The organism is Salinigranum rubrum (genome assembly GCF_002906575.1).
GTDB lineage: Archaea > Halobacteriota > Halobacteria > Halobacteriales > Haloferacaceae > Salinigranum > Salinigranum rubrum.
This window is the reverse complement of sequence record NZ_CP026309.1, coordinates 3,623,209-3,678,396: the sequence shown is the minus strand read 5'-3', so window position 1 is coordinate 3,678,396 and position 55,188 is coordinate 3,623,209. Positions and strand designations below refer to the sequence as shown.

Here is a 55,188-nt window from a genome sequence, read left to right as displayed (position 1 = left end):
TCCGCGTCGGGGTCGTCGACGACTTCGAACGTCAGGTTGTCGGGCATGCCGGGCGCGCCGCGCTCGTAGTACCCGAGCGCTTCCCGCACCTGCGCCCGCGCGGCGGCGGGGTCCGGCGCCTCGTCGACGTCGATGTGGACGGTGAACTCGCTGTCGTCCCACGGGAACCCCCGCTCGGTCGCGTTGGGCTGAGGGAGGGTGGTGAGCGTCACCCCGGTCCGCATCACCGCCTGTGGCTCGTCGTCGTGTCCCAGACCGAGCGTGTGGCCGAGTTCGTGCGCGACGACCTGTTCCGTCGACTCGTCCGAGAGGCCCGTCTTGATCTCGACGGTCATCGGGCGGTTGATCTGCGCCGCGCTGGTGATGTACGGCGCACAGCCGGCGGTGTGGTTCGACCGCTCACAGCCGCTCACCTCGTCGACGAACCGCACGACGAGGTCGGGGTTCTCCGCGTCCGGGCGGACCTCGTAGTCGACCGAGTAGCCGACGTACCGCGTCGCGTTCGTCTCCCAGAACGTCGCGGCGCGGCGGACGAGCGGGACGACGTCGCGGTCGGGTGGCCCCTCGACGGCGACGACGATAGGCTCGCTGCCCCACGGGTTCGCGGTCGGTTCGGCGGTTCCGTCAGGCTTCCCGGCGGCCGATGCGGTCGAGTCGTCGACCGCCGTCGTCGTGTCGGACGGCCCCGAACTGGCCGTGGGCCGCTCGCCCCCGTGTGCGAGCATGTCGGGACCGAATCCCCCGAGACAGCCCGTGATAACGACGAGGAGAACCAGTGCGAGCCGGGGGATGACGGTCGCGTGCCGGGACATCTACCTGTTCGTCATCTCCCGAACACATATGAGTTCTCCCCCGCCTCTCGCATCTGAGACTCGGCGTCGACGCCGAACGTCGGGACGGCGAGAGCCGCCGCTCGTCGGAGTGAGCGGCTGAGAGGAGTAAGCCCCCTTCTGTTCGTCCCGGCATTCAGCTGAGCGTCCGCGTCCTCCCCGGACGACTCCGGGGGCACGCCGCTGGCGTGCTGTCCGGACTACCTTGACGGCGCGGACTTGCACCGGTGAGGATTCGCCGTTCCATCCGTTCTCGACCCGCGGCTCGCGGGCGGCGCCCGCTCGCAGACGAGGGACGGAGTCCCTCGCGGCCCTCGGTGGGTCAACTCCCCTCCCTTGCGGTCGGGTTCGCACACCTCATCGGTCGGATCGAGGGGTCTCGTTTCTGTTCCAGAGCCAGCCGTCTCCGACTCCGGGCTTGCGCCCGGTCACCTGTCCGGACGGTGGGGGACTTTCCTCATGGCCGCCGGTGCGGCCACGGGAACCGGGCTCTCTCTGCCACACGAACGTACTCCGTGGCCGTGGTTAAGCCGTTCGATGTCCGCTACCGGGCTCCGAACGCGAACCGATAGCGACACATGCTCGGGGCACAGGAGGCTGAAATAAACCCTCACGATTCTTCTTGTGTGAAAGGAAGGGTTCAAGTCGTCAGGCACCCTCCTTCGGTGTATGTCGGAGGCGCAGACCGTTCGCCTTTCATACGAGGATGGGGCGCGTGCGGTCGAACTGGCCCGAGAATCCGTCGAATCGTACGTTTTGCACGGCCAACGAGAACAACCGGGGAGCATGCGAGACGCCTTCTACGCGCGAACCGGTGCCTTCGTTCGTCTCCAGTCCACACGTGGACGAGGCCGACTCCGTGGCTGTGCCGGGGCGTATCGGGGCAAGGACCAACTTGGGCACGCCATCGTCGACGCGGCGATTCAAGCCGCGTCGGGCGATTCCTGTGGCTCCGAAATCGAAGCCCAGGAACTACCCCATCTGAACATCTCCGTCTGCATCGTCTGTAACCACCTTCTCACCAACGACCCGCTCTCCGACCTCGAGCTGGGCCGCCACGGCGTCGCCGTCGACAGCGGCGGGAAACACGGCTGGCTCTACCCCACCATCCCCGTCGAGAACGACTGGTCGAAAGAGGAGTATCTGACCCGCGTCTGCCGCAAGGCCAAGCTCTCGCCGTTCGCCTGGCAGACCGACGACGCGATGATCACGCTGTTCGAGGGACAGGTGTTCCGCGAGCGCGACGACGGCGGCAGTATCGAAGAGCTGTAGCGACGACCGTTCTCCTGCGACGTCGGATCGATCCGGGTTTTAGAGGCCTCCATCACATCCGCGCCCGGTTCGTGTCTCCGGCACACGGCGCATCGGACTGAGCGTGGCGAGGCCCACGGGTACTTGTACTCCGCGAGCGACGGACCGGTATGCTCACAGCCGGCGACACCGCTCCGGACTTCACGCTCCCCAAGGCGGGCGGGGCCGCGTACAACGACTTCGAGGCGTTCACGCTCTCTGACGCCTTCGGCGACGGCCCCATCGTCCTCGCCTTCTACCCCGCGGCGTTCACCCGCGGCTGTACGGCGGAGATGTGCGCGTTCCGGGACTCGATGAGCCTGTTCAACGCTGTCGACGCGCAGGTGTACGGCATCAGCGTCGACCTCCCCTTCTCGCAGAACATCTGGATGCGACAGGAGGGGTTCGACTTCCCGATGCTGTCGGACTGGGACCACGAGGTCATCCACACCTACGGCGTCGTCCGCGAAGACATGTACGGCATGCTCGAAGTCGCAGAACGGAGCGTCTTCGTCCTCGACAGCGAGGGGACGATCAGACACACGTGGGTCGAGGGCGAGGGCGACGTCGACTTCGAGGCGTTCGTCGCGGACCTCGGCGACGTCGTCGCGGACCTCGCCGAGGCGTGAACGGGTCGCGCCGACGGCTCTCTCACGGATCGGCGCCGTAGCCGCACAACTCCGCGTCGGCTTCGGCCCGTGCGGCGGCCGCGTCGAGATACAGGTCGATGCCGTCGACGAGTTCCCCCCCTCGAATCAGCGGCTCCAGCAGGGCTTCGCCTCCCTCGGGTGCCGGTTCGTCCCGTCTTCGAATCTCGTGTCCCCCGTCCCGGGTCCGGTACACCTCTTTGACCCCGCCGAGTTTCCCCCGCTTCGCGCCCGCTTCCCCCTCGACTTCGACGATGTCGAGCGCGAAGTCGACGGGGTCGGCGTTCGAGACGTAGCCGCCGACGCCGAAGCCGTCGGCGACGTCGCGGAGTCCGCGGAGATCCGCGGGGCCGAGGCCGCCGCTGGCGAATATCTCCACCTCGTCGTACCCCTCGCTGTCGAGGGCCCACCGGACCTCCCGGAGGATGTGTCGGAAGTCGCCTCGCCTCGAAGCGGTGGTGTCGAGACGGACGCTGTCGAGACGGTCCATGCTCTCGGCGGCCCGCAACACCTCGTCGACTTCGTCGCTGTAGGTGTCACACAGCGCGACTCTCGGGACGCTCTCGTCGACGGTTTCGTCGAACGCCCGCCACGCCGACTCCTGATTCCCGGGGCCGAAACAGATGACGAGCGCGTGCGGCATCGTCCCCGACGCCTCCCGCCCGAGGACTTCGCCGGCGGCGACGTGTGAGAAGCCGTCGAGGCCGGCGACGAGGGCCGACCGCTCGACCATCGCGGCGATGGAGGGGTGGACGTGTCGCGCCCCGAACGAGAGCACCAGCGAGTCGGGTGCGGCAGTTCGAACGTCGAGCGCGGCGGTGGCGACGCCGCTGGCGTGGCTCAGAAAGCCCAAGAGAGCGGTCTCGTACCGGGCGAAGTCGAGATAGTTCCCCGAGATGCGCATCACCGGGCCGCCGTCGAACAGCCGTCCTTCGGGAATCGAATCGACGTCGACCGGCAGCCCCGAGAGGAGGTGCGCCGCGTCCTTCACGCCCGCGAGGAGTTCGTACCGTCCCTCCGAGAACTGGTCTGCCGTCACCTCCGCGACGACGGCCGGGTTGCGTCCGGCGGCTTCGAGCGTCTCCTCCGTGCGCTCGAAGTACGCGTCGGTCGCCCGCCCCTCGGCAATCGCGTCGGCGCCGACGATGTCGAAGTCGGTCATACGCGTCGTTGCCATCGGGGCGTGAAAAAAACACTCGTTCGGTCGTCGGGTTCGAAGAGGAATCGTCTTCGACTGTGGCGGTGTGCCGCCCTTCGAGAGGTTCGTGGGTGACCCTGCTCCCGTTCGGGGGACAGGCCCCGTACACAGCGACGACAGCGCGAGCACCTTCTATAGCAGGCTCTGTATTTACTCCGTCCACGCCACGTCCTTTCACGCATGAGGTTCGAGCTGACGACGACCCAGCAGTCGATCCGGAACGAAGTCCGGGAGTTTGCGGAATACGAAATCGAGCCCCGGGCGATCGAACTCGACCGACAGGAGGTGTACCCAACCGATATCCTCGACGAACTCGGCGAGCGCCGTCTCACCGGACTGACCCTCCCTGAAGCGTACGGCGGACGCGGGGAGGGACTCGTCGAACTCGCCCTGATGATCGAGGAACTCTCGGCCGCACTCATGTCGGTCGCCAGCACCGTCGGGCTACACCTCGGTGTCGCGACCGTCGTCGAACGGTTCGGGACCGAGGAGCAACGCGACGAGTTCCTCCCCGAGATGGCGGCGTTCGACACGGTCGGTGCGCTCGGCCTCAGCGAAGCGAACGCGGGTAGCAACAAACTGGAGATGGAAACCACTGCGGAGCGAGACGGGAACGAGTGGGTTCTCGACGGCCACAAGCAGTGGGTAACCAACTTCCTCGACGCCGACTACGTCCTCACGTACGCGAAGAGCGGTCCCGACCGGGACGAACCGCACAACATCAGCGCGTTCCTCGTTCCGACCGAGGAGTTCGAAGTCGAGGAGGTGTGGGAGACACTGGGTGCGAGAAGCGTCAAGTCCCCCCGCGTCTCCCTCGACGACGTCCGCGTTCCCGAGGATCGGCTCGTCGGTGACGAGGGCGAGGGGTACGTCCAGCGCCGAGCGGTTCACTCCGGCGTGAACGTCCCGGCCCGCGGTGTCGGCATCGCTCGTGCGGCCCTCGAAGACACCGTCGCCTACACGAGTGCCCGCGAGCAGTACGGTCAGCACATCGGCGACTTTCAGGGCGTACGCTGGACGGTCGGCGAGATGGCCGAGCGCGTCGATGCTGCGCGGCTGCTCACGCTTCGCGCCGCCGACCGGGCCGAACGCGGACACGATGTGGTCCGTGAGTTCAGTATGGCGAAGATCAACGCGACACAGGCCGCGGTCGACAACGCCACCGACGCGATTCAACTCCACGGCGGGATGGGATACACGACCGAACACCACGTCGAACGATACCTGCGCGATGCGAAACTCCTCACCATCGCGGGCGGTCCGAACGAAGGCCACGAGAACACGCTCGCCGATGCGGTGTTCGAGCGACACAGCACGTGAACGAAACCGGCCCGTCGACAGACCGGTCGGGTGAACAGTTACTTTGCTGGTGAGCGTTGCCAGAATCAGGAGCGACTCTCAGTGATGACGGCCTCCGAACGATTCGCCGACGCGCTCCACGTGTCGATCGACCTCTGGTACCCCGACTGCTGGGAGATCGAGGTCACGGAGCGACTCGACGTCGGGCTACTCGGCTACGGAATCTACACGACCGGTGAGGAAGTCGCGACGCTCTTTACGGTCTACGCGGACGAACAGGAGACGATTTCGAGAGGTGTCGAGGCGATCGCGGAGTCGGAGCACGTCCACTCGGTTTCGGAGATGGCGTCGGTGTTCCGACAGACCGGTCTCTCGAAACCGGGGAACGCGACGCGGGAGCTACTGGTCGTTCACGACGGGAACAAACAGATCAGTCAACCGTTGACGTCTCGAGGGTTCGTCTGTACCGGTCCGATCGACATTCGGGACGGACGCGAGTACTGGGAACTCGCCACCAACCACGGGCGGGAGACCGTCCAGGAGAAGTTCGCGGACGTCCGCGAGGAGATGGATGCGGAGATCAACGTCCGGAGCATGACGCAAGCGAGTCGTCAGAACGCGGTGACGACGCTGCCGGTCGACCGGCTCACGAAGCGACAGTTGGAGGTCTTTCAACTCGCTCGCGAGAGAGGATACTACGAGTATCCGAAGGGAGCGTCGGCCGGCGAGTTAGCGGACGAACTGTGTGTAACCACGTCGACGCTGCACGAACACCTGCATAAGGTAGAGTCGATTCTCCTCGGACAACTCCGGCTTAGGTGACTTCCCGTCCGGTGTGGGTTCGCCGTGGGTGCTATCCTCTCTGCCTGCGGACCCCAGCGGGGTCGCTCCCGTCGCGACCCCCACAGTGCGTTGGGGACCGTTCACGTCCGAGGAGTCTACCCCCGCGGTCGCACGTCGTTCAGGTCCTCTGCCGTCGGCGCGTTGACGATGACGACCCGGGTTCCCGAGCGGGTGACGCGGAAGGCGTCTTCGTACGGCCCCTCCGAGACGACCCAGACGTTCGAGTTCGACGCCTGCTGGCTCCCGCCCTGCGCGCGGAGGATGGCGCGATACGCGCCGAGGAACTCCCGGGCGTCCTCTTCTGTGTCCCACTCGGTCACCCAGACGTAGCCGTACTCGGCTCTCGGGCCCGACCCCTTGTGGTACGGGAAGACGCGGTCGTTGGCCCACCCCGCCGAGGGCTCGGCGGCGTAGTTGTACGTGTCGTAGGGACTGTCGGTCTCGAACAGTCCGCGGGGGTTGATGGTGTCGGCGCCCGACCGCGCCTGTGCCCAGAACATCGCGAAGATGGACGCCTCCCCCACCGTGTCGGAGCCGTCGACGCCCTGGTCGGGGTAGAGCGCCCACCCGTTCCGCGCGCGGTCACGGAACTCGATGGGGACCGGTTCCTCGTCGGTGACGTGGATGATCTGTTCGGTCGACGCCGGCGGCGAGTCGAACGCGTCGTTGACCCTCTCCCAGCCACCTCGGTCTCTGAGCGAGGAGACGTACACCGGGCCGTCCGAGTACGGCTGAAACACCGTGAGTAGGATGCCGAGGTTCGGTGCCGGACCGTCCGAGCCACCGCCCTGTGCGGGCGTCGGGACGCACTCCCACTCGCCGCTCGCACACCGCTGCACGTACTGGTCTTCGACGTAGTTCGCGTCACCCTCGACGAGGCCGTCGATAGCGAGGTCGCCGTCCTGCGTCGCGCCGCGGTAACGCTCGTTGGTGAGGTCGAACCGCTGGTCCTGGAGGGCGTGGACGAGTTCGTGGATGAGCGTCGCGTTGCGCAACACCGGTTCCTCGGGCGTCTCGGTGATGATCTTGATCTCGTCGTCGGCGGGCGCGTAGAACCCGACGACGGAACTGCTCTGCGTGTCCGAAAGCGCCTGCTGGACGTTCGTGTCCTCACCCGTGATGAAGAGCGCCTCCCACACCTGGTTGTTCCAGGCGGCGAAGTCGTCCTCCGCGGGCGTCGGCACCTCCGACGACCCGTTGCGGTACTCCGAGCGGGCGATGACCTCGACGGGCACCTCCGAGTCGAACTCCAGGCCTCGAATGTACTCGACGCGCGCCATCGACCGCCCGACGAAGGCGTCCATCTCGGCGTCGGAGAGCCCGTCCGACTGGTTGACGTCGATCGACTCGTTGTGCCAGTAGCCGGCCTCCCAGCCGAGTCTATCCTGTGACGGGTCGGCGAAATCGAACCCGTTCGCTCCACTCCCTCCGCCGTTCGCGTCCGCCTGCTCGCCCCCGCCCTCGCCGCTTCCCGCTCCGGCGGGCGGCGGCCCATCCGCGAAGGGCGCCGCACAGCCCGCGAGCACCACGAGCACGACGACGAGGAGGGACGAGAACTGCAACCGTCTCATACCCGGACCAGGGGGCCGACCCTGAAGAACCTTGTCAGGGGGCGTCGACCACGCGCTCCGGACGCTCCGGGACCACACGCTGCACCGCGCTCGCCGCCGTGCCTTTACCGCCGCCGACCGTACCCGAATCTATGCCCGAGACGTTCGAACCCACCCGAACGGCGGTCGTCGTGGTCGACATGCAGAACGGCTTCTGTCACCCCGAGGGGAGCCTCTACGCGCCGCCGAGCGGCGACGCCGTCGAACCGGTGACGGACCTCGTCGCCCGCGCCCGGGAGGCGGGCGCACACGCCGTCTACACCCGCGACGTCCACCCGCCCGAGCAGTTCGAGAACAACCACTACTACGACGAGTTCGACCGCTGGGGCGAACACGTCGTCGAGGGGACGTGGGACGCCGAACTCGTCGAGGAACTCGACGTCCGCGAGGAGGACCTCGTCGTCGAGAAACACACCTACGACGCGTTCTATCGGACCCAACTGGAGGGGTGGCTCCGCGCGCACGGCGTCGACGACTTACTCATCTGCGGCACGCTCGCGAACGTCTGCGTCCTCCACACGGCGGGGAGCGCCGGCCTGCGCGACTTCAAACCGGTCCTCGTCCGCGACGCGGTCGGGTATCTGGAGGAAGAACACAGAGAGTACGCGCTCGACCACGCGGACTGGCTGTTCGGCGAGACGACGACCGTCGACGAGGTGGCGTTCGACTGACCGGCGTCAGTCGTCGGCAGCCTCGTCCCCGTCGTCGCTCTCTCCCTCGTCCCGGAAGAGCCGGTACGCCACCTGCCCGGTCGCGACCGGGTGCCGGCCGTCGCCGTCGGGCGTCGGCCCCTCGACCGTCACTGTCGAGACGCCGATGGTTCCGCCCGCGCGGACTACCTCCGCCGTCGCCGTCAGGTCGCCCGACGCCGGGCGCAGGTAGTTCACGTTGAGGTTCACCGTGGCCAATCCGCCGGAGAGTGGGTCGTCGAACAGCGTCCGCTGGGTGACCGCCCCGGCCGTGTCGATGAGCGTCGCCGCCACCCCACCGTGGACCTGCGGGGTTTCGGAGTGCCCTCCGTCCTCGGTGGGGACGTCGTTCGTCAGCTTCTCGTCGAACGGGACGGACATCACCACGCGGCCGTACTCGACCTCGTCGATCCGCGTGCCGAGCCACGAGAGGTAGCCGTGACGGTCCTCGATGTACTCCACGAACAGGTCGGTGACCGTCGGCGGGAACGCGTCGGTCGTCACGGGCGGGCTTCTCTCTCCGGCGCGCTTGTACCCGTCGGTCTCTGACCGGACGCCGTCCCGAACCCCCTCACCGGGTCCGAATCCGGGTCTGTACCCGCTCGCCTCGTTCGAACCCGTGACCCGGACAGACCACCTTCGCGCCGGCCGGCCCCTCGCGGGCGAGAAAGAGCGACAGCCCGTGTGCCCGTTCGCCGCCGATTTCGACCTCCACGTCACGCCAGGTGACGGTCCGACCGGTGCGGTCGCCGACGACCGTTCCGAGTAGCGACACCGACCCCGTCGGCTGTGTCTCGCCGTCTACCGACGCCCCGAGCAGGCCGCCCCCGTCGTAATGCGGGAGGCCGCCGTCGAGGACGCCCGGACTCGTGCTCCCGTCCTCTCGGTCCGCGCCGATGCCGCACCAGTCTCCGCCGGGATGCGTGGGCGAATCGAGAACCACGTACGTCTCGCCCGTCTCGACAATCGTCCCCCACCCGTCCCACGCGAGCGGCGTCGGCGTGAACGGCAGCGACAGCGGGAGCGACCCAGAGGCGCGCTGGAGGTTCTGCCCTTCCTCTCTGAACCCGAGGTGGACGTGGTTGTCGACCCAGGGGGCGAAAAAGCCCGAGCGCACCATCTCGCCCAGCGACTCTCCGACATCGACTCGGTCGCCGGGTTCGACCCCTGGCTCGATGTGGAGGACGCGCGCGACCACGGGTACGTCGAGGCCCGCCGCCGCACACCACTCGGCGTCGCAGTCGACGAGGACGAGGTGGTCGTGTTCGACCGCGTACGGCTTCTGTGGTGTTCTCACGGTTCGTGTCTCCCGGACCACTCCGCTCACCGGTGAGATACCGTCGTTCGAGTCGGGGTAGAGGTCGACCGCACAGCCCGCGTCGTGCGCCGGGTACGGCGAGTTGTACAGCGAGAGCCGACGGAACGGGTCGAGCGACGCGGCGGGGAGGGCGACCTGCCGTTCGTCCGCCTGCTCCGGCGCGACTACCATACCGACCGCAGGGAGGACGAGCGTATGAGTGCGTCGGCTCTCACCGGCGACCGCAGGCGAGCGTTGAAATACGAAGCCGCGACCAGTCGTCGACGTGCACTGATAGTCGCCACGGGGCGTCAGCGATTGCGCGACACACCGCCCCGTGATGCGGGAGCGTGTCGCCTGCTCGCCTTCGGTCGACATCTCGGCCCCGCAGAGACACCGTTAGGTGCCTTCACCCCTTCCCGAACGTATGCGACTCGTCCGTGGCCGCGCCGCCACCCCCGCAGAGGACCGCGCCGCGACGGCGACCATGCTGACTCGCGCCGGAGAGACGGGCGAGGAGGCGTTCCGCGCGTGGACGCCCCACCGGCAGGTCGCGTTCGGCCGCCGCGACACGCACGCCGACGACTACGACCTGGCCCGTCGAACCGCCCGCGAGAGAGGCTACGCCGTCGTCGAGCGGAGCGTCGGTGGCCGCGCCGTCGCCTACACGGGGTCGACGGTCGCGTTCGCGCACGCGATTCCGCTCGACGACCCCCGGCGTGGGCTCACCGAGCGGTACGAGGCGGGCGTCGACGGCGTCCTCGTCGCTCTCTCCGACCTCGGCGTCGACGCCGACCGCGGCGAACCCGCCGACTCCTTCTGCCCGGGCGACCACTCGGTCCGACTCGTGGGCGCGAACGGGGGAGGAAAGGTGTCGGGCATCGCCCAGCGCGTCCAGTCGGACGCGGCGCTCGTCGCCGGCTGTGTCCTCGTGAACGGGAGGGAAGACCTCGTCGACCTCCTCACCCCGGTGTACGAGGCCCTCGCCGTCCCGTTCGATCCGGCGTCCGTCGGGACGGTCGAAGACGCTGGTGGGCCGGGCGACCCCGAACGGGCGTGCCGCGCGCTCGAACGCGCTTTCATCGGTACCGAGGACGACCCCCTGGTTCGGATGGAGTCGGTCGACGCCCTCGTCTCTCTCGCCGCCCGCGACTCCGACGTCGCTTGAGTGGCCGAGGCCGAGACCACGGGCTTTAGGACGCCGCACTGGCGACGAGTTGGTATGCTCATCCGGGAGGCGAGACTCGCCGACGGCCGGCGACGGGACGTCCGTATCACAGGGGAACGTATCGAGGCGGTCGCGGCGGCGGGGTCGCTCGACGCGGGCGCGAACGACGACGTGGTCGACGCCGACGGCCGCCTCCTCCTCCCCGGCGCTATCGACGTCCACGTTCACTTCCGACAGCCAGGGTATCCACACAAGGAGACCTGGGCGACCGGGTCGAAGAGTGCGGCCGCCGGCGGCGTCACCACGGTAGTCGATCAGCCGAACACGAACCCACCGACGGTCACCGGAGAGCAGTTCGACGAGAAGGAGGCGCTCGCCGCGGACTCGCTCGTCGACTACGGCATCAACGGCGGCGTCACCGAGTCGTGGGACCCCGACTCGCTCCTCTCGAAACCGCTGTTCGCCCTGGGCGAGGTGTTCCTCGCGGACTCGACGGGGGACATGGGCATCGAGAGCGACCTCTTCGCCGATGCGGTCGCCCGGGCCGCAGAGGTCGACGTCCCCGTGACTGTCCACGCCGAGGACGCCTCGCTGTTCGACGAGTCCGCGAGGGAGGGTGACGCCGGCGGCGTCGGCCGCGACGCTGACGCCGACCGCTGGAGCGCCTTCCGAACCGCTGAAGCCGAGGCGCGGGCGGTCGAACGCGCCGTCGGCGTAGCTGCCGAGTCCCGAGCGCGGGTTCACATCGCCCACACCTCCACCCCTGAGGGCATCGACGCCGCCGCGTCGGGCGGTGCCACCTGTGAGGTGTCGCCGCACCACCTCCTCCTCTCCCGGGAGGACCTGAGCGAGTTAGGAACGTACGGCCGGATGAACCCGCCCCTGCGGAGCGAGGCCCGCCGAGCGGCCGTCTTCGAGCGCGTCGCGGACGGCACCGTCGATATGATCGCGACCGACCACGCGCCGCACACGGTCGAGGAGAAAGAACAGGGGCTGTGGGACGCACCGAGCGGCGTCCCCGGCGTCGAGACGATGCTCCCGCTGCTGCTCGACTTGGCCCGCCGCGGCGACCTCTCGTACGAGCGCGTCCGCGACCTCACATCGACGACCCCCGCCGACGTGTTCGGCCTCCCGAACAAGGGACGGATCGAGGCCGACGCCGACGCCGACCTCGTCCTCGTCGACCCCGAGTCTCCCCGAGACATCAGAGGAGATGACCTCCACTCGAAGTGCGGCTGGACGCCGTTTGAGGGGTTCTCGGGCGTGTTCCCGGACCTGACGCTCGTCCGAGGACGGGTCGTCTACGAGCGCTCCGGTGGAGACGAGCGGTTCGGCGAGGCGGCGGGCGAGAACGTCCGGACGTAGCCGTCGAACCGCTCTCCGTTACGTGTAGCCGAGTGCCGTCCCGACGAGCATCGCCGCGAGCATCACGCCCGCGCCGAACCCCCCGATGCGCGCCATCGCTCTCCTCGAATCGGCCTCGGTCCAGCCACCCGCCGTATCGAGGTGTGACTGCATCGCTTCGAGTCCGGGGCCTGCGAGGGCGGACCCCGCCCAACCCAGCAGTCCGAAGCCGAACGCGACCGTTCCGAGGAGGAAGCCCGCGTCGGCGGCGGTTGGAAGGTCGGCGAGGAGCGTCCCGACGCCGACGCCGACCACGCCGACACCTACTCCGGTTAGCAGCGCACCGCCGACGAGACGGACGCGTGCTGCGAGCGATGGGGGCGGCTCACGATACCCGTCGGCGTCGGCCCTACCCGGTCGAGGGGAAGAGGACACGGCTCGTCAGTCGACGGCCTCGCGCATCCGCGGGTCGAGCGCGTCGCGCATCCCGTCGCCCAGGAGGTTGAAGCCGAGCACCGTGATGGCGAGGAACAGCCCCGGGAAGAACGACATCCACCACTTCCCCGTCAACAGCCCGTTCTCGACGCCGCGCGAGAGCATCAGCCCCCAGGAGGGAGCGCCGGCCTGTGCACCGAACCCGAGGAAGGAGAGCGCGGCGAGGTCGATGATGGCGAGGCCGAAGTTGAGCGTCGACTGGACGGTGATGGGCGCGATACAGTTCGGCAGGACGTGTCGAACCAGTACCCGGGGGTCCTTCGCGCCGAGTGCGACCGTCGCGTCGATGTACTCGTCCTCCATCACCTTGAGCGCGGCACCTCTCACGACGCGGGCGAAGCGGGGCGTGTAGACGAGCGTCAGGGCGAGGACGGCCTTCCACAGGCCCGCGCCGAAGATGGCGACGAGCGCCAGCGCCAAGAGGAGAGAGGGAAAGGCGAGCAACACGTCCATCGTCCGCATGATGACGTTGTCCGTCACGTCGCCGTAGTACGCGGCGACGATGCCGAGTCCCACTCCCAGCGCCGTCGACGCGCCGACGGCGATGGTGCCGAACTTCATCGCCAGCCACGACCCGTACATCGTCCGCTTGAAGATGTCGCGGGCGGCGACGTCGGTCCCGAAGAGGTACTGGTTCCACGCGGCGGGCCCGGCCCACCCCGGCGGGTGACGGTCCGGGATTCCCGACCCGAGTCGGGAGGAGGCGAGCGCGTTCACGTCGAGCGTCACCCGGGCGACGACGGCCACGAGGAGCATCCCGAAGATGATGCTGAGGCCGACGACGGCCAGCCGGTTCGAGAGCAGGTTCGAGACGAACGGCGACGCCAGGAGTCGGTCGAGGAAGCCGCGCGTGTCGTCGGTCGTGGTGTGGGTTTCGGTCGCCATGCTATTGGTTGATCCGCGGGTCGAGGTAGCTGTAAGTGAGGTCGACGCCGAAGTTCACCAGCGTGAACAACAGTGCGAACGTGAGGACGGTCCCCTGAACGAGGGGATAGTCGGAGGCACCGATGGCGCTGACGAGCATCGTGCCGATGCCGCCGATACCGAAGATGGTCTCGGTGAGGACCGCCCCTCCCAGGAGCGTCCCGAACTGGATGCCGATGACGGTGACGACGGGGATCAGCGCGTTCTGGAAGCCGTGTTTCATCACGGTTATCTTCGCGCCCTGCCCCTTCGCGCGGGCGGTCCGCATGTAGTCCTGCCTGACGACTTCGAGCATCGACGAGCGCATCATCCGCGAGAGCAGCGCCATCTGGTAGACGCCGAGGACGACGATCGGGAGCAAGAGGTGCCTGACCGCCGAGACGAACGCGTCCACCCGTCCGAGGAGGAGGGTGTCGACGGTGACCATCCCCGTCAGGGGGAGTTCCCGACCCACGAACGTCCACTGTTCGGCGAGGAAGATGGTCGACCCGATGCGGCCGCTCGTCGGCAGGACACCGAGGTAGGTCGAAAACAGCAGGATGAGGAGCGGTCCCGACCAGAAGATGGGGACCGAGATACCCGTGAGCGCGCCGACTCGGGTGAGGTGGTCGGTCAGCGAGTCCTGTTTCACCGCCGAGATGACGCCCAGCGGGATGCCGAGGAGGATGCCGGCTATCTGGCCGTAGATGGCGAGTTCGAGCGTGACCGGTAGCCGGTCGATGAGCACCTGTTTGACGGGCGTCCCCTGCGATATCTTGTACGACTGGCCGAAGTCGAACGTCGCCGCGTCGCCGAGGAACCGGACGTACTGGACCCACAGCGGGTCGTTCAGCCCGAGTTCGGCACGCACCTGCGCCACTTGCTCGGCCGAGGCGCGCTGGCCGACGATGACCCGCGCGGGGTCGCCCGGCGCGAGCTGGAGAATAGCGAAGACGAGGGTCGCCACGCCGAACAACACCGGCACTAAGAGGAGCAGGCGTTTGACGAGGAACCGTTTGGAGACCATGCGACGAGTGGTGTGGGAGGGTTCGCGTTAAGCGTTCTGTCTCTCGGTCACTGCAGCCGCACCGTGTTCAGGAACGGTCCACCGACGGAGCTGACGGTGTAGCTGTCCCCGACGACGGCCTCGTTGACGCCGCGGAGCGTCTGGGCGTAGTCGATGAACACCCACGGCGCCTCGTCGTGGGCGATCTGGTTCGCCTCCATGTAGAGCTGTTCGCGCTGGGCCTCGTCGTAGCTCTGTTGGGCCTCTCTCACCCGGGACATGAACTCGCTGTTGGCCCACCCGGCGGCGTTCAGGGGGCTGTAGCCCTCGGTGTCGAAGCTGATCCAGTCTTGGCCCTCGGGGACGGCGCTCATCTCGACCTTCGGGTCGAGGAGGACGTACAGGAAGTTGTCCGGGTCGGCGTTGTCGGTGTACCAGCCGAGGAAACACGCGTCGTGGTTGCCCTGGTCGGTGTAGTCGAGGTACGACGAGAACGTCGAGAACTGGTTGATGTTCACCGTGAGCCCGACCTCTTCGAGGTCGGATTTGACCTGGTTCGCCGTCTCGACCGGGCTGGGGTTGTAGCCGCGCGGGTTCGAGAACGTCGCCAACTCGAACTCGAAGCCGTCGCCGTAGCCGGCCTCTTCGAGGAGCGACTGGGCCTGCTCCTTGTCGGTCGGGTACGGGTCGATGTCGTCGTTGTACCCGAGGACGTCCGGCGGGAGGGGCTGGTCGGCGAGGCTCGCGAAGCCCTGATAGATGCTGTCGACGATTGCCTGTGTGTTCACGGCGAGAGAGACCGCTCGTCGGACCTGCCGGTTCTGGAACTCCTCCCGACGGGCCATGTTCATCGCCATGTAGCCGACGTTGATGCCGTTCTTCGAGGCGAGGCGCGCGGAGCCGGCGTTCCTGAGCTGCTGGGAGGACTGCGAGTCGAGGTTGTCCGTGATGTGGGAGTTGCCGTTGATGACGTCCTGCACCCGGGTCGAATTCTGTCCGATGGTCTTGAAGACGACCTGCTCGACGTTCGGGCCGTCGCCCCAGTAGTCGCCGTTGCCCCCGAGGAGGACGCGCTGGTTCCCGTTATCGATCTGTTCGAAGGTGAACGCGCCCGTCCCCTGCGGGTTGGTGCCGAGCGCGACCTGGTCGTCGAGCGACTCGATCTGTTGCTTCGAGAGGATGGCCGCCGCGAACATCGCCAGGTTCCGCAGGAACGGCGCGTACTGCTGGGTGAGTTCGATGGTCACCTCGTAGTCGCTGGAGGCGTCGATGCTGTCGACCCAGTTTCCGAAGGTGAAGGGGCCGTACCCCGAGCGGTTCGAGTCGCCGAGGTAGTACTCGTAGTCGGAGTCGGTGAATCGGCGGATGGTCGCGCGGACGTCCTCGGCGGTGAACTCGGCGCCGTTGTGGAACGTCACGCCCTCTCGCAGGGTGAGGGTCGCCGTCGTCCCGTCGAGCGAGTACTCGGTGGCGAGTCCCTCTCGAAGCTGCCCGCCGCTGCCCGGCGTGAAGCCGACCAACTGGTCGAAAATCTGGTTCGTCACCTTCGCCACTTCCCCGCTCGTCGTCTGCTGGGGGTCGTAGTTCGTGGGGTGGTCGCCACGGGCGTACACGAGCGTGCCGCTCATGTCGCTGCTGCCGCCACCGCCGCTTTCGGTGTCCTCACCGCCACTGCTTCCGCCGGAGGCGTCGGTACCGTCTCCCCCGGAGGTACCGCTGTCGGTGGAACCACTCCCGTTGCCGTCGCCGCCCGAGCAGCCCGCGAGCGTCGCCGCGAGCCCGGCGCTGCCGGCGGTCTTGAGGAAAGTACGTCGGTCTACGTTACGGGGCATAGACATATTTCACTTGAGTTCACAGTAAAGTCTTGTGCTTATCACGACGAACGTCTCGATAAGAATAAATAGACGACGCTACTCTCGGTCCGAAGCCGACAGCGGCTCCGCGGACACCCTGACTTCACTGTCGTAAATGTGACATGCAGCGGGGTGTGCCTCGTCTCCGAGCACCGGTTCGCGGCGCTCACAGACGCTCTCGAAGCGCTCTCTGAGCCGCGCTTGAGCCGCGTCGAAGTCGCCTCCGACGACCGCTTCGAGCGCGCTGTCGACGGCCGCACGGTTCTCGCCGGAGAGGTCGCCGTCGACGAATCGCTCGCGGAGGACGTCGACGACGTCCCCGCTCCCGTTCGTGGCGTCTCCTGCTGCGACCTCCTGCCGTGCGGCCTCCACGTCGATGGCCTCGTCGGCGACGCGCTCGCGGAGCGTCATGACGTCGCGGTACACCTCCTGGTCGATGTCGATGTCGTCCGGCGGGATGACCTGCGGGCACCGGGTCCGAAAGTGACAGCCCGAGGGCGGGTCGATGGGCGAGGGAACGTCGCCTTCGAGGATGACCCGCTCGGTATCGACCGTGGGGTCGGGCACCGGAATCGCCGACAGGAGCGCCTGCGTGTACGGGTGTCTCGGCTCCGCGAACAGTTCGTCCGTCGGCGCCGTCTCGACCACCTCGCCGAGGTACATGACGGCGATGCGGTCGCAGATGTGCCGAACCACGCTCAGATCGTGGGCGATAAAGAGGAAGGTGAGGCCGAACTCCTCCTGGAGGTCTTCGAGGAGGTTGAGTATCTGCGCCTGGACGCTCACGTCGAGCGCCGACACGGGTTCGTCACAGACGATGAAGTCGGGGTCGACCGCGAGCGCGCGGGCGATGCCGACGCGCTGGCGCTGTCCGCCCGACAGTTCGTGTGGGTAGCGGTCGCGCTGGTCGGGGTCGAGACCGACGGCCTCCAGTAGTTCCGTCACGCGCGCTCTGCGCTGTTGTCGCCGCGACTTCTCGGTGCTCTCCTCGGGCAGGTCGTGGATGACGAGCGGTTCGGCGACGATTCCCTCGACGGTCATTCGCGGATCGAGCGACGACATCGGATCCTGGAAGATCATCTGGAGGTCGCGGCGTCGAGCGCGGAGTTCCTCCTTCGACAGCGTCGTCAGGTCCTCCCCGGTGAACAGCACCCGACCCTCGGTCGCCTCTAGGAGGCGGAGGATGGTCCGACCGGTCGTCGACTTCCCGCACCCCGACTCCCCGACGAGGCCGAGCGTCTCGCCCTCGTAGACGGTGAGGTCGACGCCGTCGACCGCCTTGACGTCTCGCGCTTCGAGCCCCAGCCACTCGTCGAGCAGCCCCTCGGCCCGCGAGAAGTGCTTCTTCAGGTTCTGGACTTCGAGCATCGGTTCGCCCACCTGTCGGGTCCGCTCCGAAGAGAGGTCGCTCCCGGCCCCGTACTCGCTCTCGTCGAACTCCTCCAAGACGCACTTCGCGCGGTGGTCGGTGTCCGCGGGACCGTGCTGGAGGTACGGCATCTCGCCCTCGCGGCACTCCTCGTGCGCCCACGGACACCGCGGCGCGAAGTGACAGCCGTCGGGCATGTCGATGAGGTCGGGCACGTTCCCCTCGATGGGGGTGAGTCGCTCGCGCGCTTCGGTCGGAATCGACTCCAAGAGCGCGTAGGTGTAGGGATGAGAGGGGTTGGCGAATATCTCCTCGACGGGACCCTCCTCGACGATTTCACCGGCGTACATCACCGCGACCCTGTCGCAGGTCTCGGCGACGACGCCGAGGTCGTGGGTGATGAAGAGGACGGACATGCCCAGTTCCGCCTGGAGGTCGTTGATGAGGTCGAGGATCTGCGCCTGAATCGTGACGTCGAGCGCCGTGGTCGGTTCGTCCGCCACCAGGATGTTCGGCCGACACGCCAGGGCGATGGCGATGAGGACGCGCTGGCGCATCCCGCCGGAGAACTCGTGGGGGTACTCGTCGACGCGGGAGGTCGGTTCGGGGATACCAACCTCCGAGAGGACGTCCACGGTGCGGTCGACGACCTCCTGGTCGATGTCGGAGCCGAGTCGCGGGAGGATTTCGCGGACGGCGTTGAGCCAGGAGTCCTTCTTGCGGCCGCCGTACTGGTGGAGGCGGAGGGACTCGGCGACCTGCTCGCCGACGGTGAGCGCCGGGTTCAGCGAGGTCATCGGGTCCTGGAAGATCATGCTCATCTCTCCGCCGCGGACGGACCGAAGGGCCTCCTCGGGAGCGGCCGTGAGGTCGATGTGGTCGCCGTCGACGAATCTCGGACTCGCGTACTGTTCACGGAACGTCTCCGCGAGCGACGGCGAGCGCAGCGTCACCTCGCCGCCGACGATGCGGCCGGGGTCGTCGACGAGTCCCATCGCGGAGAGGGCGGTCACGCTCTTGCCGCTCCCCGATTCGCCGACCAGTCCGACGGTCTCGCCCTCCCCGATGTCGAGCGAGACGCCGTCGACCGCCTTGACCTGGCCCCGCTCCGTCGAGAACTGCGTTCGGAGGTCCGACAGTGAGAGTACGGGGGACATACCTTCCATGTCCCTACCTCCGCCGGAAATAGCTTTTGACCCGGCGAGATGCGGAAACGAACGGCCTTTTCCCACGGAGCCCCGAACCGTGGGGTATGGACGAACGTGGACAGACGGACGTCGGCGGTGGCGAAGACCACCCGCTCGCCGGCATCGTCGACCGCTGGGAGGCGGTTCTCGACGACATGGAGGCGACCGCGACGGAGTACCGCGACTCGGGGTGGGACGCCGTCGAACTCCACCCCGGCGACGTCACCCCGCTCCCGCCTGCCCGCGGCGGCGAGGCGGTCGACGACGACCGGGTCGGCCTCGACGTCCTCGTTCCCGACAACGAGTTCGAGGCCGTCGAGTCGGCGGCGGCGGACGCGACGTTCGACAGCTACGAGGCGTACCGCGCCCAGGCCGGCAGCGTCGTCTTCGCCGTCGTCGCCGTCGAAGCCTCGGACGCAGGGCTCGCCGTGTTGGTCCCGCTGTACTACCGCACGGCGGACGCACAGGAGATGGCACGGCGGGCGCGCGAACGCGACTCGCTCGATCTGTTCGTCCGGCCGCTCGCGGACGACCGCCGCGTGGTGTTCACCCAGGAAGCGCCCGAACTGATTCTGCCCGAGAACTAGTTCAGTCGTCGGACGCCTCGGCGAGGTCCTCCGCCCGCAGTTCGGAACTCGCCTCGCGCACCTCACGCATCACGCTGGAGATGCGTTCTTCCGCCTCCAACTCCTCGGCGACCGCCAGGTCGACGCCCTCGACTTCGAGGAGGAACTTCGCGATTTCCGACACCTCGTACATCAACTCGTCCAGTTCCTCGGCGGTGAAGAAGCCGCACATCGCGCCGTACAGGAAGGTCGCGCCCGACTTTCTCACCTTGTCGCGGAAGGCGTGTCGCGCCTGGTTGACCGCCTGCGGCGAGTACGTGTCGGTCATGAACGGGACCAGTTCGGGGAGGTTGTTCCCGATCTTCGTCATCTCGACCCCCGTCTCGGTCCGGAAGTCGGCACAGAGCCGCGCGATGGCCCACTCGCGGGCGGTGATGTACGTCCGCTCCCGCAGGAAATCGTTGACGCGGTCGTACTGCGCGCCGTCGACCTTCTTGAACCGCTCGTACTTGCGGACGTCCTCGGGGGGTCGGTCAGTCTCCGATTCGGTCGCGGTCTCCGATTCGACGCTCGATGCCTCCTCGTCGTCGCCGTCGCTCCCCGACTCGCGCTCCGTTGTCTCGTCCTCCGTCCCGTTCGCCTCGCTCGACGCCCCGACCCCGCCCCCTTCCCCTTCTTCGTCGGCCTCCGGCCCGCCGGCGGCCACGCCGTCTCTTTCGTCGGCGGTCGCGCCGTCTCGCTCGCCGCGTTCGTCGTCTCCGCTCTCACCGCCTCCGCCCTCGCCGCCTCCGTGTTCGCCGCGGTCACCGCTCGTGGTCGTCTCGCCTCCCTCGCCCGTCCGCGAGCGCGGGTCGTCGGCGGGGTCGTCGTTCATGCCCTCTCGTACCCGTGGCCGGGCGAAAAGCGTGTCGGGGGCGTCAGACGCTCGTCCGCCGGAAAGCGGACGCGACGGGAAACAGGAGCCGGTTCCCGGCGGCCTGCGGTCGACCCGACAGTATAACCAGCCGGCCCCCCAGTCCCGACCATGACCCTGGACCTCTCTGACCGGACCGCCGCCGCCCTCGGCCGAGCGTGGGCCGACGACGAACCCTGGTCGCTGGTGACGGACCTCTCCCGCATCGGCTCGCGACTGGGTGGCTCGGCGGGAGAGCGGGAGGCGGCGTCGACTGTCGCCCGCGCGCTGGAACGGAGCGGCGTCCGTGACGTCTCCCTCCAGCCGTTCCCGACGCAGGTGTGGACCCGCGGCACGAGCCGACTCGAACTCGCCGACTCGGGGCGGGAGTTCGACTGCGTCGCCCTCCCGTACTCCCCGCGGGCGACGTCGAGGCGGAACTCGTCGACGTCGGCTACGGAACGCCCCGCGAAATCAGCGCGGCGGACGTCGACGGCCGCGTCGTCGTCGCGTCCACCACCACGCCCGGCGGGAGTCGGTTCGTCCACCGCATGGAGAAGTACGGCTGCGCCGTCGACGCGGGGGCGGTCGGGTTCGTCTTCGTCAACCACGTCCCCGGCCAACTGCCGCCGACGGGGAGCCTCCGGTTCGACGCCGAGGCAGAAATCCCCGCCGTCGGCGTCTCACGGGAGACGGGGGCGTGGCTGACCGACACCGCCGCCACCGTTCGGCTCTCGGTCGAGGCGACGACCGAGGCCGGCGAGAGCCAGAACGTCGTCGGGACGCTCGGCCCCGACGGGGAACAGAACGAACTGCTCCTCGTCGCCCACTACGACGCCCACGACGTGGGCGAGGGCGCACTCGACAACGCCTGCGGCGTGGCCGTCGTCGTCGCCGCCTGCCGGATCCTCGCCGAGATGGACTGTCGGGTACGCGTCGCCGCCGTCGGCTGTGAGGAGACCGGCCTGGTCGGTTCCGAACACCTCGCCTCCCGACTGGACCCCGCGGCCGTGGTCAACGTCGACGGCGCGGGGCGGTTCCGCGACCTCGTCGCCATGACGCACACCTCCGCGGAGACGGAAGCGGTCGCCGAGGCGGTCGGTGACGCCGCCGGACACCCGATTCAGGTGAAGACGGAGCCACACCCGTTCAGCGACCAGTGGCCGTTCGTCCGAAGCGGCGTGCCGGCCCTGCAACTACACTCCGACAGCGGCGAGCGCGGCCGGGGCTGGGCGCACACGGCCGCCGACACCCGCGACAAGGTCGACCCGCGCACCCTCCGCGACCACGCGATGCTGACCGCGCTCTGCGTCCGCGAACTCGCCGCGCGCGACCCGCCGCGACTCGACCGTGCCGACCTCGCGGATGCGTTCCGCGCCGCCGACTTCGAGCCGGGGATGCGCGCGGCCGGCCTGTGGCCCGACGAGTGGGATTAGGTCCCCAGGCCGTCCCGGATTCGACCGGCCACCCGCGCCCGGACGCGCCCGTCGACGGCCCGTTCGTCGAACAGCGCCCACGACCGCTCGGCGGCCTCCCGGTCGACGGTGAAGTCGAGGTCCGGGTACTCGACGCCCGCGAGGACGAGCGGTTCGGCCGCCGCGGGTGGGACTCCCTCCTCGCCCGGAACCGGTCCCGGTGCGAGGACGCGTTCGACCGCCGCGAGCGGTGCGCCCCGCGCGACTGCGTGGACGAGCGAGACGGTTCTTCGGACTTGCTGACGGACGAACCCGGGTGCGGCGAGCCTGAACACGAGGAAGTCGCCGTCGCGGACGACGGAACCCGTGAGCGTTCGGACGGTTCCCTCGTCGTCCGGGGTGAGGTTGTGGACGTCGTGTTCCCCGCAGAGTCGAGAGAGCGCCGCGGCGGCCCGGCCGTCGTCGACTTCCGGCGCGTACAGGTCGTAGGTGTACTCCCGCTCGACCGCGTCGTGGGTCGCGTGGAAGTCAGCGGGCGCGCTCGCACGCGCCCAGGCCCGTATCTCCGGCGGGAGTTCGCTGTTCAGCGCCGCGGGCGAGCACCACGCCGGACAGCGGAAGCCGACGGTCTGTGCCAGCGCCGACACGCCCGCGTCGGTCCGGCCGGCGGCCGCGTACCCCGCTGGGAGGCCGTCCTCGTCTGCGAGGCCGAGCGCGCGAACCGCGTCGAGCAGCGCATCCTCGACGGTCGGGACCGTCGGCTGGCGCTGGAACCCGTAGAACGGCCGCCCGTCGTAGGCGACGCGGAACGCGCGCATCCGCTCTCGGGCACCGTGGCTCATCGCCGACACGCCCCCGGTCGCGCGGTGCTCGTTCCGTCCTCGACCATCGGTGGCTGTTCATCCAGTCGGTACTTCAAGCCGCACCCCGTCGCGGCCCGCGACCGATACGCTTCGGCCACACCCCTGCCGCGACCCGCCACCGCTCGGTACGTCCGTCCCGGCAACAGTGGTCGACGAAGCGGAGTCGACAGCCGTCGGCGCGCCACCGAACCGCGCCCGCTCGGGCGATTCTCAGCTCCTGTATTCGCGTCCGCAGGTTTATGCCCTGAACCGGGGTGTGGGTCCGTATGGACGAGAAACGACTCGTCGTCGCCCTGTTCGGCCTCCTCGTCGCCGTGGTCCTCGGCGCGCTCGCCCTCCAGTTCATCGCCCCCCTGACCGTCTCGGTGTTCCTCTACTACTCGACGCGCCGGTTCTACGGGTCGCTGCGACGGCTTCGTCTCCCGGCCCGAATCCGCGCGGTCATCGTCATGTCGGCGCTCGCCGTCCCGCTCCTCCTCGTCGTGAGCTACGCGGCCGTCCTGCTCGCGGTCGAGGCCCAGCAGTTCGTCGAAGAGTACGCGCTGATCGACGTCGCCGCCGCGCACGTCGACTGGCTCGGAGAGATCGGAACCATCCCCGACCTGACCGTGCAGGGGCTCTACGACGCGTACCAGGCGGGTCAGCTCTCGCCCGTCATCGACTTCCTCAGCCAGCACGCGATGTTGTTGACGACGGTCGTCTCGAACTTCTTCCTCAACCTCTTCATCACGGTCATCGTCACCTACTACCTCCTCCTGGACGGGCACCGGATCCGCGAGTGGCTGCTGCGGTTCGACGACGACGCCATCGTCCGCGAGTACCTCGAAGCCGTCGACGACGAACTGGAGGCGGTGCTGTTCGGGAACCTGCTGAACGTGATCGCCGTCTCGCTCATCGCCATCGCCGCGTTCTCGGGGTACAACGCCGTCGCCCCCGCGGCCGCGGAAGTCCCGTATCCGGCACTGGCCGGCGTCCTGACCGGTGCCGCGAGCCTGATCCCGGTCGTCGGGATGAAGGTCGTCTACCTCCCGCTGACCGCCATCACCGCCCTGCCGGTCGTCCTCGGCGGCGACTCGTCGCTCCTCCTGTACGTCGTCGTCCTGCTCGTGGTCGCGGTGGTCGTCGTCGACACCATCCCCGACCTGGTGCTCCGCCCGCTCCTGAGCGGGAAGAACACGCACGTCGGACTCCTCATGCTCGCGTACACGCTCGGCCCGGTCGTGCTCGGCTTCTACGGCCTCTTCTTCGCGCCCATCGCCCTGGTCATCGGGCTGACGTTCGCGAACACGGCGCTCCCTCGGCTCCTCGGGGCGGACGAACCCGACGGCCTCTCACCGGACCAGATGCGACTCGACGACTTCTAGGACGGGAGCGGCCGCGACCCGCCGTCGGACTTAGACGTCCTCGGCGTCGTCCTCGATGTCCGCGTCCTCGCTCCGGACCGTGAGAACGGGGACGTCGCTGGTCCGGACGACTCGCTCCGTGACGCTCCCGAGCAGGAACCGCGAGACGCCGTGGCGGCCGTGGGTCCCCATCACGATGAGGTCGACGTCGTTGTCGGCGGCGTACTCGGTGATGACCTCGTGGGGGTGGCCGTGCAGCACCGCCGTCTCGCAGTCGACGCTGGCGCCCGCTGCCGACGCCGCCACCTCGTCGAGGAGCGACTCGCCCTCCGTCTCGAACCCCTCGACGACCACGTCGGAGTCGATACGCGCCGCGCGGAGCGCGTCGTCGTCGACGACGTAGATGGCGTGGAGGGTCGCGTCGTACGCCGCCGCGAGGCCGATGGCGTGGTCACGCGCGGCCTCGCTCGGGCCGCTCCCGTCAGTCGGGAGGAGTATCCTGTCGTACATGTGACCGAAAACGCCGCCGGGGATGTTAAACGCCCCGACGGCTCGCTCCCCGCGAGCGGGGTCGAGCGCTCAGACGAAGTCGCCGTACCGCGGTTCGTCGTGCTCGCCGGGGAACTCGTCGACGGGGACCGTCGTCTGCTCGCCCGACGCCATCTCTTTTACCGTTACCTCGCCGTTCGCGAGGTCCTGCTCCCCGACGATGACGACCGTCTCCGCGTTGACCGTGTCGGCGTACGATAGCTGTGAGCCGAAGCCCCGGTCGGAGAGGTCGGTCTCGACGACGTGCCCGCGCGACCGGAGGTCGCGAGCGATTCGGGCGGCGACGTCGCGCGTGTCGCCGACGGTGAGGACGTAGTAGTCGGTCGCGAGTTCCTCGTCCGGCCAGGCGCCCGCGCGCTCACAGAGTAACTGGAGGGTGGCGTCGCCGAGCGCCACGCCCACCGCGGGCGTCGACTGACCGCCGAACGACTCGATGAGGTCGTCGTAGCGGCCGCCGCCGAAGACGGCGCGGGAGACCTCCCCGGTGGTGTCGAAACACTCGAAGACGACGCCGGTGTAGTAGTCCAGTCCACGGGCCGTCTCCAGCGAGAGGGTACAGTGCTCGCGGACGCCGAAGTCCTCGGTCGCGTCGAGCACTCGCCGGAGGTTCGAAACCGCCGACTCGACCCGGTCGGTGCCGGCGAACTCGACGAGGGCGTCGAGGTCTTGGCTCGAAAGGAGGTCGTCGAACTCGCGGGCCTGGTCGTACGAGAGGCCCGCGTCGTGCAGGAGGTCGTAGTATTCGTTCCGTTCGACCTTCGCGGACTTGTCGACCGCCCGGATGGCGTCGCGGACGTCGATATCGACGTCGGTCTCGCTCCCCCCGTCGCCGGCCATCGACTCCAGGAGACCGCCGAGGATGTCGCGGTGGGAGACGCGGAACTCGAACTCCCCCTCCGAGAGACCGAGGTTCGTGAGCGCGTCGGCCGCGAAGGCGAGTATCTCCGCGTCGGCTTCGGGTTCGGCGGAGCCGAAGACGTCGACGTTCGTCTGGTAGAACTCGCGGAACCTCCCCTGTTGGACCTGCTCGTACCGCCAGAACGGCCGCGTCGACACCCACTTGATGGGTTTCGAGAGTTCCTGGCCCTTCGCGACGACCATTCGCGCCACCGTCGGCGTGAGCTCGGGCGTCAGCGCGACGTCTCTGCCCCCTTTGTCCTCGAAGGTGTACAGTTCGTCGACGATCTCCTCGCCGCTCTTGTCGACGTACATCCGGGTCCGTTCGAGAGCGGGGGTTCCCACCTCGCGGAAGCCGTACCTCCCCGCCGTCGCCTCGACGGTGTCGAGCACCTCCCGCCGGGCGGTCATCTCCTCGGGGTAGAAGTCGCGGAACCCCTTCAGTCGGTCGTACATGCGCGTCGGTTTGCGAGGCGGGCTTGAAAGCTTTCACATCCCGCCTTTCGATGCTCGGTGGAGCGGTGGACGTCTCGGTTCGATGCATTGGTGCGGGACGAGTCGGTGGTGGCGGTGTGAGGGCGGTTCGATACGAGTAACGTCGGTGCGAACAGGTGCGGGGGCGCTTCGATTTCGGTGATGTCGGTTCGATTCGATGATGTCGGTTCGACCACGATGGTCGCGCGGTGCACGGGCGCGGTGGACCGCAGCCTCGTTCCTCCCCAACCGGTGCGGCCGAGACGGCACTCGGCCGCGTCCCTCGCGCGTTCGCTCGCTCCCAGGGGTCGCTCGCTCTCACGCGCCGACCGCAACGACGCGGTGGCGCGTGACGTCACGCGGGCTCGCCGCGTGACTCACGCGCGAGGGATGAGTGAGGGAACGAGCAACGCGAGTGACTGAACGAATCGGCTGGGGAGGGCGAGGCTGCGGTCACACCGCCCTGACGACCGCGCGGTCTCGGTGCTGTCGGTTCCGCTCGTGACGTCCAGTATCCGTTCTGCGCGGTCTCGGTGCTGCCTGCCCCACTCGTCACGCGTCCTGCACCTCTTCTCACCGCCCAGCCTATCAACCCCGCCGAATCGACGAACACGCCGTGCGACTCCTGGCGTCTCTCTCCGAACAGCACCTACAGCGCGATGAGACTGACACCACAGACCGCGAGCCCCGCGGCCACCAGCCGCGTCGCGAACGCCCGTTCACGGAGGACGATTCCACCCAGCAACACGGCGACGATTGCCTGGGTGTTGATGATGGGCGAGGCGATGCTCGCGGGCACCTGCTGGAACGCCAGCGAGGTGACGTGCTCGCCGACGGCGACGCCCGCGCCCGCGAGGGCGAACTTCAGCAGGTCCCCCCGCACCGACACCCACTCGCGGAGCGCCAGCGGGAGGACGACCACGGTCACGCCGAGGAGGAGCGTCGGCACCCACAGCTCGGGCTGGAGACCGAGCTCCTGCAGGGCGAGCCGCTTGCCCACGTCGCTGACGGCGTAGCACATGGCGCTCAGAAGCGCGAGCTGCGCGGGTCGGGCCGACGCCGCCTTTCGAAGCGGGTCCAGCAGGCTCCCACGCCGGTAGTTCGCGACGTACACCGCGAGCGTGGCGACGACGACGCCGCCGACCTGCAGCGGGGTCAGCCGCTGGCTCAAGAACAGCACCTCGATGGGAAGCACGAACACGGGCACGATCTTGTTGATGGGCGCGACGTACGACACCTCACCCGCATCGAGCGCGTAGAGGAACACGAGAAACGCGGCGGCAGTCGTCACGACGGTGCCGACGACGACGCCGACCTCCCAGACACCGAACGAGGCGGCCGTGGGCAGACCATCCGCTCGAACCCCCGACACCGCGACCGGGAGGTACCACGCGATGGCGGCAGTGTTGACGACGACGGTCAGCACCGTCCCCGGGTACGCGGCGAAGTAGCGCTTCAGCGCGAAGATGTACGTTCCCCAGACGAACGCGGCGACGACGGCGTAACCGATGCCGGGGGAGAGCGGGAGAGAACCGAGGACCATCTACCTCGTCGTCGCCGCGGGGCGGAGAAAGACGTTCGGATTTGGGTCCGAGGCCGTCCGGTCGTGTAGCGACGGCACGAAGGCGACGGTGCCGTCTTCGACCCCGCGAACTCGGTCGTCCGCGGACTCGTCGGTCGCACGCTCCTCCGACCGTCACGCCCGGTCTTCGACGACGCTCGGACGGGCTGTTTCGCTGCGCTCCGTTCACGTCACTCCTTCAGCCCACGGACCCGCGTCTGGGTGTGGTCGGGGAACACCGCTTCCACGGCGCTCCGACCGTGCCGCTCGGTGAGAAGTTCGCGGAGCTCCGACTCGTAGTCGGCCTTCTTCACTTCGGCGCTCGGACCGGATTCGACCTCCAGTCGCCGCTCGACGAGGCGGTCGATGGCCCGGCGACCGAAGCCAGACAGCGGCGAGAGGTAGTCCACGTCGTGGCGGTCTTCGAGCGACTGCGCCTGTGCCCGCGAAACCGTCGGCACGCGGTCGTCACGGCGGGTCCCGTCGGCGATGGCGGTCACGTTCAGCTCCGCGACGCGTTCGAGCGCGTGGGTGTGGACCTGCTGGATGCCGTGTCGGGGGAAGCCGTCGCTCTGCATCCGGTCGACGGCCTCCTGTGCCACGCTCCGGTCGAGTTCGACGCGCTCGAAGCCGTAGCCGAGCGTCTCCGCCGCCTCGCGGGCGTGCCGCCAGTCGTCGGTCACGCCGAACCAGCCGGTCACGAGCGTCACGTCGTAGAAGGAATCGAGAAGCAGCGCCGCCAACGTGGAGTCCTTCCCGCCGCTGTACAACAGCGCCAGCTCCATCACCGGCGACGGATGTCGAAGCTCTTCGAGTCGGGCTGCATCTCCTTCAGCAGGCTCTTCATCTGCTCTTCGTCGATGCGGCTCTGGAGCCGGCCGCTCTGTGCGAGCGCCACCAGTTGTCGCTCGACCTGGTCGGCGAAGTCGGGTTTCGACATCTGCACGGCGTTGAGCCGCTGGCGTGCCCCGTCGGTGAGGTGCTGTTTGAGCAGCGCCTGTTTCTGCGCCTCCGCCTGCTCCTGTGCGGCCTGCTGGGCCTCCTCGTCGGCAGCACTCGCGCCGCCGCCTTGCTGCTGTTGCTCTCGGAGTTCCTGCATCTTCTTCTCGCGGAGCTCTTCGAGCCTGTCGTCGTCCGGAGTACCACTCATACGCGAGTCTTCGCGGTTACGACAAAAAACGGTTACGGACCCTCAGACGAAGACGTGAGGATTCACCAACGCGTCGGCGAGACCAGCGGACGTGGCGTTCGTACGGCCCGTTGTCGGTCGTTCCCGGGTGTCGTCGCCTCGCGGTGACGGCCGGGTGCTGACCGCGAACCGTCTCAGGCGTAGCGCTCTAGCTCGGGGCGGTCCAGCGATTCGAGGACGTCGCCCGCGACGGAGTCGAGGAAGCTATGTCCTTCGGGCGTGATGCGGCGCCCCTCGCCCTTGACCGTCGTCACCAGCTCCTCCTCTTCGAGTTGCTGGAGGATGGTGCGGATGACCTTCTTCGACCCGCTCGACTTGCCGGCCTTCGCGACTCGGTAGCGCGTGGAGCCGCGCTTCTTGCCGCCGTACTCCGTCGAGAGGCGGTCGATGCCTCTCGGGCCGTCGATAGCTAGCTTCCGGAGCAGCGAGGCGGCACGGACGTACCAGAAGTCGTCCTGTTGGGGCGGCAGTTCGCGACCGGAGCCGGTCTTCACGAACTCTGCCCAGGCCGGTTGCTCGATTCGCTCTTCGAGCTCTGCGGCGACCGCCTCGATGAGGTCGTCCGCCGGGACGTCATAGAGGGTTACCATGGACGATAGTTCCCGAGGACGGCGTTTAAACCCATCGTATCACACCGGCTGCGTGCCGGATTCTCACACGCCTCGCCGATCAAAACCGGCGGCCGACGCCGGTCGTTCCGAGGACCGTCCCCCGAGGATCACGGGCGTCCAGTAGACGAAGCCGCGGAAGACGATGACGCCCGCCGTGGCTATCTTGAACCCGACCGCGGGCGAGGCGGCGGCGATGAGGACGGCGAGCGTCCACTCGATGCCGCCGGCACCGCCGGGCAGCGGTGTGACGCCCGCGATGGCGCCGATGGGGACGACGAACAGCGCGATGGAGAGCGCGATGGGCTCCCCGATGGCGACGAACGCGAGCCAGAGCGCGATCATCTGAAACCCCCACCCGAACGACGAGAGCGCGAGCGCGATCGCCAGCTTCCGGGGGTTGGCGGCGACCCGCTCGATAGCGCGGAAGAAGCCGGTGATGCGCCGTTCGAGCCCCTCCGCCGTGGGGACCGAGACGCGCGGTACGACGCGGGCGATGGCCTGGATGAACGGAACGAGCGCCTCGACGACGCGGTGTTCCAGCGAGTACCGGCGGGTCCAGCCCACGTAGACGAGCGACGGAACGGTGATGGCGAGCACGCCGACCGCGGCGATGGCGACTTCGAGCCGGCGACCGAGCGTCACCTCGGTCGCGTAGTAGCCCGCGCCGATGAGCGCGATGGTGATCGAGGGGACGAAGTTGAGCGTGTCGACGCTGGCGATGGCGGCGAGCCCCGTCTCGTACTCCGCGTCGGTCGAGCGGTTGATGAGCAGCGCCGTCACGGGCTCGCCGCCCGCCTGACCGAACGGCGTGATGTTGTTCGAGAACATCGCGCCGCAGAACACGAGAAAGGAGCGGAGCCACGAGAGCTCCACCCCGAGGACGCCAAGCACCGTCCGGAGGGCGCCCGCCCACGCGGCGAGCCACGCGAACGTCGCGAGGAGGACGAGCGCGACGTAGCGGAGGTCGGCACTCGTCACCTGTGCGACGAGGTCGTCGACGCCCGCGGTGTAGAACAGGACGGCGAAGACCACGAGCGTCGCCGCGAATCCGACGAGTGTCGCGCGGAGGTTCTCGCGGCCCATATCGGCGGGTGGGCGAGCGGGTGCATTAAGGCTCCGAAAGGGAGCGTCCCAGGGGGCGGAGGCCGGTTCGATGTACGTGTCGTGGACGGATGGCCTGATTGTATCGAACGAGTGACTGTGTTCGGCTGCAGAAGCGACGGTGTGAGGGAGGGGCGCTCGGGTGCAGGACCGACAGCGTGAGTGACGGGTGGTCGGTTGTCGGAGCAGCAGCGTTAACGACCGCACGTCCCTCCCTCGCACCGACTGTACTGCGACTCTCCCGACCGGTCCAGGCTCGCGGTGTGACCGCTCCGTACTCGCCGAACACTGCGACGGAAGGGAAGCTTTTCCCCACCAGCCAACGACCGAACGGAGCATGGACGAGCGGACCGCCCTCCGGATGCTCGCCGACGCGCTCCCCGCTGCCGGGGACGACGCGGCCGTGGTCGAAGACCTCGTCGTCACCACGGACATGCTCCACGAGACGACGGACTTCCCGGCGGGGACGACGCGCTACACGGCCGGGTGGCGCGCCGTCGGCGCTTCCCTCTCGGACGTGGCCGCGATGGGCGTCCCCGCCGTCGCGGCCGTCGCCGCCTACGCCGCCCCGCGGTTCGACGAGGGCGAGTTGGTCGACTTCGTCCGGGGGGCACAGGACGTCGCAGAGCGCGTCGACGCCGCGTACGTCGGCGGCGACCTCGACCACCACGAGGAGTTCACCGTCGCTACGACGGCCATCGGTCGTCGCGGCGACCACGACCCGGTGCTCCGGTCGGGGGCGACGCCGGGCGACGTCGTCTGCGTGACCGGCTCCCTCGGGAGGAGCGCCGCCGGGCTCCGCGCCTTCGAGGCGGGCGACCCTGACCGCGGCAACGACCTCTTCCGGTTCACTCCCCGGGTCGGGGCCGGCGAACGCCTCGCGGCCCACGCGACCGCGATGATGGACTCCAGCGACGGCCTCGCCCGGTCGCTCCACCAACTCGCGGAGGCTTCCGAGTGCGGGTTCGCGGTCGACGCCGACCGCGTCCCGCTCACCGAGGAGCTGACGTCGACCGTGGACGCCGCGGAGGCGTGGGACCTGGGGGTGTACTTCGGCGAGGACTTCGAACTCGTCTGTACCCTGCCCGAGCGCGCTGTCGACGACGCGACCGCGGCCCTCTCGGACTGCGAGGTGTCGCTCACTCGCGTGGGCCGCGTCGTCGACGCCGAGTCGGGCGTCACCGTCGACGACGACCCGCTCCCCGACCGCGGGTACACCCACGGGAGCGAGTGAAGCGGTCTCGGCACGGTCGAATCACCGGGCCGCATCGATGAGGTGGGCTCGGTCGCTGACAGAGCGGAGTCGCTTTCCCCGGTTGGCTCAGCGTCGCCTACTCGTCGACGATACGGATGGACTTCCACTCGTTGCCGCCGGGCCAGATCAGTTCGTACTGGAGGTCCGACTCCTCGTCGCCGACGCGCTCGGACCAGTCCGCCTCCGGGAGGTCTATCTCCTCGCCTGTGACCTCCCACGTGGCGGTCTCACCGGGGGAAACTCGTCGCGAGAGACGCGTGACGGGTCGGTGCGGATACCATCCCTCTCCGTTGATCGCGCCGACGAACCGCCCGGTCTCGTCTCCCTCGTTTCGGACCGTGAGTTCGAACGTCGTGGTGCCGTCGAGCGGAACGGTCTCCGGCCCTCGCCACTCCACCAGCGACAGCGAGGGTAACGGCGCCGTCAGTCGCCTCCGGAGCCCGTCGTCGGGACGCCACTCGCCGCCCGGCCAGACGAGCGCGGCGTCGCTCGCGTCGCCGGTCTCCGGCAGGTCGAAGGCGACCCAGCCGGCCCCGTTCTCGCTGGAGTACTGCTCACTCCCCGACCTGTCGGACTGACGTGCCGGGATTCGCTCCCACGTTCTCGGCGTGTGGTCGGTTCCGTCGAACCGAAAGACGAGGGCCGACCGCGAGGGCGGCGGTCCCGAGATCGCATCGACGGCCAGGACGAGGTACTGGCGGTCGTCCTCCGCCACCAGTCGATAGTAGTCGACGTCCAGTTCGACGAGCGCCGGCTGGAGGGCGTCGAGTTCGACTCTCAGCTCCGTCTCGGGGGGCGTCGCCGTCGCAGTTGCCGTGGAGGCCGCTGTCGGCGAGGCGCTGGTGTCGTCCGCTGGCTCTCCGCCCCGCTGTTCCGAGGAACAGCCCGCGAGGCCCGAGAGACCGGCACCACAGAGAGCGAGGACCGCTCGTCGGTGCATGTCCGTTTCCCGCTCCCGGCGTCCTGAATACTTTGTGTGGACCGAATACTTCGGCTCTGCGCGACGCGTGGACGGCCGCACACCGTCAGAGGCTGACGATCTGGATCGGGACGTGGAGGAAACAGAGCGCGCCGAGGGCGAACGTCAGGACGCCGATGGCCTGTCGGCGGCGGTCGAGCGGCGTCTCGTCGATGGGGTCCGCCGGCCCGTTGTAGGCGATGACGGTGGCGAACAGCCCCCAGAACGCCCACAGCCCCACCGACTCGTTGAGACCGAGGCCGCGCGCGTAGTAGAGGTACCCCGCGAGAGCGAAGAGGGCGAGCGGAACCACGGCGGCGACGGTCTCCTGGCGCTCGCCGAGCATCGCCCGGAGCATGTGTCCGCCGTCCAACTGGCCGACCGGGAGGAGGTTGAGGACGGTGAAGAACATCCCGACCCACCCGCCGATGATGACCGGGTGGACGGTCTTCGAGGGGTCGGTGTAGCTCGTCGGCTGGCCGATGGCGGCCGCGATGAGGTCGAGGAGGGGCGGGTTGTTGAAGACGATGACCTCGCCGCTCTGTTCGAGCACCCTCGCGGGGACCGTCAACGGGTCGAGCGAGAGGCCGATGACCGTGACGACGACCGTGGCCGCGAGTCCGGCGAGCGGGCCGGCGACGCCGATGTCGAACAGCGTCCGGCGGTCGGGCATCTGCCCGCGCATCCGGATGATAGCGCCGAGCGTCCCGAACGGGAAGATGAAGGGGATGAGGTAGGGGAGGGAGACGTCGACGCCGTGGTACCGCCCGAGCAGGTAGTGGCCGAGTTCGTGCGCCGAGAGCACGCCGAGGACGGCGGCGGTGAAGGGCCACGCCTGTAGCATGGTCAGAGGATTCCGCTGGAGCTGTTCGAGCGGGACGTAGTACCACGCGACGCTCCCGACGAACAGCGTCGAGAGGACCGTCGCGACGAACAGTCCCAGGTTCTTCCACGGGATTCCTTCCGGTCCGTTCGCGATCGGTTCGGCGACGACGACGTCCTCCCGTCCCGAACGCGTCGTCGCGAGGCGGGCGTCGTATCCCGCCTCGCGGAACGCCGGCCAGACCTCCTCGATGAGCGTGCTCCGCGGGACGAGCGTCTCGCCGTAGAAGAGGATCCGATCCCCGTCCCGGTACGTCTCGCGGAGGTGAAAGACCGACCGGAGGGTTTCCCATGGCACGTCCGACTCGGCCGAATCCATCACTCGCGGTAGGGGTGACGTGGCTATAAATCCTGTCCGCCGGCGCCGCCGCTCTCCAGGGGTAAAAACAACCGTAGGAAGGGGGACCGCGGGGACGCGTGCGGGCGGTTCGACGACCGTCTCGACTCGTCGCCGGCGCGTCTCAGGCCGTGAGTGCGTCGCGGCGTTCGATGCGCCACGTGGTCGCGGACGTGTACGACCACTTCTCGATTTCGAGCTCGGACGCGGAGTCGCGGAGCTTGACCATCAGGGCGCCGATCTCTTTGGGCGACAGCCCGACGTCGTCCGCGATGAACTTACTCTTGAAGTACATCTCGCCGTCCTGCGCCTTCTCGAGCAGGTACTGCTTCAGACGTTCTTCCTTCGAGCTGCCGTCGGTGGAGGGGGTCACGGTTGCGCTCATTGTCTTGACCTCGATTACTGGGATGGCCCTGGGATAGTATATAAACGGAGGAACGTTCGGGGCAGTTCGGATGGTTTCAGCCCCTCACGACGTTTCACGAACGATTCAGGACTCTTCGAGAAACGTTTAGACGTTTTATTCCACGAGCACAGGTTTTCAATCGCACCCGGTGTGATACGAATTTAATGTGGCGTGAAAGACGCGTATCGGGTCGGAAATCCGGAACCTTCCGGCAAGGATTTCTCGTTCGGACGGGGTTCGAGCCGGCACACGCGCCTCCGTCGAGCGCGCTCGGGCGGGGTTCGGCGGGCCGCTCGTCCCGGCTGTCGGCGTTCTCCGGTCACCGCGTGTGACGCCAGAACGTGTCCTCGACCGTCACCTCCTTCTTGAACAGCGGCACCTCGTCCTTGAGGCGGTTGATTCCGTCTTCGACGGTTCGGAACGCCTCCTCGCGGTGGCCGGCCAGGACGACGACGAAGACGATGTCCTCGCCGTCGGTGATGAGTCCCGTTCGGTGGTGCATCTCGACGTCGAGGACCCCCGTTCGACCTTCGAGTTCGCGGCAGATGCTCGCCATGCGCTCCTCTGCGACGCCCTCGTACTTCTCGAACTCCAGGGCCGTCGTTCGCGGGTCGTCGTCACCGTCCTTCGCGCGGACGCGTCCGGTGAACGTGGCGATGGCGCCCGCGCGCTCGGCCCGCGGCGACGACTTGACCCGGTCGACGAGCGTCCCGAGCGTGACGTACGGCTCGACACCGTCGAGCGCGTCGAGAATCGCGTCGACGTCCGCCGTCTCGACGTTGGGGGTCGCGTAGAGGACGTCTCCCTCGACTCCGTCCGCGTCTGCGTCCGCGTCACCCAGCACGACCGACGGAACGTCACTCCGGTCGACGCCGAGACAGACGGCGTACGCGTATCGTGGGGCGATTTCGTCGAGGAGTTCGTCCAGCGAGCGGTCGGCTCCCCGTGCCTCCCACGCGCCGTCAGTGTCAAGCCGGTACGCGGCGCTCGCCCCATCCGGGTCGTGGGTGACCGACTCGTCCGCCCGAATCGCTGCGACGGGGCCGTCGAGGCGGGGGACGAGTCGCCCAGCCAGGTCGTCCGCACCGGGACCGGCGATGCCGAATATTCGCATACTCTCTCCGCGGAGACGAATCGGCTTTAGGGTGTCGCCTGCGGCGGTCGGAGTTGCTGGTCGCTCGTTTCGGCTCTCGCGGGCGGTGCCCCCCGAGCCCTGCGGACTTGGCAACTCTTAAGCCCCGCTCTCGGCAATCCCGAGCAAATGAGAGTCGTGATTTCTATCGGTGGGAGCGTCCTCGCACCGCAACTCGACCCCGAGCGCGTCGAGCGCCACGCAGCCGTCATCGAGTCCCTCGCGACGGAGGGCTGTGAACTCGGCATCGTCGTCGGCGGGGGAGGCGTCGCGCGTGATTACATCAACGCCGCACGCGACCTCGGGGCGAACGAGGTCCAACTCGACCAGCTCGGCATCGACGTGACGCGTATCAACGCCCGCCTCCTCATCGCGGCGCTCGGCCCGCGCGTCGACCCGAAACCCGCACACACCTACGAGGACGCCGGCGATTCCATCAGGCGCGGCGACGTCTCCGTGATGGGCGGCGTCTCACCCGGACAGACCACCGACGCGGTGGCCGCGGCGCTCGCCGAGTACGTCAACGCCGACCTTCTCATCTATGCGACGAGCGTCGACGGCGTCTACAACACCGACCCTAACGTCGAATCCACGGCCGAGAAGTACGGGAGCCTCTCCGCGAGCGACCTGGTCGACGTCATCGGCGACATCGAGATGAACGCGGGCGCCTCCGCCCCGGTGGACCTCCTCGCCGCGAAGCTCATCGAGCGCTCGAAGATGCGGACTATCGTCCTCGACGGCACCGACCCCAGTCGAATCGAGGCTGCGGCCCTGCGCGGCGAGCACTCGGGGACCGACATCGTCCCCGGGGGGACGGACGACGACCCGAGCTACTGGGCACAGCGATGAGCGATTCCGACGCCAACGCCGACACCGACGTAGGCGGCGTCGACCCCGACTCCACGGCCGCCTCCGAACACCACGCCTTCTGGGCCGACGACGTGGCCGACGAAATCGAGGCCCGCGACCCCACCGACCCCATCGTAATCAAGGGTGGGGTGTCGCCGTCGGGCATCCCCCACCTCGGTCACTTCAACGAGATCATGCGCGGCTACTACGTCGCCGAGGTGCTCCGCGAGCGCGGCCACGAGGTCCGGCAGGTCTTTACTTCCGACGACCGCGACGCCCTCAGGAAGGTTCCGAGAACGCTCGCCGACGCCGACTGGAACCTCGTCGGGCTGGGCGACGTGGACGCCGGCGCGCTCGGCCGGAATTTAGGAGTGCCGTACACCGACATCCCCGACCCGTTCGACGACTGCGACCACGACTCCTACGGCGAACACTTCACCGCTCTCCTGGCCGAGAGCGCCGAGCGCATCGGCGTTCCGGTCGAGATGCTCTCGAACACCGCGATGTACGAGGCGGGCGAGTTCGACGACGTCGTCCACCACGTCCTCTCGCGCGCGGACCGGGCCCGAGAGGTCCTGAGCGCGTACCAGGACGGCGTCGACGACGCGTACGTCCCGTTCATGGCGCAGTGTTCGGAGTGTAAGCGGCTCACGACCGACGTTCGAGCCATCGACCTCGACGCCCGCACCGTCGACTACGTCTGCTCCGGGCTGGAAGCCGGCGGCCAGCAGATCGAGGGCTGTGGGCACGAGGGAACGGCCACCTTCAGGGAGGGCAAACTCCCCTGGCGGTTCGAGTGGCCGGCGCAGTGGCAGGTGCTCGGCGTCGACTTCGAACCCTTCGGCAAGGACCACGCGGAGGGGTCGTGGCCGTCGGGGGAGGACATCGCCGAGAACGTCCTCGAAATCCAGCCGCCGGTCCCGATGACGTACGAGTGGTTCACGCTCAACGGCGAGCCGCTCTCCTCCTCGTCGGGGAACGTCGTCACCGTCGACGAGGTGCTCGAACTCCTCGAACCCGAAGTCCTCCGGTACTTCTTCGCTCGCAACCCGAAGAAGGCGAAGGACTTCGACCTCTCGCGGATGGACCAACTCGTCGACGAGTTCGACCGCTTCGAACAGACGTACTTCGGCGAAGTCGAGGACTCGACGCTTCAGGAGTTCGCCGAGCGCGCCTACCCCTTCGTCGTGGACGAGGTGCGGGGAGAGCGGGTGCGCATCCCCTACACGTTCGCCGCCGTCCTCGGGATGACCGACGACCGGGAACTCAGAGAGCAAATGGCGCGCAACGAGGGCCACCTCGCCGACGACACGCCCGAGTGGGCGGTCGAGGCGGCCCTCGCACGGGTCGAACGGGCCCGCGCGTGGGCCGAGCGCATGGACAACGAATACAACTACCGCCTGCAGGCCGACCTGCCGGAGACGGAGTTCGATCCGAGTGTCGAAGCGGCCCTCGACGACCTCGCCGACTTCGTCGCCGCGGGCCACTCCGGCGAGGAGATCCAGGGGCAGATGTACGAACTCCCCGACAACTACGGGGTGGAGACGGGCGACTTCTTCAACGCCGGGTACCGGCTCTTCTTCGACGCCGACTCCGGTCCTCGACTGGGAGAGTTCCTCGGCGAACTCGACCGGACGTTCGTGGTGCGGCGACTCCGTCGAGAGGAGTAACCTCACCCTTCGAACGCTCAGTTCCCCTCGATGGCGTCGACGACGACCGTCCCGACGACGACGAGTCGCGGGTCGACGGTGTCGTCGAAGAGGTCGATGGTGTACTTGTCCCGGAGGGAGAACTGCTCGCCCACGTCGCCCACTTTCTCGCCGTCCGGGGTGACGATGTCGTACGAGAAGGGGATGAGCGTCGTCACCAGCCGTCTGAGCGCGGCCATGAGGTGGTTGTCCTCGCGGAGGACGGCGACGGGCGTCCCGTCGGCGTCCAGCAGGGTGTACTCGTGTTTGAACATCGAGGAAATCTCGCGCTTGACGCTCCCGACTCTGGTGCCCGACCGGGAGTCGACGATGTCGTACGCGGCGGCGATGTCGAGGACGCTGTCCGCCTTGACTCGAAACGCCTCCTCGCCGTCGGGCGTGGTGAACCGGAAGTCCTCTTTCAGCTTGAGTTTCTTCTTCTTCGCGGTGAGGATCGGGTCCGGAGCGTCGCCCTCGTAGACGTTGTACCACGTCCTGATGCCGAACTTCTGACGGACCTCGTAGTGGGTGGCGTCGAACATGCTACCAGGACAGTGGGCGTCGGCACGGTATATCAACCTCGGGCCTCGTCGTGAGGGACACGCTCAAGAGGGTCGCCGTCCATCACCCAGGGGATGGGTATTCTCGACATCGCACGCGGACGCGAGACGGACGGCGACCGGACATCCGACACTGACGCCGAGGCGACCGACGCGGAGGAGATAGACACCGAAGAGCACACACGCGGCGGGAACCGACGGTGGCTCGTCCTCCTCGGTCTCGTCGCAATCGTGGCCGTCGCGTACCTCGTCTCGCGGAAGCGCGCCGCCCGCGAGGCCGAGTTCACCGAAATCGAACTCGAACCGACGGAGTCGGAATCGGAGTCCGAATCCGCCTCGACGGAGTAACACGACGTCCCGAGCCTCGTCTCCAGTCCGCCCGACGGCGTGACTCCGTCTGTGGGTCAGCGCACGAGCGCCGCGCCGGGCCATCGGGCGACGAGACGTGTGTCGGTCGGTTGTCGGTCGCCCGTCGGTCGTTTTTTCGACGCGCTCACGAAACCGCAGCACGCGTAGCGGTCGTGGCGGACGGGTCATCAGAGCGTGTGACGGGAGCGTGTCGACGACGCAACCCCGGGTTCGGAGCGGAACGGACGATGGCGGACGGGTCGGCGTTCACCGAGAGAACGCGCAAGGGGACCCTCAGACCGCGGAGGCGAACGTCGACCGGGGGCCGTTAGCAGATCGCCATCGAATCGCAGTCGGGACAGCGGTCGATCTCCTCGCCCTGCCTGGCGAGGTTGTCCCGACCGCAGTCGAGGCAGATCCGAACGGTCGTGGTGACAACCATCGTCTCGTCTTGCGCGCGTCAGACACAAATACATATCGGAAAAACAACTAAATTGGGGTGGCTTCGCCTCTGTAACGGGTGACTACAGAGTGCACACGAACTCTCCCGAGGCGGGAGTTGACGGCGCGAACCACCGGGGCATCCCCCGCTCCTCGCTGGCCGTCCGCGTGACTTCGCAAGCCGCCTCGTTCCCGCCGGACGGGGCGTGAGCGCTGCGGCACGCGTGCAATCCGAACGTCTTTGGGCGTCGCTCCCCTCCCCACGTCTGATGAACACGCTGGTCTGGGTCCTCGTCGGCGTCTTCGCGTACTCGTTCGTCGCGTTCTTCCTGAAGTCACGTGGAATCTTACCCTCTTCCGTTCGCGTCCAGGGACCGCTCACCACTCTCCACACGAAGCGTGGGCGCGACTTCCTCAACTGGCTCGCTGGACCGAAGCGGTTCTGGCGCGCGTGGAGCAACATCGGCGTCGGCATCACGCTCGTCGTGATGATCGGCACCTTCGCCCTCCTCCTCTTTCAGGGGCTCAGCATCCTCCAGAATCCGCCCGCGCCGACGCAGGTGAACCAGCCGCGAAACTTCCTCGTCATCCCGGGGGTGAACGACTTCCTCCCGCTCTCTGTCGCCCCCGAAATCGTCTTCGGCCTGCTCGTGGGACTGGTCGTCCACGAGGGTGGTCACGGTCTCCTCTGCCGCGTCGAGGGAATCGACATCGAGTCGATGGGGCTGGTCTTCCTCACGGTAATCCCCGTCGGCGCGTTCGTCGAACCCGACGAGGAGAGCCAGCGTGCGGCCGACCGCGGCGGACGGACCCGAATGTTCGCCGCCGGCGTGACCAACAACTTCGCCGTCACCGTCGTGGCCTTCGCGCTCCTGTTCGGTCCCGTCATCGGGGCCGTCGGCGTCGCCCCCGGGATGGCCGTCCAGGGGACGTTCGACGGTTCGCCCGCCTCCGCCGCGGGCATCGGGAGCGGCGACCGCATCCTGAGCGTGGCGGGAGAGAACGTCTCAACCGAAGGTGAACTCGACGCGGTCCTGTCGGCGACGGACGACCGGACCGTCGAGGCGAGGGTCGACCGTGGCGGCGGGCCGACGACCGTCTCGGTCGACCGACAACTGGTCGTCGTCGGCTCCGTCGGCGGGAATCCGGCGAACCTGACCGTCTCGAACGACGACGACCCCATCACCGTCTCCGCGGTCAACGGGACGCAGGTGTTCACGCGAGCGGGCTTCCAGGCGGCCGCCGGGGACTCGACGATGGCCCGCCTCTCGACCAGTCGCGGCGTCGTCACCATCCCCATCGGCGCGTACATCACGCAGGTCGCTCCCGACGGCCCGCTCGCGGAGGCCGGCGCGCCGACGAACGGCACCCTCATCGTCACCGGGTTCGACGGCGAGCGCGTCACCTCCTCGACGGACCTCAACACCCTGCTCGACGGGACCGACCCCGGGCAGGAAGTCGAGGTCAGAGCGAGAGTCGACGGCAACGAGGAGGTGTACGCGGTCACGCTCGGTGAGAACCCCCGCGACGGTAACGGCTTCCTCGGGGTGAACATCTTCCCCGGGACGAGTGGGTTAGTGCTCACCGACTTCGGCGCGCGGTCGTACCCCGCGGGAACGTACCTCTCGCTCCTCGGCGGTGAGGGCGGAGCGTCCCCGGTGAACGTCGTCGACTCCCCCCTCGGCCTCGTCTACGTCGCGCTCATCCTCCCGCTCGCCTCCGTCATCCTCGGCATCCCCAACTTCCCCGGCTTCACGCCCACGGTGACGAACTTTTACGTCGTTCAGGGGCCGCTGTCGGCCCTCGGCGACGGCGTGTTCGTCCTCGCGAACCTCCTCTTCTGGACGGCGTGGATCAACCTCCAACTGGGTCTGTTCAACTGTATCCCGGGGTATCCGCTCGACGGCGGGCGTATCCTCCGCACCGGGACCGAGGCCGTCGTCTCTCGGCTCCCCGTCGAGAGCCCCCACGCGCTCGTTCGGACCGTAACGACGAGCATCGGCCTCGTCATGCTCGCCTCGCTCGTCCTGCTCATCTTCGGTCCGACGCTTCTGAACTGAGTCGGGCCGAGTCGAGGCAGGTCGGACCGCGGACGCACGTCAACCCGTCCTTTTTTTCGACACCGACGAGCGCAGTGCCGCGTGTCAGTGGTGCGTTTCCGACTCGTCGAGAACTATTCAAAGACAATCATTTTCTGATTCGTACCAGAAAATTTAGAAACGGCTGTCGACCGAACAGCCGCTCGTTTCGTATCGAACCACTCTCTCAAATCGGCGTATTATCGCGTTTATCGCCCGAATTACCCCAAAAACGGGTTCGCTAGCCCGACCTGTCGATTTCCTGGGTTCGGCGAGGCGCTCGACCCGTTCGTCGGTGCCTTCGGTTTGCTCAATCGGCAGGAGATGGTCGAATTGAGGGTTATAACCCGATAATTCGCCACGAGACGAGTCGCGTCCGGAATAACGACCGACAAAACATCGAAAAACAAGTGTATGAATTCGAAGTATACTATCGAAAATTTACTTCTGGTCTCTCGCGTTCTGTGGCAGTCGTTCGTCTCGGTCGACCACCTTCACGCGCCACGGGCTGCGGTCCGAGGTGGCGTTGCTCACGTTTAAGGTTCGACCGGGCGAGGTGTGTGACGATGGACCTCATCGAGGCCGCCCTCAGCGACGAGCACCGTGAGATTCGAGCGCGCGCGGACGAGTTCGCGACCGACGTCGTCCGCCCGCGGGCCGACGAAATCGAAGCGACCGACGAGTTCCCCCGCGACGTGATGGAAGCGGCGGGGGAGATGGGCCTGCTCGGCCTCCTCTTACCCCCGAGTACGGCTCCCTCTCCTCGGACTTCCTCGGCTACTGCCTGGCTGTCGAGCGAATCGCCCGGGAGAGCGGGGCGGTCGCCGAGTCGATTCAGGGTCACACCTTCGCCGCCCTCCCCATCGCGCGGTTCGGCACGGACGCCCAGCGCGAGCGCTACCTCGACCGGATGGCGAGCGGCGAGGCGGTCGGCGCGATGCTCCTCACGGAACCGGACGCGGGGAGTTCGCCGTCGCAGCTATCGACCGTCGCGGAGGCGACCGACGACGGCTACCGGCTCTCGGGGGAGAAGGCGTTCGGGACGAACGCCGGCGTCGCGGACGTTCATCTGGTCGTCGCCCGCCGACGCCCCCAACCGGAGGACTCTCACGGCGTCAGCGTCTTCCTCGTGCCGAGCGTCGACGAGGCGCCCGGTTTCGACTTCGAGCGTATCGAGTACATGGGCATGCGCGGGCACGTCACCGGCGATTCGACCCTCGACGACGTCTCCGTCCCGGCCGACGCGCTCCTCGGCGAGGTGGGTCAGGGCTTCCGCATCGCCATGGGCACTATCGACATGGCCCGGACGGGCCTGGGTGCCATCGGAACCGGCCTCGCCCGCGGCGCGTTCGACTTGGCGGTCGACTACGCCTCCGCCCGCGAGCAGGGCGGGAGCGCCATCGGCGAGTACCAGGCCGTGCAGGTCATCGTCGCCGACATGTACTCCCAGTTGGAGAGCGCGCGGCATCTGGTCTACTCGTCGGCGAACCGCATCGCCGAGGACGCGTCGGAAACCCGCGCGTCGAGCGCCGCGAAACTCGCCGGGAGCGAGGCCGCGGAGTTCGTCACGCGTAACGCCATCCAGGTCTACGGCGGGAAGGGCTACCGGACGGACGAACCGCTCGAACGCTACTTCCGCGACGCGAAGATACTGAGCCTCATCGGGGGGACCTCCGAAATCCAGCGAACGACCGTCGCCCGCGAGACGCTGGACCTCTGACCCGCTCTCGGGCTGTCGGTGCCCGCTCGTCCGACCGGGCCGACGGACGACGGGTGTGAAAACGAAACCGGAGGAGAATCGAACGCCGAAACGCGTCAGTTCACTTCACTTCACTCGTCGACCGCGTCCTCGCCGAGTTCGGCCTTCACGAAGTCGGGGTCGCGCTTCTCCAAGAAGGCGGCGATACCCTCCTCGGCGCCGGGCGTGTCGAACAGCTGGTTCTGGAGTTCGCGCTCGTGAGTGAGCGCGTCGTACAGCGACATCTCCATCCCCTCGTTGACGGCGAGCTTGATGTGACCGACCGCCTTGTTCGGGAGGTTCGAAACCTCCTTGGCGAACGCGACTGCCTCCTCCTCGGCGGTGCCGGGTTCGACGAGTTCGTCGACGATGCCCGCGTCGGCGGCCTCGCTCGGGGTGAGCCGCTCGTCCGTGAGCATCATCTTCAGCGCCTTCGAGCGGCCGACGTAGCGGGGCAGGAGCTGTGTCCCGGCCTCGCCGGGGATGAGGCCGAGTTTCACCTCGGGGACGCCGAGGTTGTAGCTGTCGTCGTCGCCGGCGTACCGGAGGTCGGTCGCGAGCGCGAACTCGAGGCCGCCGCCCATGCAGTGGCCGTCGATGGCGGCGACGAAGATGGTGTCCGTCGACCGCATCTTGAGGATGGACTCCTTGCTCGTCTGGCTCGCGTAGCCGATGTGCTCGGCGCTCTCGTCCTGGAGCGCCTGGATGTCGTAGCCCGACGAGAAGAACTTGTCACTCGTCGAACTCAACACGGCGGCGCGGATGGTCTCGTCGAACCGGATGGTCTCGACCATCGTCTGGAACTGCAACACCATGTCCACGTCGTGGGCGTTCGCCGGCGGTTTGTCGAGGCGGACGATGCCCACGTGGCCGTCGCGTTCGGTCTCGAAGTTCTCTAAGTCGAGGTCGTCGAAGGTGTCCATTGCACTCGGCCCGACGTAAGGGATATATAAATAATTACCGACCGTAAAAACGCTATTCGAGGCCTGTACCTGCCGGTATCCGGCGTTTGGGCGGGTCCGGAATCGGGCGGGGAAATCGTCCGGTTAGCGACCCGTGTCGGGGACGTTCCCGTCGTACTTGATCCGCTCGAACACGGTCCGACAGCCCCGACAGTAGTACTGGCTCTTCGAGATCTCGGAGCCGAACGCCGAGTGGAGTTCGGTCTCGGTCGACCCGCAGTACGGGCACTCGGGGGTGAGGTCTTCGGTTTTGGTTGGTGGCATTGGTGTCGTCGGTGTCATGTCGTCGTCAGTCCATGGCGAACTCGGCGTTCCGAACGCCGCTGAGCGAGGTCACGTCTTCCTCGCTCACCGACCCCTCGCCGACACGGCGGCGACGCGCGTCCCACGACTCGACCGCGGGGGCGTCCCAGTCCACGTCGAGGTCGTCGAGAGAAACGGCGGTCCCTGCGAGCAGTTCGTCGTACTTCGCGCGGAACGACGACCGGAGCACCGACGCGGACCGGTCGGTGAACCCGGCCGCGACGAGCGGGTCGGTCCCCTCGTCGTACTCGGCGGGGCCGACGAAGGCGAGGACGCCGGGAAGCGCCGCCGCCATCGCCGCTTCGACGTCGGCGGCGCGCTCGTCCGCCAGCGTCTCCAGCCGCCCGTCGAGGAACTCCAGGTGGAAGAACTCGTCCTGGCCGATGCGGGTCCCGAGGCCGTCGAAGTCCTCGTGGACGATGGCGTCGATGAGATACCACGCGGCCCGCTCGACCAGCCCGAGCGTCACGACGAACTCGACCCACGTCTCGGGGTTCTCGTCGAGCGGGGCGGCGTTGGCGAACTCCGCGGGGGAGCGGTCGCCCTCCAGCCAGTCGTCCTCTTGTCCCTGCTGGCCGAGCAGGCGGAACAACTGGCGGACGTGCCCGAGTTCGTCCTGGGCGGCGCTCGCCCCGGCGATGTCGTCCTCCAGCACCGGGCTCGACAGCATCCACTGCGCGTAGCGGTGTGAGAGCAGGAGTTTCGTGTCCGCGACGGACTGCACGTAGTCGACCGCCTCGGGGGGCCAACCGTCGCTCATGGTGCCCCCGGCGAGTCGGGCATCTGGCCCACGTCGGTCGCGTCGAGCAGGTCCTCCCGGCGGACGACCGCGAGTCGGTCCCAGTCCTCCTCGTCGTACGTCCGGTACGCGTACACCTTCGCCAGTCGGTCGCTCGGCGCGTCGACGGTCCCGACGTTGATGAGGTCGTCGCCGGCCTTGATGCGCGCGAACACCTCGTACTTCATAGTGCGATCCCCGACTCGCGCATCTTCTCGCGGACCTCGGGCGTCAGCATCGACTTCTCCCAGATGGGGTCCCAGACGACGTCGACCTCGACGTCCCTGACGTCACGCATCGTCCGCAGGCACGCCCGGACGTCGTCGATGATCATGTCGTACGCCGGACAGCCCATGCAGGGGAACGTCATCTCCACCCGCACGTCGACCCCGTCGGGTCCCCGGTCGAGGTGGACGTCGTAGACCATCGCCATCTCGACGAGGCTCACCGGGATGTGGGGGTCCGGAATCTCGTCGAGGTTCGCCCATATCTCCGCCTCGAACTCGGTCGCGTCCTCGCCGGGTCCGAACGGGACGCCGAACTCCGGGGTTTCGACCGCGCTCATGCGGACACGGGGTCCAGTCGCCCCGACTGCAGCATGTTCACGTACTTCTCGTTGGCGGGACCGCGCGAGCGCCAGCGGTCGATGACGTCGTCCCAGGAGATGGGGTCGTCGAAGTGCCACGTCTTGGTCTCGGCTTCGAACGCGACCGGCATGTCGTACTCGAGGACGTACTCCTCCGCCTCCTCGTCGTAGTGCGCCGGCACGTCGAGGCCGAGTTCCTCACACAGGGGGACGGCCGTGCTCATCCACTCCTGGCGGAGTTCGTCGTTCGACATCGCCTTGATCCGGTAGGCGAGTTGGTCGTCGTGTTTCTTCTTGTCGTCGGGCAGCCCGAACCACTCGATGGCGATGGGGAACATCCAGTCGACGGCCTCCTGGACCCGCTGCTTTGTCTTCTCGTTCTTGTTGGCGAGTCGGCGCATCCACGTCTCGCCGTGGCGCAGGTGGAACTGCTCTTCCTTCCCGACTTTCGTGAGCGCGCGCTTCCACGGCGCGTACGACGTGTTCTCGTGGATGTCGCTCAGGAGGACGATACCCGCACGGTCCCACATGCCGTGACCGGTGACGAGTTCGGCGAAGTTCTCCAGCGGTTGGTCGAAGCCGTACGTGTTGCGGAACTCGTGGGGCTCGCGGCCGTAGATGAGTTCCTCGCGGTCGTAGCCGAGGTCCTCAAGGAGTCGGTAGGCGATGTGGCCGTGGCCGAGTTCGTCCTGGATGACGCTCACACACGACGCCCGGGCGTTGACGCTCGGCGCGTTCATCGACGGCTCGTAGTACGCCGGCGCGCTCATCAGTTCGGTGTCGCCCGAGACGAGGAGCGTCTGCGTCAGGGCCTTCTTGTACCCCTCCGTCATCTCGGACTCGTCTTCGATCATCTTCCCGTCCTGTAGCTGTTGCTTGAGTCGCTCTTCGCTGGTCATCGTCTACTTTCATGGTTCGGGCGAATCTTATTAATTGTTTGCATAGGTACGGGTTCACCTCGTTCCCTCTCCAGCCGACACACCTTTTTGACCCCGGAGCGTGCCCCGTCACATGGACGTAACCATCCGTCACGCGACTCTCGACGACGGCGAGCGACTCCTGGAGCTGTGGCACCAGTTCACCGACGTCCTCTCGCAGTTCGACGAGCGGTACCACCACCGCGAGTCGGCCGACGAACGGTGGCTCTCGTACTTCGAGAACCAACTCGTCGACTCGAAGTACGGAACCGTCATCGTCGCCGAGCACGAGGGCGAACTCGTCGGGGTGCTCGAAGCGCGTCTGACCGGCGACCACCCCATCTTCCGGCTGTCGGACCACGGCTACATCAACGGCCACTTCGTCGTCGGCGACTACCGCGAGCGGGGCATCGGCGACGATCTCGTCGAGGCCGCAATCGAGTGGTTCGCCGCCTCCGACCGCGACGTCGACTTCTGCCGGGTCGACGTGCTCGACGGCGACGAACGCGCGGAGTCGGCGTACCGCCGGATGGGGTTCGAGCCCGTCGAGCACGTCTTCGAGCGCAAGGTCGAGTGATGACCGAACGCTACGAGGTCACGTTCGTCGACGAGGACCGAACGATCGAGGTGCCGGCCGACACGCCCATCCTCGAAGCGGCCGAAGACGCCGGCATGGACCTCCCGTACCAGTGCCGAATGGGCGTCTGTGGCGTCTGTAGCGCCCTGAAGGTCGGCGACGGCGAGGTCGACCAGACCGAGGGGATGTTCCTCTCCGACAGCGAGAAGCAGGAGGGGTACGTCCTCACCTGCGTCGCGCGCGCCCTCTCGAACCTCGAACTCGAGTCCAACTCGGGGCCGTGACCCCCCGCCGTTCGCTCGCACTCCGTTCGCACTCTTGTGATTTCTTCCCCGACCGTACGTCAGTTCTCACGGCCGCCGGAGCCACCGAGCGTCCCCGTCGACACGCGGCGTCCACAAGCCTGTTTACAAAATTGTATACTGTCCGAACGGCCGCGTCTGCGGCGACCGATAAACTCGAACAAATCTAACAATGTAACGGGCACGTCGTATGCTAGCTGAACCCACACATCGAGCGACCGCTTTTCGACCATTCGTTCGCTCGACGTCGCGTTCGGAGCGTTGTTTACAGTTTCGTTTACGACCCGACCGGGGAGAGTCGGTTCGGCCTCGGTCCGTCGGACGGGACCGCTCACTCCCCGGACGCCTCGTACGGTCGTCGGTGTTCGTACACCGCCACTTCGCCGTCCGCTTCGGCCACGTACCCCTCTTCGCGCAGGTACGCGAGGTGCGCTGCGGCCTCGCCGGCACCGAACTTCACGTGTAGTCCCCTGAGTTCGCCGAACAGGTCGCTGGCGACGTCCCAGGGGGTCGCTCGCTCCCGGGTCGCGACCCGTTCGGAGACGCGCCGCGTCCGCTCCTCGTGGTGCGCTCTGATCCGGTCGATCCGGTCCGGGAGGGCGAGCGTCTCCCCGTGCCCCGGGTGGAATTCGCACTCTTCGATTCGGCGTTCGAGCCGCGTCACCGACGCTAAATACGCCCCTAACGGGTTCGCGAGGCGGGTGTCGCTCCCGCCGACGTTCGGGGTGTAAGTCGGGAGGAGACAGTCGCCGACGAACAGGTGTCCGTCGAACGCGAGGGCGGCGTGTCCCGCCGTGTGCCCCGGCGTGTGGAGCAGTCGCCCCCCGGCGACCTCGTCCCCGTCGACGTGGCTCTCGACCGCCGTCTCGGCCGGGAACGGCGACGGCGTGTCCCCCTCGATGACGGCCTCGACGGTCGCCTCGGGGACGCCCCACCGCCGCAGCGCCGCCGCGTCGCGCTCCAACCGCTCGGCACGCGCCTGCTCGTACGACGCGAGTAACGGCGCGTCGCGTGCGTGCATGTGAATCGTCGCGTCGGCGGCGCGTGCGAGCCGCGGCGCGAGGCCGGTGTGGTCGGCGTGCCAGTGTGTCACCACGACGTGGTCGACCGCGTCGAGTTCGCATCCCGCCGCCCGGATTCCCTCCCCGAGCGCGCTCCAGGCCTCGTCGCCCGGCGGGCCGGGGTCGACGACGACGCCGCGCTCGGGGAGGAGGTACGCGCTGTTCGCGCCCTCCGGACTCCCCGTTCCGACGGTGATTCCGACGACGCGCGTCACTCCCCGCCTCCCGACTCGACCGTCTCGAACCCGAACGACTCCCATCGTTCGCGGACGCCCTCTTGAATTTCTTGGGGGTACATCGTCTCGAAGGCGACCCGGGGGGCGATGTACTCCTCGTCCCACTGTGGGTCCCACGCGGCGTTGACGTACAACCGCGACCCCGTCTCCCCGTCCCCTCGGTAGTGCGGTGCCGTCGCGGCCGGTGCCGCCGGGTCGCTGAAGTGCCAGTCGTGAGAGGGGTGGGCTTTCACCCACATGTCGTCCAGCGCGCGGGCGAGGTTCTCGACGGAACTGTCGGCGTCGAGGATGACGATCTTGTCGAACGACGACGAGAAGGAGAACAGGGTGTTCGCCAGTTGCCACTCGAAGCCCGCGTACAGGAGTTCGCTCGCGACGAGACAGAGGCCGAGTCCCGCCTCGACCGGGAGCCAGACCCACTCGACGGGCGAGACGCCCCAGTAGCCGTTCACCCGACTCGACAGCTGGACCGACTCGACGACGCTCGTGACGTGGACGTCGTCGGCGAGCGGTGCGCCGAGCGGGACGCAGGGGAGCAGCGGGTCCGGACGCGTCGAGACTCGGGTGGCCGACACCGAGAGGGTCGCCGTCGGTACCGTACACTCCCACCGGGCCGGTTCGTCGGGCGGCGGTGACTCCTCACGCGTGGCCGCCCCCTCGACGACGACCTCCGCGTCCGCCGGTACCTGACCGCCGTCGACGGCGGCGACGTTCGACGCACCCAGCGCGGCCGCGATAGCTGGGGCCTCCCGGTCGCGCCAGGGACGCGCCCCGGTCGCTCGGAGATGTGTCGCCAGCGTCGCCGCCGTCGGAACGCCGAGCGCGAGGGCGACGGGTGAGTCGCCCGCGGCGTCGGCGAACCGCTCGGGAACGCTGAGTCGGAGCGCGGTCCGCCCCTCGACGACGCCGCGGACGGGCGCCCACCGCGTCCGCCCGTCGACGCTCGTCGACACGATGCCGTCCGTCACCAGCGACGGGGACGTCGGCGTCGACACGGGGAGCGCGAGCGCAGTCACGTCCCGCGCCGTTCGCTCGGCGCGGAGCGACGTCTCCTCGACGGCCGACGGCGTCGTTCCCGCCTTTCGCACGACGCGCAGCAGCGACCCGTACGACGCGTCGGCGTCGAGGCCGAGCGCCGTCGCACACCGACGCCAGGGGAGTCGCGACCGCTCGACGGTCTGGTCGGGACCGCCCCGGACTCCGCTCACCAGCCGACCGGTCCCCGGCACGTCGGTGAAGCAGAGCGCCGGCCCGCTCACGCGCGCGGCCTCGCCCGCGACGGCGAACGGCTCCTCGACGCCCAATCGGTCGTCGATGCGGAGCAGGTCGCCGTCGGCTTCGAGCCGCTCGACGGTGGTCCGGAGGTCGGGAGCCGTCATCGGCTCTCCTCACTATCGACGAGCGTGAGCCGTTCCTCCGGAAGGCCGGCCGCTGCGAGCACCGACTGCGCGCGCTCCCGTGCCTCTCGTGTCAGTTCGTTCTGAACACTCGCCTCGCTCCCGTCTCGCGTCGCGTCGATGTACGCCTTCGCAGTCTTCGCTTTCGATGTGCCGGTCTGTACGTCGCCCTTCTCGTCGGGTGTTTGATAGATGTTCAGCGGGACCTTGGGCATCGTCTCCGTCCCGAACTGGTGGAAGTCCGCGTCGGGGTCGGCGTGGCGGGCGATGGCTTCGAGCACGGCGCGCGTGTCGAGCGGGTCGACGTCCGCGTCGACGAACACGAAGAAGTCGATGTGGAGCATCCCCCACGTGGTGAAGATGAAGTTCGCCAGTTCGTGCAGCGCCCCCGGTTCGGTGGTGTCGACAGCCACGACGTACACCGTTCGCGGCGTGAAACGCCAGGGGACACAGCGAACGACGTCGAACCCCGCCGCCCAGAGCCCGAGCGTCGCGTCGGGACCGACGCAGCTGACCTCCATCGAACTCGTCGTGTTCTCCGTGTGGCCGACGCCGATGCCCTCCACGCAGAACGGGACGATAGGGTTCCGTCGGTGGGTGACGGCGTCGACTTCGAGCGCCGGTACCGACCGCCGGGGGCCGTGGATGTACCCGAAGTAGTCGCCGAACGGTCCCTCGTCGAGGCGCTTGCCGGGGAGGACGCGGCCCTCGATCACCAACTCGGCGCTGGCGGGGACGAGCAGGTCGTTCGTCTCACACGGGACCAGTTCTATCGGCGACCCCTTCAGCCCCCCGGCGAACCGCGCCTCGTCGCTCCCGGTCGGAATCCACATCACCGAGGTGCACTGGACGGCCGGTTCGGCGCCGACGACGATGGCGACCGGCATCGGCTCCTCGCGCCGCTCGTACTTGTAGTAGTAGAGGTTCGGGGTCTGCTCACCGGCCAGTAGGAGCACGCTCGCCTGGCGGGAGTCGTGGAGCATCGTTCGGTGAGCGGACCAGTCGACCCACGACGAGTCGGGGTCCGGCGCGACGAGCGTGTGGAGATTCGAGTACCGACCGCCGTCGCGGGCGTGGATGTACGGCCACGGGAACGAGAGCAGGTCGACGTCGTTGCCGGTACGCACGACTTCCTTACACGGCGCGTCCGCGGGGTCGGTGGTGATCGGGTCCAGGGGTCGTTTGAGCCGGTCGATGACGGCGTCGTAGAACGTCGCGCTGTCGAGGTCGGGCGGCAGCCCGAGCGCCCGCGCGACGCGGTCCCACGGCCGGCGCTGTGAGCCGCGGTACGGGTCGCCGACGAGCCTCGCGCCCGGGACGCCGGTGTCGGCGACGGACTCGAACAGCGGAACCGCGGCGTCGGTCTCGGCCGCCCGCATCGATATCGCGCTGGCTTCGAGGTTCCACGACACCCGCTGTTCGACTCGAACGAGTTCCCCCTCCCCGTCGAGTCGGTCGAGGAACGCCCGCAGGCTCGGTGACGTCTCCGCGTCCGTCATCGGTCGTCCCCGCGGAGCGACGACGCGACGGCCTCGCGTTCGAGTTCGGTGCGCTCGTCGACGTACCGGTCGACGAGGTCCGGATACGCCGCGTTCAGCCGCGCCGACAGCAGCGACCGCACCGCGTCCGACGTCGAGTCGAACTCCCCGGTCCGGACGAGGTACGTGACGATGGCTCGCAACTCCTCCGAGCGCGCGTTCAGCAGGTCCGACTCCTCTCTGGCCTCCACGATACACCGCCTGAGGAGGTCTGCGTCGACCGCCTCACCGGCGGCTCCGTCGCCTCCGTCCTCGTCTGCGTCCTCGTCCTCGCTCTCGCTCTCGATGATCTCGATGTACCACTGCTCTTCGATGTTCTCGTGGGGTCCCTTGACGACCGTCAGCGGGGCCGGCGAGGTGAGGTCGTCGGGGGTGCGAGCGACGCGCGCTCTGGTCTGAAAGATCTCGCGCGACTCCGTGTCGGTCACCTGCAGCGTGACCTCGCCGTCTGTGTCGGCGGGGAGATACTCCTCGGAGGTGGTGTAGGCGGCACACATTGGTCTTGGCCTGGGTCGACCGTCTATGGCCGCTGGTCTATAATAAACGTTCGCACGGGAATCCGCTCGAAACCGGCGCGTGGCTCCTTCTCCCAGCTGAATACCAGCTCGTTTACAGGTCAGACAACGCGTTTCGTTTACGACTCGACGCGAGCGAGTCCCGGGGGCGACGGTACATTCATCACCGACGCGGGGGAGGTCACCGCATGGCCTACGAGACGCTCGACCTCTCGCTCGACGAGGGTATCGCGACGGTCCACCTCCGGAACCCGCCGGTCAACGCCATCGACCAGTCCGCGCGGGGAGAACTCGCCGAACTGCTCGACCGCCTCCGCGAACCCGACGTACGGGTCGTCGTCTTCGAGGGCGAACCGGACGTCTTCTCCGTCGGTGCGGACATCTCCCTGTTCGAGACGGCGCTGGAGTGGACGACCCAGGAGTTCCGACGGAACTCCCGCGTCCTCGGTCGGGTGTTCGACGGCCTCGAAGAACTGGAGAAACCGGTCGTCGCGGCCGTCGAGGGCACCTGCGTCGGCGGCGGCCTCGAACTCGCGCTCGCCTGTGACGTTCGAATCGCGTCGCCCGACGCGACGTTCGGCTTCCCCGAGCACAACATCGGCCTCATCCCCGGCCTCGGTGGCTGCTCGCGGTTCGTCGACCTCGTCGGCCCGGGAAAGGCGAAAGACCTCGTCTTCACCGGCGAACTGTTCGACGGGGCGACCGCGCACGACCTCGGCGTGGTCGAGCGTCTGGCGGACGACCCGAACGCGGCGGCAGCCGACTACGCCCGCGACCTCCTCGACCAGCCGCCGCAGGCGCTCGGCCTCGCAAAGCGCGTCGTGAACGCCTCGCGCGACGCCGACCGCGCGACCGCCGGGCTGCTGGAGTCGCTCGCACAGAGCACGCTCCTCGAAACGGCCGACCACCGGGAGGGACTGGCGGCGTTCCGCGAGAAGCGCGACCCCGACTTCTCGGGGGAGTAGACCGGACTCAGGGCCGCCGGCCGATGATGTTCGTCGCCTCCCAGGAGATGACGTCGTCGCCCTCCTGGTTTCGCCCCACGAGGCGGTTCTTCACGTAGCCGCGGTCCTCCCTGCTCTCGGAGGGACGCGTGTCGAGTATCTCGACCGACGCCGAGAGCGTGTCGCCCGGACGGACCGGGGCGAGCCACCGGAGTTCGTCGAGGCCGGGCGACCCCATGCTCGCCGTCTCGTTGAGAAACCCCTCGCTGAGGAGACGCATGCAGACCGCGGCCGTGTGCCACCCGCTCGCGATGAGGCCGCCGTACACCGACTCCCTGGCCGCCGCCTCGTCGACGTGAATCGGCTGGGGGTCGTACTGCTCCGCGAACTCCCGTATCTCCGCTTTCGTCACCGTGTAGCTGCCCAGTTCGACCCGTTCGCCGACCGCGATGTCCTCGTAGTGACGCATCGTCTCGGACGAACCGATTCCCTCGGGGATGATAAACGCTCGTGTCCCCCGCTCGGCAGCGCGTCGGTCGACGGCGTCGTTTCAGTCCTCGTACTGCTCGCGTTCGCGCTCGCGGAGCTTCACGCGCTGTATCTTCCCCGTTTCGGTCCGCGGGAGTTCCGCGACGAACTCGACCGCCCGCGGGTACTTGTACGGGGCGAGGGTGTTCTTGACGTGCGTCTGTATCTCGTCGATCAGGTCGTCGCTCTCCTCGACGCCCTCGGCGAGGACGACGAACGCCTTGACCACCTGGCCGCGCTCCTCGTCGGGGGTGCCGACGACGGCAACCTCGGAGACGCTGTCGAGTTCCTGGACGACGTTCTCCACCTCGGGGCCGGGGATGTTGTACCCCGAGGAGATGATGAGGTCGTCCGCGCGGGACTTGTACTCCAGCCTCCCGTCCTCGCGGTGGACGAAGATGTCGCCGGGGTAGCTCCAGCCGTCGACGACCGACTCCGCCTGCTTGTCGGGGCGACCCCAGTAGGTGATGCCCGTCGGGCCGCGGACGGCGAGCAGCCCCGCTTCCCCCCTGTCGACCTCCTCGCGGGTGTCGGGGTCGACGACCCGACACTCGTACCCCGGGACCGGAAACCCCGTCGCCGACGGGTCGACCTCGTCGGTGTGGCGGTGGCTGACGAAGATGTGCAGCATCTCGGTCGTGCCGATGCCGTCGAGGAGTTTGATGCCGTACGCGTCCTCGACGGCGTCGTACGTGCTGGGGGCGAGGGGCTCACCCGCGCTCATCCCGGCTCTGAGCGAGGAGAGGTCGTGCTCGTCGGGGGCGTCGGGGTGTTTCGCGAGCATCTGGTTGAACGCCGTCGGAATCGAGCAGAGGACGGTGATGCCGTGGGCCTCGACCGCTTCGAGCAGGTCGCCGGGCGTGGCGTTCTCGACGAGGCTCGTCGACGCGCCGAACCGAAGGGGGAAGGTCACGAGGTCACCGTAGCCGTACGCGAACGGGAGCGGCGGGTTCCCCCCGAAGACGTCCTCTCGCGTCGGTTCGAGACAGTAGCGGGCGTAGCTGTCAGCCGACGCGAGGAGCTGTCGGTGCGTGTGAATCGCCCCCTTCGGCCGGCCGGTCGTCCCGCTGGTGTACAGCATCAGCGCGAGGTCCGTGCGTTCGGTGTCGTACGCGTCCAGGGTCGAACCCCCCGATTCGAGCAGCGCGTCGTAGTCGTGGTACGCGTGGTCGACGCCCGCGCCGCGGTCGACGACGATTACCTCCTCCAGCGTGTCGAGGTTCGGCATCGCGCCCTCCACCTCGTCGAGCAGGCCGTCGTAGACGACGCAGTGGGTCGCGCCCGCGTCGTTGAAGATGTACTCCAACTCCTTGGCCCGCAGGAGCTTCATCGACGGGAGCGCGACCCCGCCGAGTTTCTGGACGGCCAGACACGCGACGACGG

At 68.0% G+C, this 55,188-nt stretch carries 54 protein-coding genes, 1 other RNA gene and 2 pseudogenes (2 of these 57 cut by a window edge); 20 read left to right on the top strand and 37 right to left on the bottom strand.

Annotated elements, in window-relative coordinates:
• Both C2R22_RS18050 and rnpB read right to left on the bottom strand, forming a co-directional pair.
• Nucleotides 1–812 carry the 5' portion of a matrixin family metalloprotease gene (locus C2R22_RS18050; RefSeq protein WP_103426999.1) on the bottom strand. 268 nt of this gene lie to the left of the window's left edge, so the window shows 812 of its 1,080 coding nt (coding positions 1–812); its start codon is at nt 810–812; its stop codon lies off the left edge, out of view.
• A gap of 115 nt (nt 813–927) precedes the next feature.
• An RNA gene (rnpB, locus tag C2R22_RS18045) (RNase P RNA component) lies at nt 928–1,330 on the bottom strand.
• A 169-nt stretch (nt 1,331–1,499) separates the two neighbouring features.
• Here rnpB and C2R22_RS18040 point away from each other — a divergent pair.
• Together C2R22_RS18040 and C2R22_RS18035 are read left to right on the top strand one after the other, a co-directional pair.
• Nucleotides 1,500–2,102: a TIGR00296 family protein gene (locus C2R22_RS18040; protein WP_103426998.1), complete on the top strand. Its 603-nt coding sequence runs from the start codon at nt 1,500–1,502 to the stop codon at nt 2,100–2,102.
• Nucleotides 2,103–2,251: 149 nt separating this feature from the next.
• A complete protein-coding gene (locus tag C2R22_RS18035; protein WP_103426997.1) occupies nt 2,252–2,749 on the top strand; it encodes a redoxin domain-containing protein in 498 nt (165 codons plus the stop codon).
• Nucleotides 2,750–2,771: 22 nt separating this feature from the next.
• On the opposite strand, the gene C2R22_RS18030 is transcribed toward C2R22_RS18035, so the two are convergent.
• Entirely contained in the window at nt 2,772–3,929 is a 1,158-nt protein-coding gene (locus C2R22_RS18030) for a nicotinate phosphoribosyltransferase (RefSeq protein ID WP_103426996.1), read from the bottom strand.
• A 216-nt stretch (nt 3,930–4,145) separates the two neighbouring features.
• Between C2R22_RS18030 and C2R22_RS18025 the strand changes: the two genes are divergently transcribed.
• Both C2R22_RS18025 and C2R22_RS18020 read left to right on the top strand, forming a co-directional pair.
• Complete coding sequence (locus C2R22_RS18025) at nt 4,146–5,285, top strand: acyl-CoA dehydrogenase family protein (protein WP_103426995.1); 1,140 nt, start codon at nt 4,146–4,148, stop codon at nt 5,283–5,285.
• An 84-nt stretch (nt 5,286–5,369) separates the two neighbouring features.
• Complete coding sequence (locus C2R22_RS18020) at nt 5,370–6,086, top strand: helix-turn-helix domain-containing protein (RefSeq protein WP_103426994.1); 717 nt, start codon at nt 5,370–5,372, stop codon at nt 6,084–6,086.
• A gap of 116 nt (nt 6,087–6,202) precedes the next feature.
• Here the strand turns inward: C2R22_RS18020 and C2R22_RS18015 are convergent, their stop codons facing one another.
• Complete coding sequence (locus C2R22_RS18015) at nt 6,203–7,678, bottom strand: Hvo_1808 family surface protein (RefSeq protein ID WP_103426993.1); 1,476 nt, start codon at nt 7,676–7,678, stop codon at nt 6,203–6,205.
• Nucleotides 7,679–7,809: 131 nt separating this feature from the next.
• On the opposite strand from C2R22_RS18015, the gene C2R22_RS18010 reads away from it, so the two are divergent.
• Nucleotides 7,810–8,388 carry a cysteine hydrolase family protein gene (locus tag C2R22_RS18010; protein ID WP_103426992.1) on the top strand — a complete coding sequence of 193 codons (579 nt, stop codon included), beginning with the start codon at nt 7,810–7,812 and terminating at the stop codon, nt 8,386–8,388.
• A gap of 6 nt (nt 8,389–8,394) precedes the next feature.
• On the opposite strand, the gene C2R22_RS18005 is transcribed toward C2R22_RS18010, so the two are convergent.
• The gene (locus tag C2R22_RS18005) at nt 8,395–8,910 is read right to left on the bottom strand and encodes a PaaI family thioesterase (protein WP_103426991.1); all 516 of its coding nucleotides are present in this window, start codon (nt 8,908–8,910) and stop codon (nt 8,395–8,397) included.
• A 67-nt stretch (nt 8,911–8,977) separates the two neighbouring features.
• On the bottom strand, nt 8,978–9,895 hold the full coding sequence (locus C2R22_RS26530; protein WP_103426990.1) for a hypothetical protein: 918 nt from the start codon (nt 9,893–9,895) through the stop codon (nt 8,978–8,980).
• A 235-nt stretch (nt 9,896–10,130) separates the two neighbouring features.
• On the opposite strand from C2R22_RS26530, the gene C2R22_RS17995 reads away from it, so the two are divergent.
• Together C2R22_RS17995 and C2R22_RS17990 are read left to right on the top strand one after the other, a co-directional pair.
• On the top strand, nt 10,131–10,871 hold the full coding sequence (locus C2R22_RS17995; RefSeq protein ID WP_103426989.1) for a lipoate--protein ligase family protein: 741 nt from the start codon (nt 10,131–10,133) through the stop codon (nt 10,869–10,871).
• A 54-nt stretch (nt 10,872–10,925) separates the two neighbouring features.
• Nucleotides 10,926–12,236, top strand: coding sequence for a dihydroorotase (locus C2R22_RS17990; protein WP_103426988.1), 1,311 nt, complete (start codon nt 10,926–10,928; stop codon nt 12,234–12,236).
• A gap of 18 nt (nt 12,237–12,254) precedes the next feature.
• Here the strand turns inward: C2R22_RS17990 and C2R22_RS17985 are convergent, their stop codons facing one another.
• The 5 genes from C2R22_RS17985 to C2R22_RS17965 all read right to left on the bottom strand — a co-directional run bounded on the left by C2R22_RS17985 (nt 12,255) and on the right by C2R22_RS17965 (nt 18,998).
• A complete protein-coding gene (locus C2R22_RS17985; RefSeq protein WP_103426987.1) occupies nt 12,255–12,650 on the bottom strand; it encodes a DUF7268 family protein in 396 nt (131 codons plus the stop codon).
• Between the two features lie 6 nt (nt 12,651–12,656).
• Nucleotides 12,657–13,595, bottom strand: coding sequence for an ABC transporter permease (locus C2R22_RS17980; RefSeq protein ID WP_103426986.1), 939 nt, complete (start codon nt 13,593–13,595; stop codon nt 12,657–12,659).
• Between the two features lies 1 nt (nt 13,596).
• A complete protein-coding gene (locus C2R22_RS17975) occupies nt 13,597–14,640 on the bottom strand; it encodes an ABC transporter permease (RefSeq protein WP_103426985.1) in 1,044 nt (347 codons plus the stop codon).
• Nucleotides 14,641–14,687: 47 nt separating this feature from the next.
• Nucleotides 14,688–16,457: an ABC transporter substrate-binding protein gene (locus tag C2R22_RS17970; RefSeq protein WP_103426984.1), complete on the bottom strand. Its 1,770-nt coding sequence runs from the start codon at nt 16,455–16,457 to the stop codon at nt 14,688–14,690.
• 72 nt (nt 16,458–16,529) lie between these two features.
• Nucleotides 16,530–18,998 carry an ABC transporter ATP-binding protein gene (locus C2R22_RS17965; RefSeq protein ID WP_103426983.1) on the bottom strand — a complete coding sequence of 823 codons (2,469 nt, stop codon included), beginning with the start codon at nt 18,996–18,998 and terminating at the stop codon, nt 16,530–16,532.
• Nucleotides 18,999–19,093: 95 nt separating this feature from the next.
• On the opposite strand from C2R22_RS17965, the gene C2R22_RS17960 reads away from it, so the two are divergent.
• Nucleotides 19,094–19,615 (top strand): DUF7529 family protein, encoded by a 522-nt coding sequence (locus C2R22_RS17960; protein ID WP_103426982.1) that lies wholly within the window; start codon nt 19,094–19,096, stop codon nt 19,613–19,615.
• A gap of 1 nt (nt 19,616) precedes the next feature.
• Here the strand turns inward: C2R22_RS17960 and C2R22_RS17955 are convergent, their stop codons facing one another.
• The gene (locus C2R22_RS17955; RefSeq protein WP_245902811.1) at nt 19,617–20,468 is read right to left on the bottom strand and encodes a DUF5806 family protein; all 852 of its coding nucleotides are present in this window, start codon (nt 20,466–20,468) and stop codon (nt 19,617–19,619) included.
• Nucleotides 20,469–20,618: 150 nt separating this feature from the next.
• On the opposite strand from C2R22_RS17955, the pseudogene C2R22_RS17950 reads away from it, so the two are divergent.
• Nucleotides 20,619–21,922, top strand: a pseudogene (locus C2R22_RS17950) (M28 family peptidase).
• Here C2R22_RS17950 and truA read toward each other — a convergent pair.
• Nucleotides 21,919–22,719, bottom strand: a complete 801-nt coding sequence (gene truA, locus C2R22_RS17945) for a tRNA pseudouridine(38-40) synthase TruA (RefSeq protein WP_103426981.1) — start codon at nt 22,717–22,719, stop codon at nt 21,919–21,921. The pseudogene C2R22_RS17950 and the gene truA sit on opposite strands and share 4 nt — an antisense overlap.
• Before the next feature lie 311 nt (nt 22,720–23,030).
• On the opposite strand from truA, the gene C2R22_RS17940 reads away from it, so the two are divergent.
• Complete coding sequence (locus C2R22_RS17940; protein ID WP_103426980.1) at nt 23,031–24,128, top strand: AI-2E family transporter; 1,098 nt, start codon at nt 23,031–23,033, stop codon at nt 24,126–24,128.
• 30 nt (nt 24,129–24,158) lie between these two features.
• Here the strand turns inward: C2R22_RS17940 and C2R22_RS17935 are convergent, their stop codons facing one another.
• From C2R22_RS17935 to C2R22_RS17905, 7 genes are all read right to left on the bottom strand, one after another.
• Complete coding sequence (locus C2R22_RS17935) at nt 24,159–24,617, bottom strand: universal stress protein (RefSeq protein ID WP_103426979.1); 459 nt, start codon at nt 24,615–24,617, stop codon at nt 24,159–24,161.
• Between the two features lie 69 nt (nt 24,618–24,686).
• Nucleotides 24,687–26,009 (bottom strand): histidine--tRNA ligase, encoded by a 1,323-nt coding sequence (gene hisS, locus C2R22_RS17930; RefSeq protein ID WP_103426978.1) that lies wholly within the window; start codon nt 26,007–26,009, stop codon nt 24,687–24,689.
• A 667-nt stretch (nt 26,010–26,676) separates the two neighbouring features.
• Nucleotides 26,677–27,570: a DMT family transporter gene (locus C2R22_RS17925; protein ID WP_103426977.1), complete on the bottom strand. Its 894-nt coding sequence runs from the start codon at nt 27,568–27,570 to the stop codon at nt 26,677–26,679.
• 209 nt (nt 27,571–27,779) lie between these two features.
• The gene (locus C2R22_RS17920; RefSeq protein WP_103426976.1) at nt 27,780–28,373 is read right to left on the bottom strand and encodes a DUF7411 family protein; all 594 of its coding nucleotides are present in this window, start codon (nt 28,371–28,373) and stop codon (nt 27,780–27,782) included.
• Complete coding sequence (locus C2R22_RS17915) at nt 28,373–28,738, bottom strand: DNA-binding protein (protein WP_103426975.1); 366 nt, start codon at nt 28,736–28,738, stop codon at nt 28,373–28,375. Before C2R22_RS17915 ends, C2R22_RS17920 begins: the two co-directional genes overlap by 1 nt.
• A 173-nt stretch (nt 28,739–28,911) precedes the next feature.
• Entirely contained in the window at nt 28,912–29,367 is a 456-nt protein-coding gene (locus C2R22_RS17910) for a 30S ribosomal protein S19e (RefSeq protein ID WP_103426974.1), read from the bottom strand.
• Nucleotides 29,368–29,430: 63 nt separating this feature from the next.
• Entirely contained in the window at nt 29,431–30,471 is a 1,041-nt protein-coding gene (locus C2R22_RS17905; RefSeq protein ID WP_103426973.1) for a lysylphosphatidylglycerol synthase transmembrane domain-containing protein, read from the bottom strand.
• Between the two features lie 355 nt (nt 30,472–30,826).
• Between C2R22_RS17905 and thiL the strand changes: the two genes are divergently transcribed.
• A complete protein-coding gene (thiL, locus tag C2R22_RS17900) occupies nt 30,827–31,723 on the top strand; it encodes a thiamine-phosphate kinase (RefSeq protein WP_103426972.1) in 897 nt (298 codons plus the stop codon).
• Between the two features lie 97 nt (nt 31,724–31,820).
• On the opposite strand, the gene C2R22_RS17895 is transcribed toward thiL, so the two are convergent.
• From C2R22_RS17895 to C2R22_RS17880, 4 genes are all read right to left on the bottom strand, one after another.
• Nucleotides 31,821–32,684: a hypothetical protein gene (locus C2R22_RS17895; RefSeq protein ID WP_103426971.1), complete on the bottom strand. Its 864-nt coding sequence runs from the start codon at nt 32,682–32,684 to the stop codon at nt 31,821–31,823.
• Between the two features lie 85 nt (nt 32,685–32,769).
• Nucleotides 32,770–33,903 (bottom strand): site-2 protease family protein, encoded by a 1,134-nt coding sequence (locus C2R22_RS17890; RefSeq protein ID WP_103426970.1) that lies wholly within the window; start codon nt 33,901–33,903, stop codon nt 32,770–32,772.
• Between the two features lie 142 nt (nt 33,904–34,045).
• On the bottom strand, nt 34,046–34,306 hold the full coding sequence (locus tag C2R22_RS17885) for a DUF7123 family protein (protein ID WP_103426969.1): 261 nt from the start codon (nt 34,304–34,306) through the stop codon (nt 34,046–34,048).
• A gap of 340 nt (nt 34,307–34,646) precedes the next feature.
• Nucleotides 34,647–35,441 (bottom strand): molybdopterin synthase, encoded by a 795-nt coding sequence (locus C2R22_RS17880; protein WP_103426968.1) that lies wholly within the window; start codon nt 35,439–35,441, stop codon nt 34,647–34,649.
• 147 nt (nt 35,442–35,588) lie between these two features.
• Between C2R22_RS17880 and pyrH the strand changes: the two genes are divergently transcribed.
• Both pyrH and lysS read left to right on the top strand, forming a co-directional pair.
• Complete coding sequence (pyrH, locus tag C2R22_RS17875; protein WP_103426967.1) at nt 35,589–36,308, top strand: UMP kinase; 720 nt, start codon at nt 35,589–35,591, stop codon at nt 36,306–36,308.
• Nucleotides 36,305–37,978, top strand: coding sequence for a lysine--tRNA ligase (gene lysS, locus C2R22_RS17870; protein WP_103426966.1), 1,674 nt, complete (start codon nt 36,305–36,307; stop codon nt 37,976–37,978). Before pyrH ends, lysS begins: the two co-directional genes overlap by 4 nt.
• A 17-nt stretch (nt 37,979–37,995) precedes the next feature.
• Here lysS and C2R22_RS17865 read toward each other — a convergent pair whose 3' ends face one another.
• Nucleotides 37,996–38,538, bottom strand: a complete 543-nt coding sequence (locus C2R22_RS17865; RefSeq protein WP_103426965.1) for a hypothetical protein — start codon at nt 38,536–38,538, stop codon at nt 37,996–37,998.
• Nucleotides 38,539–38,631: 93 nt separating this feature from the next.
• Here C2R22_RS17865 and C2R22_RS17860 point away from each other — a divergent pair, with 93 nt between their 5' ends.
• The 4 genes and pseudogenes from C2R22_RS17860 to C2R22_RS17850 all read left to right on the top strand — a co-directional run bounded on the left by C2R22_RS17860 (nt 38,632) and on the right by C2R22_RS17850 (nt 43,143).
• Complete coding sequence (locus C2R22_RS17860; RefSeq protein ID WP_103426964.1) at nt 38,632–38,904, top strand: hypothetical protein; 273 nt, start codon at nt 38,632–38,634, stop codon at nt 38,902–38,904.
• A gap of 710 nt (nt 38,905–39,614) precedes the next feature.
• The gene (locus tag C2R22_RS17855; RefSeq protein ID WP_103426963.1) at nt 39,615–41,405 is read left to right on the top strand and encodes a site-2 protease family protein; all 1,791 of its coding nucleotides are present in this window, start codon (nt 39,615–39,617) and stop codon (nt 41,403–41,405) included.
• Nucleotides 41,406–41,989: 584 nt separating this feature from the next.
• Nucleotides 41,990–42,288 (top strand): annotated as a pseudogene (locus C2R22_RS27560) (acyl-CoA dehydrogenase family protein); the annotation flags it as partial.
• A gap of 45 nt (nt 42,289–42,333) precedes the next feature.
• Nucleotides 42,334–43,143 (top strand): acyl-CoA dehydrogenase family protein, encoded by an 810-nt coding sequence (locus C2R22_RS17850; protein WP_245902810.1) that lies wholly within the window; start codon nt 42,334–42,336, stop codon nt 43,141–43,143.
• A 110-nt stretch (nt 43,144–43,253) separates the two neighbouring features.
• On the opposite strand, the gene C2R22_RS17845 is transcribed toward C2R22_RS17850, so the two are convergent.
• The 6 genes from C2R22_RS17845 to C2R22_RS17820 all read right to left on the bottom strand — a co-directional run bounded on the left by C2R22_RS17845 (nt 43,254) and on the right by C2R22_RS17820 (nt 46,689).
• Nucleotides 43,254–44,084, bottom strand: a complete 831-nt coding sequence (locus C2R22_RS17845) for an enoyl-CoA hydratase/isomerase family protein (RefSeq protein ID WP_103426962.1) — start codon at nt 44,082–44,084, stop codon at nt 43,254–43,256.
• A 123-nt stretch (nt 44,085–44,207) separates the two neighbouring features.
• Nucleotides 44,208–44,387 carry a PaaD-like zinc ribbon domain-containing protein gene (locus tag C2R22_RS17840; protein WP_103426961.1) on the bottom strand — a complete coding sequence of 60 codons (180 nt, stop codon included), beginning with the start codon at nt 44,385–44,387 and terminating at the stop codon, nt 44,208–44,210.
• Nucleotides 44,388–44,412: 25 nt separating this feature from the next.
• Entirely contained in the window at nt 44,413–45,186 is a 774-nt protein-coding gene (locus C2R22_RS17835; protein ID WP_103426960.1) for a Phenylacetic acid catabolic protein, read from the bottom strand.
• Nucleotides 45,183–45,392, bottom strand: coding sequence for a phenylacetic acid degradation PaaB family protein (locus C2R22_RS17830; RefSeq protein ID WP_103426959.1), 210 nt, complete (start codon nt 45,390–45,392; stop codon nt 45,183–45,185). The genes C2R22_RS17835 and C2R22_RS17830 overlap by 4 nt, the downstream gene beginning before the upstream one ends.
• A complete protein-coding gene (locus C2R22_RS17825) occupies nt 45,389–45,769 on the bottom strand; it encodes a metal-sulfur cluster assembly factor (RefSeq protein WP_103426958.1) in 381 nt (126 codons plus the stop codon). Before C2R22_RS17825 ends, C2R22_RS17830 begins: the two co-directional genes overlap by 4 nt.
• Nucleotides 45,766–46,689, bottom strand: coding sequence for a Phenylacetic acid catabolic protein (locus tag C2R22_RS17820; RefSeq protein ID WP_103426957.1), 924 nt, complete (start codon nt 46,687–46,689; stop codon nt 45,766–45,768). The genes C2R22_RS17825 and C2R22_RS17820 overlap by 4 nt, the downstream gene beginning before the upstream one ends.
• 112 nt (nt 46,690–46,801) lie before the next feature.
• Here C2R22_RS17820 and C2R22_RS17815 point away from each other — a divergent pair, with 112 nt between their 5' ends.
• Both C2R22_RS17815 and C2R22_RS17810 read left to right on the top strand, forming a co-directional pair.
• Entirely contained in the window at nt 46,802–47,284 is a 483-nt protein-coding gene (locus C2R22_RS17815; RefSeq protein ID WP_103426956.1) for a GNAT family N-acetyltransferase, read from the top strand.
• On the top strand, nt 47,284–47,568 hold the full coding sequence (locus tag C2R22_RS17810) for a 2Fe-2S iron-sulfur cluster-binding protein (protein ID WP_103426955.1): 285 nt from the start codon (nt 47,284–47,286) through the stop codon (nt 47,566–47,568). The genes C2R22_RS17815 and C2R22_RS17810 overlap by 1 nt, the downstream gene beginning before the upstream one ends.
• Nucleotides 47,569–47,917: 349 nt before the next feature.
• On the opposite strand, the gene C2R22_RS17805 is transcribed toward C2R22_RS17810, so the two are convergent.
• The 4 genes from C2R22_RS17805 to C2R22_RS17790 are packed head-to-tail and all read right to left on the bottom strand — an operon-like array spanning nt 47,918 to nt 52,315.
• A complete protein-coding gene (locus C2R22_RS17805; RefSeq protein WP_245902809.1) occupies nt 47,918–48,862 on the bottom strand; it encodes an MBL fold metallo-hydrolase in 945 nt (314 codons plus the stop codon).
• Entirely contained in the window at nt 48,859–50,262 is a 1,404-nt protein-coding gene (locus C2R22_RS17800) for a UbiD family decarboxylase (protein ID WP_103426953.1), read from the bottom strand. The genes C2R22_RS17805 and C2R22_RS17800 overlap by 4 nt, the downstream gene beginning before the upstream one ends.
• Nucleotides 50,259–51,779, bottom strand: coding sequence for a UbiD family decarboxylase (locus C2R22_RS17795; protein ID WP_103426952.1), 1,521 nt, complete (start codon nt 51,777–51,779; stop codon nt 50,259–50,261). The genes C2R22_RS17800 and C2R22_RS17795 overlap by 4 nt, the downstream gene beginning before the upstream one ends.
• Complete coding sequence (locus tag C2R22_RS17790) at nt 51,776–52,315, bottom strand: hypothetical protein (RefSeq protein WP_103426951.1); 540 nt, start codon at nt 52,313–52,315, stop codon at nt 51,776–51,778. Before C2R22_RS17790 ends, C2R22_RS17795 begins: the two co-directional genes overlap by 4 nt.
• 206 nt (nt 52,316–52,521) lie before the next feature.
• Here C2R22_RS17790 and C2R22_RS17785 point away from each other — a divergent pair, with 206 nt between their 5' ends.
• Complete coding sequence (locus C2R22_RS17785; RefSeq protein ID WP_103426950.1) at nt 52,522–53,298, top strand: enoyl-CoA hydratase/isomerase family protein; 777 nt, start codon at nt 52,522–52,524, stop codon at nt 53,296–53,298.
• 7 nt (nt 53,299–53,305) lie between these two features.
• On the opposite strand, the gene C2R22_RS17780 is transcribed toward C2R22_RS17785, so the two are convergent.
• Nucleotides 53,306–53,746, bottom strand: coding sequence for a MaoC family dehydratase (locus C2R22_RS17780; RefSeq protein WP_103426949.1), 441 nt, complete (start codon nt 53,744–53,746; stop codon nt 53,306–53,308).
• Between the two features lie 81 nt (nt 53,747–53,827).
• Nucleotides 53,828–55,188: the 3' portion of an acyl-CoA synthetase gene (locus C2R22_RS17775; protein WP_103426948.1), read on the bottom strand. 289 nt of this gene lie beyond the right edge of the window; 1,361 of the gene's 1,650 nt are visible here — the last part of the coding sequence; its start codon lies off the right edge, out of view — the gene reads right to left on this strand; the stop codon is at nt 53,828–53,830.

Bases quoted from the DNA above. Each gene is read 5' to 3' on its own strand.
- C2R22_RS18040 (WP_103426998.1), top strand. From the start codon at position 1,500: ATGTCGGAGGCGCAGACCGTTCGCCTTTCATACGAGGATGGGGCGCGT.
- C2R22_RS18035 (WP_103426997.1), top strand. From the start codon at position 2,252: ATGCTCACAGCCGGCGACACCGCTCCGGACTTCACGCTCCCCAAGGCG.
- C2R22_RS18030 (WP_103426996.1), bottom strand. From the start codon at position 3,929: ATGACCGACTTCGACATCGTCGGCGCCGACGCGATTGCCGAGGGGCGG.
- C2R22_RS18025 (WP_103426995.1), top strand. From the start codon at position 4,146: ATGAGGTTCGAGCTGACGACGACCCAGCAGTCGATCCGGAACGAAGTC.
- C2R22_RS18020 (WP_103426994.1), top strand. From the start codon at position 5,370: ATGACGGCCTCCGAACGATTCGCCGACGCGCTCCACGTGTCGATCGAC.
- C2R22_RS18015 (WP_103426993.1), bottom strand. From the start codon at position 7,678: ATGAGACGGTTGCAGTTCTCGTCCCTCCTCGTCGTCGTGCTCGTGGTG.
- C2R22_RS18010 (WP_103426992.1), top strand. From the start codon at position 7,810: ATGCCCGAGACGTTCGAACCCACCCGAACGGCGGTCGTCGTGGTCGAC.
- C2R22_RS26530 (WP_103426990.1), bottom strand. From the start codon at position 9,895: ATGGTAGTCGCGCCGGAGCAGGCGGACGAACGGCAGGTCGCCCTCCCC.
- C2R22_RS17995 (WP_103426989.1), top strand. From the start codon at position 10,131: ATGCGACTCGTCCGTGGCCGCGCCGCCACCCCCGCAGAGGACCGCGCC.
- C2R22_RS17990 (WP_103426988.1), top strand. From the start codon at position 10,926: ATGCTCATCCGGGAGGCGAGACTCGCCGACGGCCGGCGACGGGACGTC.
- C2R22_RS17980 (WP_103426986.1), bottom strand. From the start codon at position 13,595: ATGGCGACCGAAACCCACACCACGACCGACGACACGCGCGGCTTCCTC.
- C2R22_RS17975 (WP_103426985.1), bottom strand. From the start codon at position 14,640: ATGGTCTCCAAACGGTTCCTCGTCAAACGCCTGCTCCTCTTAGTGCCG.
- C2R22_RS17970 (WP_103426984.1), bottom strand. From the start codon at position 16,457: ATGTCTATGCCCCGTAACGTAGACCGACGTACTTTCCTCAAGACCGCC.
- C2R22_RS17965 (WP_103426983.1), bottom strand. From the start codon at position 18,998: ATGTCCCCCGTACTCTCACTGTCGGACCTCCGAACGCAGTTCTCGACG.
- C2R22_RS17960 (WP_103426982.1), top strand. From the start codon at position 19,094: ATGGACGAACGTGGACAGACGGACGTCGGCGGTGGCGAAGACCACCCG.
- C2R22_RS17955 (WP_245902811.1), bottom strand. From the start codon at position 20,468: ATGAACGACGACCCCGCCGACGACCCGCGCTCGCGGACGGGCGAGGGA.
- truA (WP_103426981.1), bottom strand. From the start codon at position 22,719: ATGCGCGCGTTCCGCGTCGCCTACGACGGGCGGCCGTTCTACGGGTTC.
- C2R22_RS17940 (WP_103426980.1), top strand. From the start codon at position 23,031: ATGGACGAGAAACGACTCGTCGTCGCCCTGTTCGGCCTCCTCGTCGCC.
- C2R22_RS17935 (WP_103426979.1), bottom strand. From the start codon at position 24,617: ATGTACGACAGGATACTCCTCCCGACTGACGGGAGCGGCCCGAGCGAG.
- hisS (WP_103426978.1), bottom strand. From the start codon at position 26,009: ATGTACGACCGACTGAAGGGGTTCCGCGACTTCTACCCCGAGGAGATG.
- C2R22_RS17925 (WP_103426977.1), bottom strand. From the start codon at position 27,570: ATGGTCCTCGGTTCTCTCCCGCTCTCCCCCGGCATCGGTTACGCCGTC.
- C2R22_RS17920 (WP_103426976.1), bottom strand. From the start codon at position 28,373: ATGGAGCTGGCGCTGTTGTACAGCGGCGGGAAGGACTCCACGTTGGCG.
- C2R22_RS17915 (WP_103426975.1), bottom strand. From the start codon at position 28,738: ATGAGTGGTACTCCGGACGACGACAGGCTCGAAGAGCTCCGCGAGAAG.
- C2R22_RS17910 (WP_103426974.1), bottom strand. From the start codon at position 29,367: ATGGTAACCCTCTATGACGTCCCGGCGGACGACCTCATCGAGGCGGTC.
- C2R22_RS17905 (WP_103426973.1), bottom strand. From the start codon at position 30,471: ATGGGCCGCGAGAACCTCCGCGCGACACTCGTCGGATTCGCGGCGACG.
- thiL (WP_103426972.1), top strand. From the start codon at position 30,827: ATGGACGAGCGGACCGCCCTCCGGATGCTCGCCGACGCGCTCCCCGCT.
- C2R22_RS17895 (WP_103426971.1), bottom strand. From the start codon at position 32,684: ATGCACCGACGAGCGGTCCTCGCTCTCTGTGGTGCCGGTCTCTCGGGC.
- C2R22_RS17890 (WP_103426970.1), bottom strand. From the start codon at position 33,903: ATGGATTCGGCCGAGTCGGACGTGCCATGGGAAACCCTCCGGTCGGTC.
- C2R22_RS17885 (WP_103426969.1), bottom strand. From the start codon at position 34,306: ATGAGCGCAACCGTGACCCCCTCCACCGACGGCAGCTCGAAGGAAGAA.
- C2R22_RS17880 (WP_103426968.1), bottom strand. From the start codon at position 35,441: ATGCGAATATTCGGCATCGCCGGTCCCGGTGCGGACGACCTGGCTGGG.
- pyrH (WP_103426967.1), top strand. From the start codon at position 35,589: ATGAGAGTCGTGATTTCTATCGGTGGGAGCGTCCTCGCACCGCAACTC.
- lysS (WP_103426966.1), top strand. From the start codon at position 36,305: ATGAGCGATTCCGACGCCAACGCCGACACCGACGTAGGCGGCGTCGAC.
- C2R22_RS17865 (WP_103426965.1), bottom strand. From the start codon at position 38,538: ATGTTCGACGCCACCCACTACGAGGTCCGTCAGAAGTTCGGCATCAGG.
- C2R22_RS17860 (WP_103426964.1), top strand. From the start codon at position 38,632: ATGGGTATTCTCGACATCGCACGCGGACGCGAGACGGACGGCGACCGG.
- C2R22_RS17855 (WP_103426963.1), top strand. From the start codon at position 39,615: ATGAACACGCTGGTCTGGGTCCTCGTCGGCGTCTTCGCGTACTCGTTC.
- C2R22_RS17850 (WP_245902810.1), top strand. From the start codon at position 42,334: ATGGCGAGCGGCGAGGCGGTCGGCGCGATGCTCCTCACGGAACCGGAC.
- C2R22_RS17845 (WP_103426962.1), bottom strand. From the start codon at position 44,084: ATGGACACCTTCGACGACCTCGACTTAGAGAACTTCGAGACCGAACGC.
- C2R22_RS17840 (WP_103426961.1), bottom strand. From the start codon at position 44,387: ATGCCACCAACCAAAACCGAAGACCTCACCCCCGAGTGCCCGTACTGC.
- C2R22_RS17835 (WP_103426960.1), bottom strand. From the start codon at position 45,186: ATGAGCGACGGTTGGCCCCCCGAGGCGGTCGACTACGTGCAGTCCGTC.
- C2R22_RS17830 (WP_103426959.1), bottom strand. From the start codon at position 45,392: ATGAAGTACGAGGTGTTCGCGCGCATCAAGGCCGGCGACGACCTCATC.
- C2R22_RS17825 (WP_103426958.1), bottom strand. From the start codon at position 45,769: ATGAGCGCGGTCGAAACCCCGGAGTTCGGCGTCCCGTTCGGACCCGGC.
- C2R22_RS17820 (WP_103426957.1), bottom strand. From the start codon at position 46,689: ATGACCAGCGAAGAGCGACTCAAGCAACAGCTACAGGACGGGAAGATG.
- C2R22_RS17815 (WP_103426956.1), top strand. From the start codon at position 46,802: ATGGACGTAACCATCCGTCACGCGACTCTCGACGACGGCGAGCGACTC.
- C2R22_RS17810 (WP_103426955.1), top strand. From the start codon at position 47,284: ATGACCGAACGCTACGAGGTCACGTTCGTCGACGAGGACCGAACGATC.
- C2R22_RS17800 (WP_103426953.1), bottom strand. From the start codon at position 50,262: ATGACGGCTCCCGACCTCCGGACCACCGTCGAGCGGCTCGAAGCCGAC.
- C2R22_RS17795 (WP_103426952.1), bottom strand. From the start codon at position 51,779: ATGACGGACGCGGAGACGTCACCGAGCCTGCGGGCGTTCCTCGACCGA.
- C2R22_RS17790 (WP_103426951.1), bottom strand. From the start codon at position 52,315: ATGTGTGCCGCCTACACCACCTCCGAGGAGTATCTCCCCGCCGACACA.
- C2R22_RS17785 (WP_103426950.1), top strand. From the start codon at position 52,522: ATGGCCTACGAGACGCTCGACCTCTCGCTCGACGAGGGTATCGCGACG.
- C2R22_RS17780 (WP_103426949.1), bottom strand. From the start codon at position 53,746: ATGCGTCACTACGAGGACATCGCGGTCGGCGAACGGGTCGAACTGGGC.